The organism is Photobacterium sp. 53610 (genome assembly GCF_036409375.1).
Lineage (GTDB): Bacteria > Pseudomonadota > Gammaproteobacteria > Enterobacterales > Vibrionaceae > Photobacterium.
The window spans coordinates 227,774-285,444 of sequence record NZ_JAXOFS010000001.1; the positions used below are offsets into that span (position 1 = coordinate 227,774).

53 protein-coding genes, 1 riboswitch and 1 other annotated feature (2 of these 55 running past the window's edge) are annotated in these 57,671 nt (G+C 50.5%); of the genes, 25 read left to right on the forward strand and 28 right to left on the reverse strand.

Going from position 1 to position 57,671, the window contains the following annotated elements:
• Window positions 1–665 carry the beginning of an arginine--tRNA ligase gene (gene argS / locus SPK40_RS01115; RefSeq protein WP_248140901.1) on the reverse strand. Its footprint begins 1,066 nt before the window's first position, so only the first 665 of its 1,731 coding nucleotides appear in the window; it begins with the start codon at window positions 663–665; its stop codon lies beyond the left edge, outside the window.
• A gap of 391 nt (window positions 666–1,056) precedes the next feature.
• On the opposite strand from argS, the gene SPK40_RS01120 reads away from it, so the two are divergent.
• Complete coding sequence (locus SPK40_RS01120; protein WP_330959154.1) at window positions 1,057–1,638, forward strand: VOC family protein; 582 nt, start codon at window positions 1,057–1,059, stop codon at window positions 1,636–1,638.
• Window positions 1,639–1,711: 73 nt separating this feature from the next.
• Here the strand turns inward: SPK40_RS01120 and purU are convergent, their stop codons facing one another.
• Entirely contained in the window at window positions 1,712–2,545 is an 834-nt protein-coding gene (purU, locus tag SPK40_RS01125; protein ID WP_248140899.1) for a formyltetrahydrofolate deformylase, read from the reverse strand.
• A gap of 233 nt (window positions 2,546–2,778) precedes the next feature.
• Here purU and SPK40_RS01130 point away from each other — a divergent pair, with 233 nt between their 5' ends.
• From SPK40_RS01130 to rnd, 7 genes are all read left to right on the forward strand, one after another.
• Complete coding sequence (locus tag SPK40_RS01130; protein ID WP_330959155.1) at window positions 2,779–4,731, forward strand: ATP-dependent DNA helicase; 1,953 nt, start codon at window positions 2,779–2,781, stop codon at window positions 4,729–4,731.
• Window positions 4,732–5,436: a tRNA (adenosine(37)-N6)-threonylcarbamoyltransferase complex dimerization subunit type 1 TsaB gene (gene tsaB / locus SPK40_RS01135; RefSeq protein WP_330959156.1), complete on the forward strand. Its 705-nt coding sequence runs from the start codon at window positions 4,732–4,734 to the stop codon at window positions 5,434–5,436.
• 28 nt (window positions 5,437–5,464) lie between these two features.
• Window positions 5,465–5,761 (forward strand): hypothetical protein, encoded by a 297-nt coding sequence (locus tag SPK40_RS01140; protein WP_248140896.1) that lies wholly within the window; start codon window positions 5,465–5,467, stop codon window positions 5,759–5,761.
• A gap of 53 nt (window positions 5,762–5,814) precedes the next feature.
• Window positions 5,815–6,366: a Slp family lipoprotein gene (locus tag SPK40_RS01145; RefSeq protein ID WP_248140894.1), complete on the forward strand. Its 552-nt coding sequence runs from the start codon at window positions 5,815–5,817 to the stop codon at window positions 6,364–6,366.
• A 41-nt stretch (window positions 6,367–6,407) separates the two neighbouring features.
• Window positions 6,408–7,325, forward strand: a complete 918-nt coding sequence (locus SPK40_RS01150) for an alpha/beta fold hydrolase (protein ID WP_330959157.1) — start codon at window positions 6,408–6,410, stop codon at window positions 7,323–7,325.
• A gap of 119 nt (window positions 7,326–7,444) precedes the next feature.
• Window positions 7,445–9,139 (forward strand): long-chain-fatty-acid--CoA ligase FadD, encoded by a 1,695-nt coding sequence (gene fadD / locus SPK40_RS01155; RefSeq protein WP_305885159.1) that lies wholly within the window; start codon window positions 7,445–7,447, stop codon window positions 9,137–9,139.
• Window positions 9,140–9,267: 128 nt separating this feature from the next.
• Complete coding sequence (gene rnd, locus SPK40_RS01160) at window positions 9,268–10,398, forward strand: ribonuclease D (protein WP_248140889.1); 1,131 nt, start codon at window positions 9,268–9,270, stop codon at window positions 10,396–10,398.
• Between the two features lie 51 nt (window positions 10,399–10,449).
• Here the strand turns inward: rnd and minE are convergent, their stop codons facing one another.
• The 3 genes from minE to minC are packed head-to-tail and all read right to left on the reverse strand — an operon-like array spanning window position 10,450 to window position 12,214.
• Complete coding sequence (minE, locus tag SPK40_RS01165) at window positions 10,450–10,710, reverse strand: cell division topological specificity factor MinE (protein WP_248140888.1); 261 nt, start codon at window positions 10,708–10,710, stop codon at window positions 10,450–10,452.
• Window positions 10,711–10,717: 7 nt separating this feature from the next.
• Window positions 10,718–11,530, reverse strand: coding sequence for a septum site-determining protein MinD (gene minD, locus SPK40_RS01170; RefSeq protein ID WP_330959158.1), 813 nt, complete (start codon window positions 11,528–11,530; stop codon window positions 10,718–10,720).
• Between the two features lie 21 nt (window positions 11,531–11,551).
• The gene (gene minC, locus SPK40_RS01175) at window positions 11,552–12,214 is read right to left on the reverse strand and encodes a septum site-determining protein MinC (protein ID WP_330959159.1); all 663 of its coding nucleotides are present in this window, start codon (window positions 12,212–12,214) and stop codon (window positions 11,552–11,554) included.
• Window positions 12,215–12,442: 228 nt separating this feature from the next.
• Here minC and SPK40_RS01180 point away from each other — a divergent pair, with 228 nt between their 5' ends.
• Together SPK40_RS01180 and SPK40_RS01185 are read left to right on the forward strand one after the other, a co-directional pair.
• Window positions 12,443–12,724 carry a YcgL domain-containing protein gene (locus tag SPK40_RS01180; protein WP_248140885.1) on the forward strand — a complete coding sequence of 94 codons (282 nt, stop codon included), beginning with the start codon at window positions 12,443–12,445 and terminating at the stop codon, window positions 12,722–12,724.
• Between the two features lie 16 nt (window positions 12,725–12,740).
• The gene (locus SPK40_RS01185; protein WP_248141691.1) at window positions 12,741–13,712 is read left to right on the forward strand and encodes a lytic murein transglycosylase; all 972 of its coding nucleotides are present in this window, start codon (window positions 12,741–12,743) and stop codon (window positions 13,710–13,712) included.
• A 97-nt stretch (window positions 13,713–13,809) separates the two neighbouring features.
• On the opposite strand, the gene SPK40_RS01190 is transcribed toward SPK40_RS01185, so the two are convergent.
• Window positions 13,810–14,202 carry an H-NS family histone-like protein gene (locus SPK40_RS01190; RefSeq protein ID WP_248140884.1) on the reverse strand — a complete coding sequence of 131 codons (393 nt, stop codon included), beginning with the start codon at window positions 14,200–14,202 and terminating at the stop codon, window positions 13,810–13,812.
• A gap of 373 nt (window positions 14,203–14,575) precedes the next feature.
• Window positions 14,576–14,756, forward strand: a riboswitch (Lysine riboswitch).
• Window positions 14,757–14,854: 98 nt separating this feature from the next.
• On the opposite strand from SPK40_RS01190, the gene SPK40_RS01195 reads away from it, so the two are divergent.
• Window positions 14,855–16,456 carry a Na+/H+ antiporter NhaC family protein gene (locus SPK40_RS01195; RefSeq protein WP_248140883.1) on the forward strand — a complete coding sequence of 534 codons (1,602 nt, stop codon included), beginning with the start codon at window positions 14,855–14,857 and terminating at the stop codon, window positions 16,454–16,456.
• Window positions 16,457–16,657: 201 nt separating this feature from the next.
• Window positions 16,658–17,260, forward strand: a complete 603-nt coding sequence (locus tag SPK40_RS01200; protein WP_248140882.1) for a thymidine kinase — start codon at window positions 16,658–16,660, stop codon at window positions 17,258–17,260.
• Window positions 17,261–17,307: 47 nt separating this feature from the next.
• Here SPK40_RS01200 and hisIE read toward each other — a convergent pair whose 3' ends face one another.
• The 12 genes from hisIE to SPK40_RS01260 all read right to left on the reverse strand — a co-directional run bounded on the left by hisIE (window position 17,308) and on the right by SPK40_RS01260 (window position 28,107).
• Window positions 17,308–17,940 (reverse strand): bifunctional phosphoribosyl-AMP cyclohydrolase/phosphoribosyl-ATP diphosphatase HisIE, encoded by a 633-nt coding sequence (hisIE, locus tag SPK40_RS01205; RefSeq protein ID WP_248140881.1) that lies wholly within the window; start codon window positions 17,938–17,940, stop codon window positions 17,308–17,310.
• Window positions 17,937–18,710: an imidazole glycerol phosphate synthase subunit HisF gene (hisF, locus tag SPK40_RS01210; RefSeq protein WP_330959160.1), complete on the reverse strand. Its 774-nt coding sequence runs from the start codon at window positions 18,708–18,710 to the stop codon at window positions 17,937–17,939. Before hisF ends, hisIE begins: the two co-directional genes overlap by 4 nt.
• A gap of 10 nt (window positions 18,711–18,720) precedes the next feature.
• A complete protein-coding gene (gene hisA, locus SPK40_RS01215; RefSeq protein ID WP_330959161.1) occupies window positions 18,721–19,455 on the reverse strand; it encodes a 1-(5-phosphoribosyl)-5-[(5-phosphoribosylamino)methylideneamino]imidazole-4-carboxamide isomerase in 735 nt (244 codons plus the stop codon).
• Between the two features lie 17 nt (window positions 19,456–19,472).
• Window positions 19,473–20,105 carry an imidazole glycerol phosphate synthase subunit HisH gene (gene hisH / locus SPK40_RS01220; protein ID WP_330959162.1) on the reverse strand — a complete coding sequence of 211 codons (633 nt, stop codon included), beginning with the start codon at window positions 20,103–20,105 and terminating at the stop codon, window positions 19,473–19,475.
• Window positions 20,105–21,175, reverse strand: coding sequence for a bifunctional histidinol-phosphatase/imidazoleglycerol-phosphate dehydratase HisB (gene hisB, locus SPK40_RS01225; RefSeq protein WP_442957536.1), 1,071 nt, complete (start codon window positions 21,173–21,175; stop codon window positions 20,105–20,107). The genes hisH and hisB overlap by 1 nt, the downstream gene beginning before the upstream one ends.
• Before the next feature lie 17 nt (window positions 21,176–21,192).
• Window positions 21,193–22,248 (reverse strand): histidinol-phosphate transaminase, encoded by a 1,056-nt coding sequence (gene hisC / locus SPK40_RS01230; RefSeq protein WP_330959163.1) that lies wholly within the window; start codon window positions 22,246–22,248, stop codon window positions 21,193–21,195.
• Window position 22,249: 1 nt separating this feature from the next.
• Entirely contained in the window at window positions 22,250–23,572 is a 1,323-nt protein-coding gene (gene hisD, locus SPK40_RS01235) for a histidinol dehydrogenase (RefSeq protein ID WP_248140876.1), read from the reverse strand.
• Window positions 23,573–23,576: 4 nt separating this feature from the next.
• Window positions 23,577–24,473 (reverse strand): ATP phosphoribosyltransferase, encoded by an 897-nt coding sequence (hisG, locus tag SPK40_RS01240; RefSeq protein WP_248141689.1) that lies wholly within the window; start codon window positions 24,471–24,473, stop codon window positions 23,577–23,579.
• A gap of 47 nt (window positions 24,474–24,520) precedes the next feature.
• Window positions 24,521–24,660: a sequence feature (His leader region), on the reverse strand.
• 159 nt (window positions 24,661–24,819) lie between these two features.
• Window positions 24,820–25,305 carry a YchJ family metal-binding protein gene (locus tag SPK40_RS01245; protein WP_330959164.1) on the reverse strand — a complete coding sequence of 162 codons (486 nt, stop codon included), beginning with the start codon at window positions 25,303–25,305 and terminating at the stop codon, window positions 24,820–24,822.
• Between the two features lie 3 nt (window positions 25,306–25,308).
• Window positions 25,309–26,523, reverse strand: coding sequence for an EAL and HDOD domain-containing protein (locus SPK40_RS01250; RefSeq protein ID WP_248140874.1), 1,215 nt, complete (start codon window positions 26,521–26,523; stop codon window positions 25,309–25,311).
• 308 nt (window positions 26,524–26,831) lie between these two features.
• The gene (gene lpxH, locus SPK40_RS01255; protein ID WP_330959165.1) at window positions 26,832–27,563 is read right to left on the reverse strand and encodes a UDP-2,3-diacylglucosamine diphosphatase; all 732 of its coding nucleotides are present in this window, start codon (window positions 27,561–27,563) and stop codon (window positions 26,832–26,834) included.
• A gap of 46 nt (window positions 27,564–27,609) precedes the next feature.
• A complete protein-coding gene (locus SPK40_RS01260) occupies window positions 27,610–28,107 on the reverse strand; it encodes a peptidylprolyl isomerase (protein WP_248140872.1) in 498 nt (165 codons plus the stop codon).
• A gap of 254 nt (window positions 28,108–28,361) precedes the next feature.
• Between SPK40_RS01260 and cysS the strand changes: the two genes are divergently transcribed.
• The 4 genes from cysS (at window position 28,362) to SPK40_RS01280 (ending at window position 34,723) form a co-directional block, all read left to right on the forward strand.
• Window positions 28,362–29,741, forward strand: coding sequence for a cysteine--tRNA ligase (cysS, locus tag SPK40_RS01265; RefSeq protein ID WP_330959166.1), 1,380 nt, complete (start codon window positions 28,362–28,364; stop codon window positions 29,739–29,741).
• Window positions 29,742–30,109: 368 nt separating this feature from the next.
• Window positions 30,110–31,951, forward strand: a complete 1,842-nt coding sequence (locus SPK40_RS01270; RefSeq protein ID WP_330959167.1) for a carotenoid oxygenase family protein — start codon at window positions 30,110–30,112, stop codon at window positions 31,949–31,951.
• Between the two features lie 73 nt (window positions 31,952–32,024).
• Entirely contained in the window at window positions 32,025–33,629 is a 1,605-nt protein-coding gene (locus tag SPK40_RS01275) for a D-arabinono-1,4-lactone oxidase (protein ID WP_330959168.1), read from the forward strand.
• A 65-nt stretch (window positions 33,630–33,694) separates the two neighbouring features.
• Entirely contained in the window at window positions 33,695–34,723 is a 1,029-nt protein-coding gene (locus tag SPK40_RS01280; protein WP_330959169.1) for a hypothetical protein, read from the forward strand.
• 57 nt (window positions 34,724–34,780) lie between these two features.
• Here the strand turns inward: SPK40_RS01280 and SPK40_RS01285 are convergent, their stop codons facing one another.
• Window positions 34,781–35,626, reverse strand: a complete 846-nt coding sequence (locus SPK40_RS01285) for an ion transporter (RefSeq protein ID WP_248140867.1) — start codon at window positions 35,624–35,626, stop codon at window positions 34,781–34,783.
• A gap of 600 nt (window positions 35,627–36,226) precedes the next feature.
• Here SPK40_RS01285 and adhE point away from each other — a divergent pair.
• Entirely contained in the window at window positions 36,227–38,944 is a 2,718-nt protein-coding gene (gene adhE / locus SPK40_RS01290) for a bifunctional acetaldehyde-CoA/alcohol dehydrogenase (protein ID WP_248140865.1), read from the forward strand.
• Window positions 38,945–39,027: 83 nt separating this feature from the next.
• On the opposite strand, the gene SPK40_RS01295 is transcribed toward adhE, so the two are convergent.
• From SPK40_RS01295 to SPK40_RS01335, 9 genes are all read right to left on the reverse strand, one after another.
• On the reverse strand, window positions 39,028–39,717 hold the full coding sequence (locus SPK40_RS01295; RefSeq protein ID WP_330959170.1) for an SDR family oxidoreductase: 690 nt from the start codon (window positions 39,715–39,717) through the stop codon (window positions 39,028–39,030).
• A 258-nt stretch (window positions 39,718–39,975) separates the two neighbouring features.
• The gene (locus tag SPK40_RS01300; protein WP_248140862.1) at window positions 39,976–40,497 is read right to left on the reverse strand and encodes a VC2046/SO_2500 family protein; all 522 of its coding nucleotides are present in this window, start codon (window positions 40,495–40,497) and stop codon (window positions 39,976–39,978) included.
• Between the two features lie 88 nt (window positions 40,498–40,585).
• A complete protein-coding gene (locus SPK40_RS01305) occupies window positions 40,586–41,734 on the reverse strand; it encodes a MalY/PatB family protein (protein WP_330959171.1) in 1,149 nt (382 codons plus the stop codon).
• Between the two features lie 97 nt (window positions 41,735–41,831).
• On the reverse strand, window positions 41,832–42,803 hold the full coding sequence (locus tag SPK40_RS01310; protein ID WP_248140859.1) for an alpha-L-glutamate ligase-like protein: 972 nt from the start codon (window positions 42,801–42,803) through the stop codon (window positions 41,832–41,834).
• Between the two features lie 3 nt (window positions 42,804–42,806).
• Window positions 42,807–44,312: an inactive transglutaminase family protein gene (locus tag SPK40_RS01315; RefSeq protein WP_248140857.1), complete on the reverse strand. Its 1,506-nt coding sequence runs from the start codon at window positions 44,310–44,312 to the stop codon at window positions 42,807–42,809.
• 103 nt (window positions 44,313–44,415) lie between these two features.
• Entirely contained in the window at window positions 44,416–45,171 is a 756-nt protein-coding gene (locus SPK40_RS01320) for an ATP-dependent zinc protease family protein (protein ID WP_371929406.1), read from the reverse strand.
• 102 nt (window positions 45,172–45,273) lie between these two features.
• Window positions 45,274–46,248, reverse strand: a complete 975-nt coding sequence (gene cmoB / locus SPK40_RS01325) for a tRNA 5-methoxyuridine(34)/uridine 5-oxyacetic acid(34) synthase CmoB (RefSeq protein WP_248140854.1) — start codon at window positions 46,246–46,248, stop codon at window positions 45,274–45,276.
• 32 nt (window positions 46,249–46,280) lie between these two features.
• Window positions 46,281–47,009: a carboxy-S-adenosyl-L-methionine synthase CmoA gene (cmoA, locus tag SPK40_RS01330; RefSeq protein WP_330959172.1), complete on the reverse strand. Its 729-nt coding sequence runs from the start codon at window positions 47,007–47,009 to the stop codon at window positions 46,281–46,283.
• Between the two features lie 201 nt (window positions 47,010–47,210).
• Window positions 47,211–48,083 (reverse strand): DUF72 domain-containing protein, encoded by an 873-nt coding sequence (locus SPK40_RS01335; RefSeq protein WP_330959173.1) that lies wholly within the window; start codon window positions 48,081–48,083, stop codon window positions 47,211–47,213.
• 299 nt (window positions 48,084–48,382) lie between these two features.
• Here SPK40_RS01335 and aspS point away from each other — a divergent pair, with 299 nt between their 5' ends.
• The 8 genes from aspS to cydB all read left to right on the forward strand — a co-directional run.
• Window positions 48,383–50,170: an aspartate--tRNA ligase gene (gene aspS / locus SPK40_RS01340; RefSeq protein ID WP_330959174.1), complete on the forward strand. Its 1,788-nt coding sequence runs from the start codon at window positions 48,383–48,385 to the stop codon at window positions 50,168–50,170.
• A gap of 195 nt (window positions 50,171–50,365) precedes the next feature.
• A complete protein-coding gene (locus SPK40_RS01345; protein ID WP_248140847.1) occupies window positions 50,366–51,109 on the forward strand; it encodes a YebC/PmpR family DNA-binding transcriptional regulator in 744 nt (247 codons plus the stop codon).
• 5 nt (window positions 51,110–51,114) lie between these two features.
• Entirely contained in the window at window positions 51,115–51,636 is a 522-nt protein-coding gene (gene ruvC, locus SPK40_RS01350; RefSeq protein WP_248140846.1) for a crossover junction endodeoxyribonuclease RuvC, read from the forward strand.
• A gap of 173 nt (window positions 51,637–51,809) precedes the next feature.
• On the forward strand, window positions 51,810–53,267 hold the full coding sequence (locus tag SPK40_RS01355) for a methyl-accepting chemotaxis protein (RefSeq protein ID WP_330959175.1): 1,458 nt from the start codon (window positions 51,810–51,812) through the stop codon (window positions 53,265–53,267).
• Window positions 53,268–53,369: 102 nt separating this feature from the next.
• The gene (ruvA, locus tag SPK40_RS01360; protein ID WP_330959176.1) at window positions 53,370–53,990 is read left to right on the forward strand and encodes a Holliday junction branch migration protein RuvA; all 621 of its coding nucleotides are present in this window, start codon (window positions 53,370–53,372) and stop codon (window positions 53,988–53,990) included.
• A gap of 14 nt (window positions 53,991–54,004) precedes the next feature.
• A complete protein-coding gene (gene ruvB / locus SPK40_RS01365) occupies window positions 54,005–55,018 on the forward strand; it encodes a Holliday junction branch migration DNA helicase RuvB (RefSeq protein ID WP_248140843.1) in 1,014 nt (337 codons plus the stop codon).
• 1,042 nt (window positions 55,019–56,060) lie between these two features.
• Window positions 56,061–57,644 (forward strand): cytochrome ubiquinol oxidase subunit I, encoded by a 1,584-nt coding sequence (gene cydA / locus SPK40_RS01370; protein ID WP_248140842.1) that lies wholly within the window; start codon window positions 56,061–56,063, stop codon window positions 57,642–57,644.
• Window positions 57,645–57,669: 25 nt separating this feature from the next.
• Window positions 57,670–57,671 carry a 2-nt sliver of a cytochrome d ubiquinol oxidase subunit II gene (gene cydB, locus SPK40_RS01375; protein ID WP_330959177.1) on the forward strand. The gene runs 1,135 nt beyond the window's last position, so only 2 of the gene's 1,137 nt are visible here; only part of the start codon is in view: it crosses the right edge, with 2 bases visible at window positions 57,670–57,671; the stop codon falls past the right edge of the window.

The window sequence follows — 57,671 nt, forward strand, 5'->3', positions numbered from 1 at the left end:
TCACCGCTTTGCAGTTTCACCACGTAGTTCCGTGCACGCTCAGCAAAGGCTTCGTCTTCGTCGTACAGTTTTTTCGATTCACGATAGAAGGCTTCCAAGTCGGACAGCTCCATCGAAATTTCACCGGCTTCCTGCTGAACACGCTCCAGGTTGGCGATCAGCATACCGAACTGGGTTCCCCAGTCACCGATGTGGTTGGCGCGAATGACATTGTGACCCAGAAATGACAGTGTACGGACCACGGCATCACCGATGATGGTTGAGCGCAGGTGACCCACGTGCATTTCCTTGGCGACGTTCGGAGCAGAGTAGTCCACCACGATATTCTGGGCCGCTTGTTTTGCAACGCCCAGACGCTCGTCCGCAAGTGCGGCTTCAGCACGCTCGGCCAGCCAGGTTTTGTTCAGGAAGATGTTGATGAAACCCGGACCGGCGATTTCTACTTTCTCAGCCATGTCGCCCAGATCGAGGTTATCGATAACTTTTTGTGCAAACTCGCGCGGGTTGGTTCCCAGTTTTTTGGCAACACCCATCACACCATTGGCCTGGTAATCACCGAACTGTACTTTGGCTGATTGACGAACGGCCGCAGGACTGCCTGCTGGCGCGCCCGCTGCTTCCAGCGCCTGGGAAACTTTATCGTTAATGAGTGCTTGAATGTTCACACGTCTATCCTTTCAATCGGTCTGGAGCCTGCCAGACGGGCAAAACTCTTGGGTATTCAATATCGTACGGACTACAGCCCAGCGGCATGACTCGTTTATCGCGTGGTCAGCAACGGCACCAGATGAAAGCGTTTACTGCGTCTGATGTCTGAATAAAAGGTAATCCGGGTAGCGCTGACGGGAGCTTGCTGGCTGTAAAAACGGCTGTATGGATACGAAAATCAGTTAGCTGTAATAATACCAATAAATGCGGGGCGTTTGGCAAGGTGAAAAGCGTTCAGGACTGTTTTTTTTCTTCGCTGGGTGCCGCACAGGCGGCTGGATGCGGAAGGCTTTTGCTGAAAAAGATTCTGTGGATAATGAGCGCCTATAAATTGCGAGGAGAAATCACATGCAGGATTTAAAGCAGGTAAACCTACATCCGGAACAAATGCTGGCACAGCTGCCTGAATTTATGGCGAAAATTACCGCACTTTCGGAACAGTTAGGACTCGACTTATCTGCTTGTCAGGCAGATCACGTTGCACTGCGGGTGAATGATGCGTCGCTGGCTTCTCAATTACATCAGGCCTGGCTGGCCTACGGTGAAGAATGGTCGACGAATGTGATCAATGGCCGTCCCATTGTTGTGATTGGCTTTACCCAGCCTTTAGTGGCAGGTCACTGGAAGATTGAAGCTTTGGAATTGCCATACCCGGGTGACAAAGTGTATCCGGTACAGGGTTGGGAGCATGTGGAGTTTGTGGTGCCTTGTCAGGCAACGACAACAGATGAACTGAAATCAGTTCTGGAGACACGTTTTCCTGCGCTGGACTGGCAAAAGATTGAGGCTGACGGTATTAAAGTGAAAGCCAGTTCTCCGGCCGGAGAGAAAGAGCGCCTGGCGAATCCGACGATTGCATTCAAGAAAGACGGGGTGTGTATTAAGCTGCATCCGTGTTCGCTCAAGGCTGTGATTGCCAGCGAAAGTTGAGATAAAAAAGAAAATATAAAAAAGGGCAGACCATTCACTGGATTGCCCTTTTTTGTTGGACATCTGCTCGATATTAAAGGACGACAGTCCGGTTGCCGTAAACGAACACTTTGTCTTCCAGAACGAGGCTCAGTGCCTTGCTCAGAACAGATTTTTCAACATCACGGCCGGAACGGGCCATGTCTTCCGCGCTGTAGTTGTGATCAACCGGAATGACATTCTGGGTGATGATAGGTCCTTCGTCTAAATCGTTCGTGACGAAGTGTGCAGTAGCCCCAATGATCTTCACGCCGCGCTCGTAGGCTTGCTTATACGGCTGAGCCCCGATAAATGCCGGAAGGAAACTGTGGTGAATATTGATGATCCGGTGCGGATATTGAGCTACGAAGTTTGCCGTCAGAATCCGCATGTACTTTGCCAGCACAACGTAGTCCGGGGCATACTGGCCGATGCAGTCCAGCAGTTTCGCTTCATGCTCTTCACGGCTCAGACCTTCATGGCAGACATGATGGAAAGGAATGCCGAACTTTTCGACCAGTTCGCCCAGTTTGTCGTAGTTCCCGACCACAGCCGCAATCTCGACATCCAGCGTGCCATCATAGGCTTTGACCAGAATATCACCCAGACAGTGGGCTTCTTTGGTCACCATGATCACGATTTTCTTACGCGCTGAACTGACCAGACGACGGTGGCTGCCTTCAGGCAGTGCACGGTCTAAATCAAGCAGAAAGGTTTCATCGTTAAAGATCCCTTCCAGTTCAGTTCGCATAAAGAACTGGCGGTGGCTGTGATCCACAAATTCTTTGTTATGAACGATGTTGAGTTGATGTTTGTAACAGATGTTGGTGATTTTAGAAATCAATCCCATGGCATCCGGGCAATCGGTCAGCAGGATTTTCTTTTCCATGGTGTCCTTAATGTTGCGAGCATATCAATGAATGTTGTTTTAGGTTTTTGTGTCAGCGTTCCGGGTATGGAAAGGCTGACAGACCCTATTGTTTACATGGGATTGATTTCGGCGTCAAAACTTTTGTGATCTCACTCAACAATTTTTGAGGATGACTGCCGCTGGCTGTCCCCCCGCTTTCTTGGCATAATCGGCGGAAAGATACTGGATAAATAACCAATAGACTGACTTCTATGATTGCGAAATTTTTTCAACCGGGTGGTGCACTGGAAAAGGCCATTCCGGGATTTCAGGCACGACAGCCGCAGATTGATATGGCAGAAGCGGTTGAAAAAGCAATCAGGCATCAGCAGCAGCTGGTGGTCGAAGCGGGCACGGGAACAGGAAAAACATTCGCCTATCTGGTGCCGGCGCTGGTCAAAGGGCATAAAACCATTATCAGCACCGGTTCCAAAAACCTTCAGGAACAGTTGTTTCATCGTGATTTACCCCTGATGACGCAGGCACTGGGTTTTACCGGTAAAGTTGCCCTGCTGAAAGGACGTTCAAACTATCTGTGTCTGGATCGGCTCAGCCGCCAGATTACGGAAAGTCACGGTGGTCATGTTGATCCGGGAATGCTCAGTCAGCTCGTGACGATTCGAAGCTGGTCGTCCGCCACGAAAACCGGCGATATCAGTGAATGTGATTCCATTCCTGAAGACAGTCCGGTCATTCCGACCATCACCTCAACCAATGACAACTGTCTGGGGCGGGAATGTCCTTCCTATGAAGACTGTTTTGTGGTGAAAGCACGCCGGAAAGCCATGGATGCTGATGTGGTGGTGGTGAACCATCACTTGTTTCTGGCGGATCTGGCCATCAAAGAAACCGGATTTGGCGAGCTGATCCCCGAAGCTGATGTCTTCATTTTTGACGAGGCGCACCAGATCCCGGATATCGCCAGCCAGTATTTCGGCCAGAGCCTGTCCAGCCGGCAAATCCAGGATTTGTCAAAAGATATCACCATTGGTTACCGGACCGAGGCGCGGGACATGCGCCAGCTGGAAAAAACGGCAGACCGGCTCAGTCAGGCTGCTTCAGATTTACGTTTGGTGCTCGGTGAACCCGGTTATCGCGGCAACTGGCGTGATGCGGTGAACAGCCCGGCCATTCAGCGTGAACTGACCCGTTTAAACGATGCGCTGGAATTGGCGCATGACGTGCTCAAACTGGCTTTGGGGCGAAGCGAATTACTGGATGCTGCTTTTGAGCGTACGACGTTGTTTAAGGCCCGTTTAGCGCGGCTTTGTGACACATCTATCACCGGTTATTCCTATTGGTATGAATGTACGCCGCGTCATTTTAGTTTGCATATTACGCCGCTGTCGGTCGCAGAAAAGTTTCATGAGCAGATAGAACAGCAAAAAGGCGCCTGGATTTTTACCTCAGCCACGCTGGCAGTGGATGACGACTTCGGCCATTTCAGTCACCGTCTCGGTTTGCAGCCAGCCGCGCAGATGTCTTTACCCAGTCCGTTTGATTACCAGCAGCAGGCACTCTTGTGTGTGCCGCGGTTTCTGCCTGAACCGAATAGTCATGGCATGGCCGCGAAGCTGGTGCAGCTGATGTCGCCGGTGATTGAAGCCAATCGGGGGCGGTGTTTTTTCCTGTGTACGTCGCATCAGATGGTCCGGGAACTGGCCGAAGGTTTTCGGGAGTCTCTGGACTTGCCTGTACTGGTTCAGGGGGAAACGAGTAAGCAAAAACTGCTGGCAGAATATCTGGAATTGGGAAATGCGCTGCTTATTGCAACAGGTGCTTTCTGGGAAGGCATTGATGTTAGAGGGCAGGCGCTGAGCTGTGTTATTATCGACAAATTACCGTTTACCGCGCCGGATGATCCATTACTGAAGGCACGGATTGAGGATTGCCGCCTGCGCGGTGGCGATCCTTTCGCACAGGTTCAGATCCCGGATGCGGTGATCACCCTGAAACAGGGGGTTGGCCGTTTGATCCGGGACCAGCAGGACAAAGGTGTGCTGGTGATCTGTGATAACCGATTGGTGACGCGCCCGTATGGCGCTGTGTTTTTACGAAGTCTGCCGCCGATTCCGCGAACCCGGGATGTTGAAGGCGTCGGGCAGTTCCTGTCTGGCCTGCACAACGCGCAGGATGTTTCAGACAGCCAGCATTCAGAGGCTTGAATGAGCAGTAAGATCTTAGCTGTTGATACCGCGACCGAAAATTGTTCCGTAGCTCTTTTGACAGGGAGCGATGTGATTGCACGCTGTGAGTTTGCACCGCGTGAGCATACAACCAAAATTTTGCCTATGGTTGATGAAGTACTGGCTGAAGCTGGCCTGCGACTCAATCAGTTGGATGCGCTGGCGTTTGGCCGTGGTCCCGGCAGTTTCACCGGTGTGCGCATCGGGATTGGTATTGCGCAGGGGCTCGCGTTTGGCGCTGAGCTGCCTATGATTGGTATTTCAACGCTGGCTGCAATGTCTCAGGGAGCTTATCGCCTGCATCAGGCAGATCATGTTCTGGCTGCGATTGATGCACGAATGGGCGAAATTTACTGGGGTCAGTATCAGCGTCAGCAAAACGGCGACTGGTCTGTGCTGGGTGAAGAAGCGGTTTTTCCGCCGGAAATGGCTGCTGAACGCTTGGTTACTCTGCCAGAAGTGAACTGGTTTACCGCTGGAACCGGGTGGCAAACCTATCAGGAACAATTAAATGGATTGGCTGTCGAAAAACAAGCCAGCACAGTCCTTTATCCGGAAGCTCAGGATATGGCCTGGCTGGCACAATTTGCTTTGCAGCGTGGTGACGTGGTCGACGCTGAACATGCCAGCCCTGTCTACCTGCGGGATGAAGTGACCTGGAAAAAACTACCGGGCCGCGAATAACGGCCTCTGATCAGGATTCATTGTCTTTATGGTCACCATACCTCGTTTACCGGCATCGACACAGGCCCCGCAACGGGCCAGAAGAACCGACAAACGGCAGAAAGCTGAACAGTCCGCTGCGCCGGTTGCTCAGCCGACTGTGGTGGCCAGAGCCGTGGCGGAAACGATTAAAGATCCTGCACTGATTGAGGAAGCCCACAGTCAGGTTCAGTATGACAGCCCGCAAGGGAGAAATAAGCAGGCCCTTTCTGCTTATCTGGATGTACTGCATCAGTCTAAACGGGAAGAGTTCTCCCGGTTGCTGGGCGTCGATCTTTTTATTTGATCAGTCGCAATCGCAAAGCAGTTCCCTGTTTTTCTTTTTGAAAAGGATCCGTGGTGAAAAAGACAATCCTGGCGTTTGCCTTACTGGCTCTGAGTGGTTGCAGTCAGTTGCCCGACAGTTTACAAACAACAACAGCTAAACCGATTACCGATCTGACGATGGTGATTGAAGACCCTCAGGGGGTGCAGGGGCGTGAAGTGCGTCTGGGCGGCGTGATTGCTTCTGTTGTAAATGAGGCGAAACGCACTCGTCTGGAAGTGGCCAGTTTACCAATTGACACCTCCGGCCGCCCGGATCTGACGGCAAAACCTCAAGGCCGTTTTATTGCATATATTGACGGATTTGCCGATCCGATTGAGTACGCGGAAGGAAAGCTGGTGACTGTCGCCGGTCAGCTTCGTGGCAGCGAAATGGGGAAAATCGGCCAGTATGATTACACCTATCCTGTTGTCTTTGCCAAAGGGCAGCAAGTCTGGCGTATCGAAGAGCAGGTTCGCATTGACGATGTGAACACCTACTACCGGTGTCTGGGCATTCGTTGTCAGTATATTCACTACGGTCTGAGGCCGGACAGTGCTGATATCCGGTATCGGGTCAGCCCCTGAACAAATCTGTTTTCTATCGTACCTGATGATTGAATCTTCATATGATGTATGAGTGCCGATTGCCGCTGGCAGAATCCGAGCTGGCGATCATGACATCTTTCCCGCCTTGCCGAGAAGCACTGGCACAGGGGAAGCTTGTCTCCGCTGCTGAATTGTCAGATCAGCGACCGACTTTGGTCTTTCTGCATGGCTGGCATGACAATGCGGCCAGCTTTACCCCCTTATTCGAACCCTTGAGCGCAGCTTTTCATCTGGTCTCGGTTGACTGGCCGGGACATGGCTTGTCTGAGCACAGGGGGACGGACAATTACTACTATTTCATGGATTATGTTGACGATCTGGCACAGATCAGACAGGCATTAGCCGGACAATCTGTGATTTTAGTCGGGCACTCGCTGGGAGCACTGGTGGCGGCGGCCTACGCAGGAGCATTTCCTGAAACTCTGGCTGGTTTAGTGTTAATTGAAGGGCTTGCTCCGCTTTGTGAAAACGCTGAATTAGCTGCTGACAGGTTACGTCAGGGAATTGAAAGCCGGATGAAACGCAGGCAAAGAGTCTCGAAAAGACTTAAGCTCGACTCATTTCAGGCCGCATTGACTGTTCGTTGCCGGATTAATGGATTGGATGCAGAGCAACTGCGACCATTGGTTCAGCGTGCAACTTATCGGGATGGGGATCACTGGTACTGGCGGCATGACGACAAGTTACGTTGTGACTCACTGATCAGGATGACAGAAATGCAAGCGAAAACACTGATGTCCGGTATTGCGTGCCCGGTCTTGTCCGTACTTGGTGAGCGTGGGTTCACTTATCTGAAAGAGCCTGATGCAGGGCTTTCCTGGGTTCCACAGGCCGCTCAGATAACAGTTCCCGGTGGCCATCACTGCCATCTGGAAAGCCCCCGGCAAGTCTGTGAACAGATTTTGCTGTTTACTTCAAAAATCAAAAAGCTGGTCTAATCAGTTGTGTTAATTCAATGTTAATTGTGCTGTAATGCTTGTATAGAACAAGTGTTTGAATTTTCGCTACAGCAATATTATGGCGTTTAAAGCCCAGAAAAATATAAGGAGAGTGCATGGTGGATAAGGTTTGGCTTAACCGCTATCCGGATGATGTACCGGCTGAAATCAACCCAGATGCTTACACTTCATTGGTTGAACTTTTTGAACAGTCTGTCCAGAAATATTCCGACCAAACGGCCTTTATCAACATGGGCCAGGTGATGACTTTCAGGAAACTGGAAGAACGCAGCCGGGCTTTTGCGGCATATCTGCAAAACGATCTGAAACTGAAAAAAGGTGATCGTGTGGCAGTCATGATGCCCAACCTGCTTCAGTACCCGATTGCGCTGTTCGGTATTCTCCGGGCCGGTTGTGTGGTGGTGAACGTCAATCCGCTGTACACCCCTCGTGAGCTGGAGCATCAGCTGAACGATTCTGGTGCGAAAGCCATTGTCATTGTGTCCAATTTTGCACACACGCTGGAAAAAATCGTCGGGAATACGGGCGTTGAGCATGTCATTCTGACCAGCTTAGGTGATCAGCTGTCGCATCCAAAGCGTACCCTGGTGAACTTTGTGGTGAAATACATCAAAAAGATGGTGCCGAAGTATCATCTGCCACATGCAACGTCACTCAATCATGCCCTGAAAAAGGGACGCCGTATGCAGTATGTGAAGCCGTTCATTGAAGGCAATGACATGGCGTTCCTTCAGTATACGGGAGGGACAACCGGTGTCGCGAAAGGGGCAATTCTGACCCACCGAAACATGATGGCTAACGTCTTCCAGGCCAAAGCTGCATACGGACCGATTCTGCACGAAGGTCGTGAGTTTGTGGTTACGGCGCTGCCGCTGTATCACGTGTTTGCGCTGACGGTGAACTGTCTGCTGTTTATCGAGATGGGCGGTCAGAACCTGCTGATCACCAATCCGAGAGATATTCCAACTTTTGTCAAAGAGCTGAAACGTTACCCATTTACAGCGATGACCGGGGTAAACACCCTGTTTAATGCGTTACTTGGTAATGAAGATTTCCACGAACTGGACTTCAGCCGACTGCGTCTGTCGGTGGGTGGCGGTATGGCCGTTCAGCGAGCCGTTGCAGAAAAATGGCTGGCAACCACCAAAAACTATTTGCTGGAAGGCTATGGCCTGACGGAATGCTCTCCTCTGGTGGCTGCTTACCCGCATGATCTGACCGAATATAACGGATCGATTGGTTTACCGGTGTCGTCGACTGATATCCGTATTGTGGATGAAGAAGGTAACGTGCTGGGCATGGATCAGACCGGCGAACTGCAGGTGAAAGGTCCGCAGGTTATGAAAGGTTACTGGCAGCGTCCGGAAGCAACTCGTGAGGTCCTGTCTGAGGATGGCTGGTTGTCGACGGGTGATGTGGTCCGCTTTGATGAAGATGGTTTCCTGCATATCGTAGACCGGAAGAAAGATATGATTCTGGTTTCGGGTTTCAATGTTTACCCGAATGAAATCGAGGATGTCGTTGCGCTTCATGGGAAAGTGCTGGAAGTTGCCGCGATTGGCCAACCGAATGGTGCGGCCGGTGAAGTGGTAAAGATCTGTGTCGTGAAGCGCGATCCGAGCTTGACGAAGGATGAGCTGCTGGCCCACTGCCGCCAGTATCTGACTGGTTATAAGGTACCCAAAGTGGTTGAATTCCGCGATGAGCTGCCGAAAACTAATGTGGGTAAGATTTTACGACGTGCGTTGCGCGAAGAGTCGGATCAAGCCCAGAAAGAGGCGGCACAAGCATAAACGCCGATTTTAAGATACACTGATTTTGCGTTAGTGCCGGCTGTTTAGCCGGCACTTTGTTTTTCCGCTCTGTGCATTGATATGCAAGACTGGGCAATGTGAGCTTAGTCTCTGTAAAAAGGTGAGCTTTGAAATTTGAAATCATAACAACGAACGACAGACTGGCAGAAGTCTGCCAGCAGGCAAGTCAGTATCCTGCTGTGATGCTGGATACTGAGTTTGTTCGCACCCGAACCCTGTTTGCCCAGCTGGGGCTGATTCAGCTGTATGATGGCGAGCAGTTATCCCTGATCGATCCGCTGGCTCTGACAGACCTGTCGCCACTTTGGGCGCTGCTGAAGAACCCCGGGGTGATTAAAGTACTCCATGCCTGCGGTGAGGATCTGGAAGTGTTTCAGTCTGCTGCGGGTTGTATGCCGACTCCGATGCTGGATACGCAGATTATGGCTGCGTTTCTCGGACATGGACTGTCGACCGGTTTTGGCGCGCTGGTCCAGGAATATCTGGGGATTGAACTGGAGAAAGGGGAAGCCAGAACCAATTGGCTGGCGCGTCCTCTGACAGATAAGCAGCTCGATTATGCGGCGGCAGATGTGTACTACCTGCTGCCGCTTTATCAGAAGCTCTTGGCGGGAGTGGAAGAGAAAGGCTGGATGGAAGCACTTCAGCAAGAATGCGATACCATGCTGGTGAAACGAAGCCGTACTGTATCGCCGGATCAGGTGTATAAAGACATCAAGAATGCCTGGCAGCTGTCTCCGAAGCAATTGGCTATCTTGCAAAAAGTGGCAGCCTGGCGGCTTCAGGAAGCCAGAAAGCGGGATCTTGCGTTGAACTTTGTGCTCAAAGAACTGAATCTGTGGAAAGTGGCGCGTTTTGAAATCACGTCTAAAGCGGTGATGTCCAGAGAGGGCTTTGACGAGCGTGAAATTCAGCGACACGGAAACCGGCTGATTGCTCTGGTGAGGGAAGTGGAGCAGATGAGCGAGCTTGATTATCCGGAACGTTTAACGCGTTTGGTTGATCTGCCGGGCTATAAACAGATGGTAAAACGCATTAAAGATGAAGTGGTTGCGGTCTCTGAACAAACAGGATTGGCGCAGGAGTTTCTTGCATCGAAGAAACAAATCAATCAGTTGCTGAGCTGGGCCTGGAAGAAAGGATGTCCGGAAGATGCATTGCCTGAAATGTTATCCACCTGGCGCCGGGAACACTTTGCCCCTCGTGTTTTACCTTTGGTCACCAGCAAAACAGGCTGAAAACTGAAAAGTTTCATGAAAAAATCCCCGGCGTTGAAACCGGGGATTTTTTTATTTCTCGTCTGGCAAAGTCACATTCAATTCCAGAACGGACAGGTCTTCCTCTTTCTGATCGAGGTGAACCGTGACATGTTCCGGCGTGACATCAACATAACGGCGGATGACGTCCAGAATATCCTGCTTAAGCTGTGGCAGGTAACTCGGGCTGCCCATAGAGGCGGAGCGACGTTCAGCAACAATGATCTGCAGCCTTTCTTTCGCCACACTCGCGGTCGATTGTTTTTTGGGGCGGAAGAACTCTAGCAAAGCCATAGTGTGGTTAGCCTCCAAATATTCGTTTCAGGAAGCCTTTTTTCTCTTCCTCAATGAACCGGAACGGGCGTTCTTCGCCCAGCAAACGTTCAATTGTATCCTGATAAGCCTGACCCGCATCAGAATCAACATCAAAAATGACCGGTTCGCCTTTGTTTGAAGCATTCAGAACAGATTGGCTTTCCGGTACGACACCCAGCAAAGGAATGTGCAGGATCTCTTCGACGTCAGCAACACTGAGCATATCACCCTGCGTTACCCGGGATGGGTTATAACGGGTCAGCAGCAGGTGTTGTTTCACTGGTGTTTCGTTATTTTCAGCGCGACGCGATTTGGAGTCCAGAATTCCCAGAATACGGTCTGAATCCCGGACGGAAGCTACTTCAGGGTTTGTGGTAACAATGGCTTCATCTGCAAAGTACAGCGCCATTAATGCACCGGTTTCAATACCTGCAGGAGAATCGCAGATAATGAATTCAAAACCCATTTCATCCATTTCATTCAGAACTTTTTCGACGCCTTCTTTACTTAATGCATCTTTGTCACGGGTTTGCGATGCCGGAAGCACGTACAAGTTGTCCACGCGCTTATCTTTGATCAGCGCCTGATTCAGTTTTGCTTCGCCATTGATAACATTTACAAAATCAAACACGACCCGACGTTCACAGCCCATAATCAGATCAAGATTTCGCAGACCAATATCAAAATCGATGACGGCTGTTTTTTTGCCTTTCAGAGCAAGGCCGGACGCAATGGCCGCACTGGAGGTCGTTTTTCCGACCCCGCCTTTACCTGAGGTCACCACGATAATTCGTGCCATCTGTTTTATTCCTTTTTAAAGTTATACAGCCAGATGCTCTATATTTAAATTGTTGTCTATCAAAGAGATAACGACACTCGATCCCCAGTGAGATTCCTGAATCTTATCGCTCAGCCAGTAATTGCCTGCAATGGATATCAATTCCGACTGTAGATTATGGCAGAAAATCTGAGCGTTCGTCTCCCCACTGGCTCCGGCAATTGCCCGGCCACGCAAGCACCCGTAAATATGGATGCAGCCGTCAGCAATAATTTCAGCACCAGCGCTGACATGATTCAATACGACCAGATCGCAATTTTTAGCATAAATTTGCTGCCCTGAACGAACCGGGGAACGAATCACTTTTGTGGGTTCCATGACTGGGCTGCTGGCTTTTGCCTGTCTGGCGGCATTCATGATGGCAAAACCTGCGGATTTTGCCTGAGCCTGTAAATGTGATGGCTTGCAACCACTGATGCCTACCGGGATCATCCCTGCATCCAGAATGCCTTGTCGCAACTGCCCGAAGTCAAGCTCTTGACTGGTTTTGCTGATATCAATCACCAGCGGGGCGTGAGCAAAGAATGCCGGAGCCTGCTCTACTTTATCCTTAAGGAAACTGATCGCCTGATCTAAACCGCTGTCAGCCAAGTGTAGTGATGAGAGCGTATAGCTGCCCCCTTTCAATTCTGCCGTTTTTGCCATGGCTTATTCTTCTTGCGCGGAGAATTTCGCGCTCAGGTACGTTATCACATAGGTTATAGCATGTTATATTCCCCGGCAGGTCTCAGCAAGTTCTCCTTGTCAGAGTTCGGTATAAAGTTTAAATGATGACCATGATGGTGACAGCGCTGGGCAGAATGTCCTCCGTTCAGGAATGATTTCCGTTTGTCGTGGTCAGATAGTGGTGAAGGGTAACCAGCAGGTCTGCTTATGTTTTGTGCAATCTATAAAAGTCCTAAAAAAGACAACACTTATCTATACATCAACAAGAAAGATGATTTTTCAGAAGTCCCGGAAGCGTTACTGAGCACCTTTGGCACGCCTCAGTTCGTGATGGTACTCAAACTGAGTGAAGACAGAAAACTGGCCCTGGCGGATATCAGGAAGGTGAGGGAGTCGCTGTCAACGCAGGGTTATTACCTGCAAATACCACCACCAGTGACTAATCTTCTTGAAGAATACAAAGCAAAAAAAGCACTGAATAATACCTGACGGTGAAAAAATGGATATGCGGAAGCAATGGTTAGCGGCCCTGGTGGCCTTAGGACTTGGCCTTTCATCGCCTATGGCTGCGGCGGATGAAAGTTTTGACAATTATGTAACCGGGTTAAAGCAGGAAGCGCGAGCGAAGGGAATTGATGAATCGATTCTGGAATCTGCATTTGCCAATGTGACATTTATTGAGCGTGCGGTTACAGCCGATAAAAACCAGCCGGAGAAAAAACTCACTCTGGATGAGTATTTGCCGAAAGCGGTTCCGCAATGGAAAATTGCCCAGGCAAATAAGTATTACCACCAGCACAGGAAGGCACTGGAGCGTGTTGGGCGTCAGTATGGCGTACAGCCTCGGTTCATTGTTGCTTTGTGGGGAGTGGAGAGTAATTTTGGCAAGCTGACCGGAAGTTACAGCGTGATTGAAGCTTTAACTACCCTGGCATATGAAGGCCGGCGGGAAGCTTTTTTCCGTGAGCAGATTATGGCTGCACTGAGCATTCTTCAGGACGGACATATTACTGTGAGTGAAATGAAAGGTTCCTGGGCAGGGGCGATGGGACAACCACAGTTTATGCCGACTTCTTATCTGACTTTTGCCGTGGATGGAAATGGAGACGGTAAGGCAGATATCTGGAAAACGGAAGCGGATGTCTTCGCTTCGGCTGCAAATTATCTCAGTAAATCTGGCTGGGATGATAAATATACCTGGGGACGTCAGGTGAAGGTTCCTGATGGCCTGAGCGATGATCTGAAAGGGGTGGAACCTCAGAAGCGGAAAACGTTGTCAGAATGGCAGGCATTGGGTGTGCGTCGTTTAAATGGCTCAGCATTGCCTAAAGTTGATGTAGATGCCTGGTTAGTTCAACCGGATGATAATCATGGTCGTGCTTATTTGATTTATGGCAATTATCAGACATTACTGAAATGGAATCGCTCGCATTACTTTGCGCTGGCTGTGAGTACACTAGCAGACAGTATTCACTAATGGCATAGCCATTATTTAAGTGATTGCTCTAAATTGATGTTGGAAAAAGAAAAAGCCCGGCTAAAGTTGCCGGGCTTTTTGATCAAATCGAATCAGATTAGATCTTAAAGTCGTCCAGAGATTTACCTTCATCCAGCGCCTTTTTCAGTGCTGAAGGAGTACGGCCCTGGCCAGTCCAGGTTTTCTCTTCGCCGTTTTCATCGATGAATTTGTATTTTGGCGGACGAGCAGCACGCTTGGTTTTAGTTTTACCCAGGCTTGCCATCAGTTCTTCTGGGTCAATACCGTCAGCCAGCAGCATTTCACGGTATTGGTTCAGTTTGTCTTCGCGCTCTTTTTCTTTCGCGATTTCTTCTGCATCAGACTCTTCACGTTCGGTGACAACGGTCTGAAGTTTCTCCAGAGCTTCTTTCAGTTGCTCCAGTGAATATTCACGAGCAAGTGCACGAAGACTACGAAGGTTTAATAGCGCTTTCATTGCATCAGACATTTTAAATTTCCTATTGTCGTTATACTAATAATTAGTGAGAAAGTTTATATCAGCAATAGTAATACTTTTTAAACCTGTCTGCCAAATAAAATCTCAGATTTACGGAGTTAATTCGATGGTTTTTTATCCGTGTCATAATGATTAATCGCCATCTGATGCGAAGAAATCAAATTTTTGCTTGTTAATAAATTGAGATAGTTCTAATTTTCTTAATGCGTTTGAATGTGAGTAATTTCATATTCAACATCGTAATGCTCGCTGTAAATGTAAGTAAATACAGTAAATTAGTAAGCGCTTATTCATCAGTATGAGTTAATCTTGTACTTTATAGGTTGCAAATCAGATAACAAAAAGTAGAATACGCGGTTCCTTGACTAAGGGTAGAGGTGCATTGTCTATTAGTAACTGGCGGGAGGTGACCCCGAAGAACGTCAGTGAAAGGAGCCAGTGCCGAAGTAAGGTTGAACTGTCAAAGCACCTTGCTGGGGTTGTCGCCAAATAGGGACAACACTGCCATAGTAATTTACATTTAACTATGGAGCGCTACTGTGGGGTCCGGAGAGGTGAAACCCGCCTTCCTATTTTGCTTCCCATCACGGTAAAGCCGTGTTCAGCAGTAGATCTCCAACCAAGATCGGTTGTAGTAGAGATCATGAACCTTGTAGATTTTTCCCAATCTTCCATTTCAGTCTTACCGCCCCTTGTGGCATTGAGTCTGGCAATTCTGACCCGGCGCGTTCTGTTGTCTTTAGGCATTGGTATCCTGATGGGTGCGCTATTACTGACAGACTTTAGTGCCGCGAATACCTTGTCTTATGTTGGCGGTAAAGTAAAAGGCCTCTTTATTGAAGATGGCGGTATCAATACCTGGAATATGAGTATTGTTGCTTTTCTGCTTTTATTAGGAATGACCACTGCGCTGCTGACATTGTCTGGTGGTACGCGTGCATTTGCACATTGGGCTCAAACAAAAATCAAAAGTAAACGCGGTGCAAAACTTTTAGCCGCTTTTCTTGGCGTGTTTATTTTTGTCGATGATTATTTTAACAGTCTTGCTGTCGGGTCAATTTCTAGACCGGTAACGGATCGTTTTTATGTTTCCCGTTCTAAGCTGGCTTATATTCTGGACTCGACTGCCGCACCTATGTGCGTACTGATGCCAGCCTCAAGTTGGGGGGCATATATCATTACAGTTGTTGGTGGTATTTTGGTTTCACATGGTGTTACAGAATATTCTGCACTGAGTGCGTTTATTCAACTGGCACCTATGAACTTTTACGCAGTATTTGCATTGTTGATGGTATTCGTTGTGGCCTGGTTCCAATTGGATGTTGGCCTGATGAAAAAACATGAAGTGCAAGCCAGTCATGCGCTTGGGTTTGATCATGATGAAATTCATGCCGAAGCCAAAGATCTGAATGATGAATTAGAAATTGAAGAAAGTGAAAATGGGAAAGTAAGTGATCTCATTGTTCCTATTCTTGTGCTGGTTGCAGCAACCTTATTCTTCATGATTTTTACCGGTAACCAGAGTTTGCAGGCAGACGGAAAACCTTTCTCTGTTCTGGGTGCGTTTGAATCAACAGATGTTGGTGCATCACTTTGTTACGGTGGTTTGCTGGGATTACTTTCTGCCTTGATTGCTGTCGGGCGTCAGGCAATTCCGGTTAAGCAAATTGTTCATGCTTTATGGATTGGCGCGAAATCAATGTTCGGCGCAATTCTGATTCTGTTCTTTGCCTGGACGATTGGCAGTGTGATCAGTGATATGGCCACGGGTAAATTCCTGTCGACGATGGTTCAGGGAAATATTGCTCCGGTGTGGTTGCCGGTTATTCTGTTTTTACTGTCAGGTCTGATGGCGTTTTCTACCGGAACGTCTTGGGGCACTTTCGGAATTATGCTGCCAATCGCGGGTGATCTGGCCGCTGCGACAGAAATCAGTCTGATTCTGCCAATGCTGAGTGCGGTGCTGGCGGGTTCTGTTTTCGGTGACCACTGCTCGCCAATTTCTGACACCACGATTTTGTCGTCAACAGGTGCACGTTGTAATCACATGGATCATGTGTCGACGCAATTGCCTTATGCTTTGTCCGTCGCTCTGGTGACAGCCGTGGGCTTTACCGTCTTAGGTCTGACAGACTCACTGGGGGTGTCCTTCATGGCTGCGACCGTCAGCTTCCTGCTGGTTTGTGTATGCCTTGGCTGGATTGCCAAGCGTCCTTTAAAAGGCACTCAGGAGCTGGCCAGGTAAGCTGATCTGCCTGTATGCGCTTCAAGCCGGTCAAGTGCTGCACTTGACCGGTTTTTTTTGTGTCCGGTCAGCCTGAGTCGACTGTCATGCTTGATTCATGAACGTATTGACGGGGAAAGACATGAATGGCACCGATTTGCTTCCAATTGAGAATCTTCTTCGGTAGCATCAGCCGTTATTCAGAGTTGAGCGGAAAGCCTGATGGCGCAAATGTATTTTTATTACTCGGCCATGAATGCCGGGAAATCGACGACATTATTGCAGTCGTCATTTAACTACCGTGAGCGGGGGATGTCGCCTGTCATCTTTACAGCGGCAATTGATGACCGGTTTGGGAAGGGGAAAGTCAGTTCCCGTATCGGTTTGTCGGAAGATGCAGAATTGTACGGCCCGGAAGATAATCTGTGGGATAAGCTTTCTCTGATGAATCACGCGTCTCGTGTAGATTGCGTGTTGATCGATGAGTGCCAGTTTCTGACCAAAACTCAGGTTTTGCAGCTGACTGAAGTTGTCGATAAGCTTGATATCCCTGTGCTTTGCTATGGGCTGCGCACTGATTTCCGGGGCGAGCTGTTTGAAGGCAGTCAGTACCTGCTGGCATGGTCTGACAAACTGGTGGAACTGAAAACTGTCTGCCATTGTGGCCGCAAAGCGAATATGGTGATTCGCCACGATGCCTCAGGTAAAGCCATTGCCGATGGTGATCAGGTTGAAATCGGCGGTAACGACCGCTATGTTTCGGTTTGTCGGAAACACTATAAAGAAGCGATTGAAGAAGCCCGAGAGGCCACTGAAACCGTATAAAAATAAAAAGGAAGCCCAGGCTTCCTTTTTACGTATCGGGGGCGGATTCAGCCCTTGTGTCTTTCCTGCAATTTGGCGACAACGTCTGCCAGACTCAGTCCCTGATCCTGCAACAGGACAATCAGGTGATACAAGAGATCAGCAGACTCAGAAATCACTTCCGCCTTGTCACCCGACGTTGCCGCAAGCGCGACTTCAACGCCTTCTTCACCCACCTTCTGCGAAATCCGCTTGGTGCCACGGGCATAGAGGCTGGCGGTGTAGGAAGACTCGGGATCGGCGCCTTTACGGGCTGCCAGCACTTGCTCCAGTCGGTGAAGAAACACCAGATCGGGCATACTGGCATTTTCACCGTCGTCAGTACTGCCCTGATCGAAGCAGGTTGTTGTGCCCAGGTGGCAGGTGGGGCCAATCGGCTCGGCACTGACCAGCAGGGTGTCTTTATCGCAGTCGAGCTGAATTTGCTTGAGTTGCAGCACATTTCCTGAGGTTTCACCTTTGGTCCAGAGACGTTGCTTACTGCGGGACCAGAAAGTCACCTGACGGGTGTCCAGCGTTTTATTCAAAGCTTCATCATTCATAAAGCCAAGCATCAGTACCTGACCACTGCGACAGTCCTGAACCACGGCGGGCACCAGACCATCGACCTTTTCCCAATTAATTTCACTGCTCAGGCTCATAGTCGGATCTCCACCTGTTGTTGTTGAAGGTATTGCTTCAGTTCGCCGATATTGATGATTTGTTTGTGGAATACAGATGCAGCCAGTGCACCGTCGACTCTGGCAATATTGAAGGCATCGGCAAAGTGTTCCATGGTACCCGCACCACCGGAAGCAATCAGCGGTACATGACAGATATCGCGGACCAGATTCAGCTGTGTCAGGTCATAGCCCTGACGAACACCATCCTGGTTCATCATATTCAGCACAATTTCACCGGCCCCGCGTTGCTGGACTTCCTGAATCCAGTCTGCGGTTTCCCACTGGGTGACCTGAGTCCGGGACTCATCTCCCGTGAACTGATAAACCTGGTATTTGCCGGTGTCCGCATCAAAGTAAGAATCGATCCCAACGACAATACACTGCACACCAAACTTATCTGCCAGCTCAGTAATGAGTGCCGGATTGGCCAGCGCCGGTGAGTTAATTGAAATTTTATCCGCGCCAAACTGCAGGATCTGACGGGCATCATCGGCAGATTTGATACCGCCAGCGACACAGAACGGAATATCAATGACTTCGGCGACACGTTCTACCCAGCTTTTATCAACGACACGGCCATCGCTGGAAGCGGTGATATCGTAGAAGACCAGTTCATCAGCTCCTTCTTCAGCATAGCGTTTCGCCAGCGGGACGATGTCTCCGATAATCTCGTGGTTGCGGAACTGAACCCCTTTGACCACCTGACCATCACGAACATCCAGGCAGGGAATAATGCGTTTCGCTAACATGTCGGGCTCCTTAATCGTTCCAGCAGGCAAAAGCCTGTTCTGCAGTAAATTTGCCGTCCAGCAGGGCGCGACCGACAATCACACCTGCTACGCCGGTGCCTTTCAGTGCAGCAATATCATCCAGAGAACCGATACCGCCCGAAGACTGGAATTGTACGTCCGGGTATTGCGCGCATAAATCACGGTACAGGTCGACATTTGAGCCTGCGAGTGTGCCGTCGCGTGAAATATCGGTACAGAGGACGTGTTTCAGTCCGACGGTGCGAAAATCTTCAATCAGGGCTTCAATGGTCACCCCGGAGTCTTCCTGCCAGCCGGAAACCGCAACTTTCCGCTGGCCGTTGTCATCAATGTTGACATCCAGTGCCAGTACGATGCGTTCCGGACCGTAGGTTTCCATCCAGCTTTTTACTGTCTCGGGCGTTTTGACAGCGGTGGAACCCACAACCACACGTTGCGCGCCGGCATCGAGTAAATCGGCCACGTCCTGTTCGGTACGCACACCGCCGCCAATCTGAATCTTAGCCGGGGTGCCGGCCAGCAGTGTCCGGATTAAACCGAGCTGGCGGGCAGAGGTATCTTTGGCGCCTGTCAGATCAACCAAATGCAACCAGTCAGCACCGGCTTGGTGGTACAGTGCAAACTGCTCAGCAGGATTGACTTTATATTCGGTCACCTGACCATAATCGCCCTGAAACAGGCGGACGACCTGACCATCTATTAAATCGAGTGCGGGAATAATCATAACCAGTCCTTGTCGTCCTACATTTCGAGAAAATTCTGAATTAATTGTGCACCGGCTTTCCCGGAACGCTCAGGGTGGAACTGCACCCCGTAATAATTGCCGCTCTGAACAGCGGCGGTAAATGGCTGTCCGTATTCACAACCGGCAATGGTGCGGCCCAGTTCGGTATGAAAATCCGGCATGGCGTAGCTGTGCACGAAATAAAAATAAGTCCCGGCCGGAATGTTTTTGAACAGCGGGTGGCCTTCCTCCGGCGTGATGGTATTCCAGCCCATATGCGGCAGCGGTAAGTCACCGGTCTGCATTTTGACGACCGGGGCCGGGCATAAATTCAGACAAGGCACTTTTTCAGTTCCATTCTGGCCTTGCTCTTCCGAGTATTCGCCGAGAAGTTGCATGCCAAGACAAATACCCAGCAGTGGTTTGTTGACTTTGCTGACCAGAGAGATTAAATCGCGCTCCGCCAGGTTTTTCATTGCTTCACTGGCCGTGCCGACACCCGGCAGGAAGAGTTTGTCGGCTGCCAGAACGGTTTCCGGATCCCGACTGACAGTCACGGCATAACCGAGACGTTCAATGGCAAACCGGACAGAAGAAACGTTGGCACAGCCTGTATCGATGATGACGACTTTCTGTGTGGACTGTGTCATTACAAGACCCCTTTACTGCTTGGCAGCTCGTTTCCTTCAACTTTGATTGCCTGACGCAGGGTGCGGCCGAAGGCTTTAAACAGGCTTTCGACAATGTGGTGATCGTTATCACCGGTCGAAGACAGGTGCAGCGTGCAGGCCAGAGTATCGGTCAGCGAACGGAAGAAGTGCGACACCATTTCTGTCGACAGGTCACCGACTTGTTCACGGCTGAATTTGGCATCAAATTTCAGATAAGGACGGCCAGACAAATCCAGTGCACATTGCGCCAGACATTCGTCCATCGGCAGACTGAAACCAAACCGGCCAATGCCGCGTTTGTCACCCAGCGCTTCCTTCAGCGCCTGACCCAGGGCCAGTGCGGTGTCTTCCACACTGTGGTGATCGTCAATGTGCAGGTCGCCGTCAACCGTCAACTGCAGCTGAAAACCGCCGTGAGTGGCGATCTGATCCAGCATGTGGTCGAAGAAACCCATGCCGGTCTGAATCACATTTCCGCCGGTCTGATCCAGGTTCACTTTTACCTTGATGTCAGTTTCTTTCGTCTTCCGGGTAACTTCAGCAATCCGTGGCCGGGTGGTCAGATCGGTCACGATCTGTTGCCAGTCCATTTCACCGCGCTTGTACTGAATGCCGCGGATGGCCATGTTTTCGGCCAGTTGCAGATCAGTCTGCCGGTCTCCGATGACGGCGGAGGTTGCAAAGTCGACTCTGCCTTGCTGCAGGTAGTCTTTCACCAGCCCCAGTTTTGGTTTGCGGCAGCTGCAATTGTCATGTTCAAAGTGCGGGCAGATCAGCACGTCATTAAAGCGGACGCCCTGAGATTCGAAGATAGCCATCATCATTTGGTGTGGTGCGTCAAAGTCGGCCTGCGGGTAACTGTCGGTTCCCAGACCGTCCTGATTGGTGACCATCACCAGTTTGTAGCCTGCATCCTGCAGCTTTAACAGGGCAGGGATGACGAAAGGTTCCAGTTCCAGTTTGTCCAGACGGTCGACCTGGAAATCTTCCGGCGGCTCAACAATCAGTGTGCCGTCACGGTCAATAAAAAGAATTTTTTCCTTGCTCACAATGGGATCCTTCCAATTTATAAATTCTTGCCCAGCTGGGTACGGATAAAGGCGAGGGTTTTCTCACACTCATCACGGTTGCCGATGCTGATCCGGATACAATTTTCAATCGGGGAGCGGCGCAGAATAATGCCGTTATCCCACAGGGCCTGAAACAGAGCATCGCCGTCAGGGAAACGCACCAGCAGATAATTGCCGTAACCGTCGTAAACTGTGACCCCCGGCAGCATACTCAGACCCGCTTGCAGATAAGCGCGGTTGGCGCTCAGATCCAGAACCTGAAACTTGGTCTTGGCCAGACCGGCCGGAGACAGCGCCTGAATGGCGATTTCAGCAACGGGTACAGGTACAGGGTAGGGAGCGATCACTTTCAGCAGCATGTCAATGACAGCGGGATTTGCCAGCGTAAAACCGCAGCGCAGACCTGCCAGCGCAAATGCTTTTGATAGCGTGCGCAGGATGACCAGATTCGGAAATTGTGCCAGCAGATCGACAGTGGAGGCTTCCGGACAGAAATCGATATAGGCTTCGTCCATCACGACCAGGGCTTTGTCCTGAGTCATGCTCAGCAGCTCGATGATGTCTTCACGGCGGATCAGGTTGCCGGTCGGATTGTTCGGACTGCAGACAAAGACCAGTTTGACGTTATCCAGGTTCTCCCGAATTCCTGTCAGATCAAGCTGCCAGTCGCTGGTCAGAGGCACCTGTCTGACACCGACATCAAAGGTTTCAGCACTGATGCTGTACATCCCGTAAGTCGGCGGGCAATACAGAATGCTGTCCTGCTTTGGCTCACAGAAGGTCCGGACCAGCAGTTCAATGCCTTCATCGGCGCCACGGGAGGTCAGCACCTGAGATTTATCGACACCGGCATAATCGGCGTAGGCCTGAATCAGCGCATCCGGCTGACAGGTACTGTAGCGGTTCAGGCGATCACACTGAATGCTGTATTCATTGACGAATGGAGACTCGTTGGCATTGAGCCAGATATCACCATTGCCTCCCAGACGACGGGCAGACTGATAGGGGGTGAGATCGCGGACGGTTTTACGAGCCAGTAATTCAGGGTTCATATTAAGCCTCTTTCAGCGTCGAAGCGCTGGTGGAAGATAGTTTCAGTTTTTCTACCCGGATACTGACTGCGCGGCGGTGCGCATCCAGACCTTCCGCGGTTGCCATGGTCTCAACGGTCGGTGCCAGTCCTAACAGGCCATCGGCACTGAGTTCCTGCACGGTCATCCGTTTGGTAAAATCGGCCAGCCCCAGGCTGGAGTAAGTTTTGGTGTAGCCGTAAGTCGGCAGGACATGGTTGGTACCGGAGGCATAGTCGCCGACCGATTCCGGTGACCAGTGGCCCAGGAAAATTGAACCGGCATTATCGAGCAGTGTAACCAAATCGCGTGGATTCCGGGTCTGCACGATCAGGTGTTCAGGGCCGTAATGATTCGATATCGACACGCATTGCGTCATGCTGTCTGCAATGATAGTCAGACTTGACCCTAAGGCCTGACGGGCAATATCAGCCCGGGACAGACTTTGCAGCTGCTGACCGATGGCATCTGCGACTCGGTCGGCAATGCTTGGATCCGGCGTGACGAGCACCACCTGAGAATCCGGCCCGTGCTCGGCCTGACTCAGCAGATCAGCAGCGATGAAATCCGGGTCTGCCGTGCTGTCAGCGATCACCATGACTTCAGACGGACCGGCAGGCATATCAATGGCGGCACCATAAAAGTCATTACTGACCTGGCGTTTCGCTTCGGTCACAAAGGCATTCCCGGGCCCGAAAATCTTGTCGACCTTAGAGACGGTTTCTGTTCCGAATGCCATGGCAGCAATCGCTTGTGCGCCGCCAACATTATATACATCTGTTATCCCGCACAGTTGTGCGACGTAGAGAATCTCATCGGCAATCGGCGGAGGAGAACACAGAACCACACGACGGCAACCGGCTATCTGGGCTGGCACGCCCAGCATCAGCACGGTCGATGGCAGTGGCGCACTGCCACCCGGAATATACAGACCCACCGCATGAATCGGACGTGTCACCTGCTCGCAGATCACACCCGGCTGGGTTTCAACCTGCAGCGGCTTGGTTTTTTGCGCTTTGTGGAAACAGGCAATATTGGCATAGGCCTGCTGAAGCGCTTGTTTCATGTCATCGGTTAAACGATCTGCTGCAGCCTGGATCTCATCTCCGCTCACTTTGATTGAATCGGGACGGACTTTATCGAACTTCTCTGTCAGTTCCAGCAGCGCATCATCACCGCGTTTGCGCACATCTGAGATGACACCGGCAACAATGGTTGAAATATTTTCGCCTGCCGTGATGGCCGGGCGCTGCAATAACGATTCACGTTGAGTTTCACTCAGAGATTGCCATACAACCGTCTTCATGGGATTACTCCATCATCTTCTCAATGGGCAGGACGAGAATTGAGCTGGCGCCCAGTGTTTTCAACTGTTCCATGGTTTCCCAGAACAGGTTTTCTGAGCTGACCAGGTGAACAGCAACCCGGCTTTTATCGTGTGACAGAGGCATGACTGTCGGGTCTTCTGCACCCGGTAACAGCGCAGTGATTTGCTCCAGACATTCTGTCGGTGCGTGCAGCATAATGTATTTGGATTCTTTGGCCTGAATGACCCCTTGCATCCGGGTCAGCAGACGGTCAATCAGCGCTTGTTTGTCTGCACTGAAATCGCCGCTGCGTTGGATCAGGACCGCTTTGGACTGCAAAATGACTTCTACCTCTTTCAGGCCGTTTGCTTCCAGCGTAGCACCGGTAGACACCAGGTCACAGATAGCATCGGCGAGACCGGCACGCGGTGCCACTTCTACAGAGCCATTGAGCATACAGGTGCTGAACGATACGCCTTGTTCAGTCATGTAGCGTTTCACCAGTTGAGGATAGGTGGTTGCAATGCGTTTACCCTGAAGATCCTGAGGTCCGTTGTAGACTTCGTCCTTATCAATGGCGATGGAAAGACGGCATCCGCCAAAATCCAGCCGGCGTAATTTCACGTAGTGGCTGGGCTCTCCCTGCGCGGCGCGTTCAAGGCTGACTTCTTCCAGCTCATTCTCACCAATGAAACCCAGATCAACAACACCGTCCATAATCAGTCCGGGAATATCATCATCACGTACTAGCAGCAGGTCGATTGGCATGTTTTCACTGTGAACTACCAGACGCTCACCAATCAGATTGAATTTCACACCGCAGCGTTTCAGCAGTTCTTTACATTCTGTGCTCAGGCGTCCTTTTTTCTGAATGGCGATACGTAGTCGTTGTGTTTGCATCATGATATTCCCTGTAGATTTGATTTATCTTTAAAATTCGGTGCTTAAACGAAAAACCCCCGGAAGATTTCTCTTCCGGGGGTCTGAATGCTGCTTTGTCGTAGCGACCGCTGGAAGAGGCGAACTTGTCGTCTTCCAGATGAGGCGTATCCTCCTGAAAGACTAGTCAGGATGATGGTGATGATGGTGTAGATTAACCATTGGGATACGCATAACTATGTACTCTATTTAAATCATTATTAATTGCGGGCTTGTCTTCACACTAACCAAGGTATTGGGAATTTGCAACAGTTAATTAGTACATTTTCAAAATTTATTGATGGCTGGTTTTCCGGTAGTCATCAGTTTACATACAGCATTTCTTAAATTTCTTACCGCTTCCGCACGGGCAGGGATCATTACGCCCCACTTTGACCGGGGCTGCATTTTCCGGATATTCGCCGTCAATATAGAACCATTGTTGACTGTTACCGACCATTTCACGTAAAAAACGGGATTTTTCGTGCAGACTGTGCTTTTCGCCCTGTTCCTGATAGAAGGCCTTGAACTCAACATAACCCTCAGTCTCATTGGCGATTTGACTGTCGCAGACTTCAAGTCTCAGCCACTCACTGTGAACCGATTCAGCAATTGCATCACGGTACTGTTCAGCTTTACAGCTGGGGTGGTAAGTGGCGACGACGAAATCGACCAGCCCGAGCACATGTGCACTGTAACGGGCGCGCATCAGCTGTTCCGGATGATGTGCGGCTGAAGGATTCTGATGGACAGGCGCACAGCAGTCTGTGAGTGGACGATGGCTGCCGCAAGGGCAAAGTGTTGTCTCTTTCATTGGTTATTGCAGTTCTTCAATTTGGGTGACCCATTCAACGGACTCCAGATAGCGCTTCGCAACGCTTTCGGTATTCAGTCCCAGTCTGCGGCACATTGCATCCACCTGCTCCCAGTCGGCATAGTCGTAGGCGCAAACCAGCGAGAGCAGATGGCCCAGATCACCGTTTCGGCTGATCAGTGCATCCTGGATTGTGATATCTAATGGCAGCATTGGAATCAGGACATCCATTGGCTGATCCAAAAGGGAATCCAGCATTGAAAACAATCCCGTGAGGAAAGCCCGGTTGCAGTTCAGCTGCGGAGAAACGTCGGCTGCCAGCAGTTCACACAGGTGTGCCCGCTGCAGAGAGAGGCAATACAGTGATGGCGGCTTGTCTTTGGTGACATGAGATGTCGCTACAAAACTGATGAAACGGCGCAGCCTTTCCTGTCCCAGATAAATCAGCGCCTGTTTGAAAGATGATATCGGAACTGCACGATTGGAAGTGATCGCATTCACATGCCGAAGCAGTTTGTAAGAGAGGGACAAGTCGGTTGCGATGACTTCTTCCGCGGCGTCAAAGTCGACATCATCCTGGCAAATCTGCTGATAAAGGCGCAGCGTTGTCAGTGCTGACGGACTCAGGGTTTTTTGCTGCATCATCTCAGGTTTACTGAAAAAGTAGCCCTGAAACAGGTGAAAACCCGCGGCTTTCGCTTCTTTGAATTCTGCGTAGGTTTCGACTTTTTCAGCCAGGAACTGAATGGGTTTGTCTTTATGACGGCGGATAAAAAAGCGTGCTTTTTCGATCGGTGTCAGTTGCAGGTCGAATTTGACAATATGTACATACGGCAGAAATCGGTTCCATTCCACGCTCGGATTAAAATCATCCAGGGCAATCAGATAACCTCTCTGAAACAGGTCCTTGACCTTTTCCAGGAGTTGCTCTGAAGGCGTGCAGTCTTCCAGGACTTCAATGACGAAGCTGTGGGACGGGAAGAGCAGTGGTGTACCTTGTAACAGGCTTTTTTCAGGGAAGTTTACAAAAGCGAGTTTGCCGCTGCATACATCGTTCGAACCGTTTGAGAAAAAGTTATCCAGCAAGAGGCGGTTAGTTGCTTCTTCCGGAGGAACATTGGGAAAACAGTTTCTCGGCCCGTCCCTGAACAGTAACTCATAGCCGATGGTCGTTTTATCTCGGTCTAATACGGGCTGTCTCGCTAGATATGAATACATGATATCAGTACTGTTGATGGTTATCGTTCTGTCGGCGAGGGCTTGCATAGCCTGAGTTTCTCGTTGGTGAATAGTCCGCATGACTGAGTTAGTCCATTCGATTACTTATAATTATCACCGTTGCGTAACATTAGCAGTAGAATTTTCTACCGGTTGTGACCTTTGGCGGAGAAATTACGCGGCTTGTGATCTTTAGCCCAAAAGAAAATGTGGATAAGTAAAAATAATACTCAAATCTGGTCGTGAGCGAAAGTGAAAACGACGAGAGATAACCCTGATGAATACTTTTTGAAGATTTTTTATCCCTTTCAGGCATCCGGGAATTGGCGGGTTTCGAGCTGGCAACCCATTGGCGAACAACGCAGTACAGAGCCTTGATCATACCAGTCTCCCAACACGGTTCTTGTGGCTTGCAGATCATCCTTGTTTATCTGATGAACCGCCGGGCGGTGGGTATGCCCGTGAATCATACGGGTGACTTTTTTCTCTTTCATCAGGTCAATCACGGCTTGAGGTGTGACATCCATGATTGAATTCGCTTTTATCTGATTGGTCTGACTGCTGTTAGAACGCATTTTACGGCCAATGGACTGTCGCCAGGATAGGGGTAACCGCAAAAACAGCCACTGAATGAAAGGGTTATGAACCTTTTTGCGATAGCGCTGATAATTTTCATCCAGCGTACACAGGGTATCGCCATGCAGTATGAGGGTCGGCGTGCCGTAGAGATCAATCACGGTGTGTTCAGGCAGCAAAGTGACTCCGGTTTCCCGGCTGAATTGTGAACCGATCAGAAAGTCCCGGTTGCCATGAATAAAATAGCAGGGAACGCCAGATTCGGTCAGCGCTTTGAACGCCCCTTTAATCTGTCGGTGAAACGTATTGTCGTCATCATCGCCAATCCACATCTCGAACAAATCACCCAGCACATACAGCGCCTCGCACTGGGTGGCTTCTTCAGACATAAAGCGCAGGAAACAATCGGTGATGTCAGGTCGATCCGCACTCAGGTGCAAATCTGCAATAAAGCAAGTGGTCATAGCGTCCGGAGAAAGTGGCCGGAGGAATCCGGCCACTGACAGATGATTATTCTTCGATGGTGACAGAGTTGATCACAACTTCTTCTACAGGAACATCCTGGTGTACGTAACCCCAGTTGCCTGTCGCCACAGATTTAATCTTGTTGACGACGTCCATACCTTCAACCACTTCACCGAATACGCAGTAACCCCAACCGTCTGGCGTTTCAGATTTGAAGTCCAGGAAGTTGTTGTCGTTAACGTTGATGAAAAACTGAGAGCTGGCAGAGTGTGGTTCCATGGTACGTGCCATTGCAATCGTGCCAGTTTTGTTGCTCAGGCCGTTATTCGCTTCATTCTTGATTGGCGCACGGGTTTCTTTTTCTACCATGCCGGAAGCCATGCCGCCGCCCTGGATCATGAAGCCGTCAATCACACGGTGAAACAGCGTGCCTTGATAGAAACCGTCACGGCAGTACTGCAGGAAGTTCGCACTGGTCTCTGGTGCTTTTTCTGTGTCTAGCTGAATTTTAATATCACCAAATGTGGTGTGAAGCGTTACCATGAGCTTATCCTTTACTGGAGTGTATTGCTTTTAAACCCTGAATTCTAACGAACTAAGGCTAAGCGTCAATACAAGTTTGCTATCAATCTGCCCGGAATGGACAGGCGTAATCCTTTAACTATAGAAGAGGGTTCGGAGAGGTAAAATCGGTCGCGAATATCAGGCTGATACCGCAATTTCCCTTGCCTTCAAAGGTCATTAAAGGTGTAATTAGCCCTTTAAATCGTAACCCCAAAAATGAGTAATTATCAGACATGTTAAAGATCTATAACTCACTGACAAGACAAAAAGAGGAATTTAAACCCATCGTGCCAGGCAAAGTCGGCATGTACGTCTGCGGGGTTACCATTTACGATTTGTGTCACATCGGCCACGGTCGAACTTTTGTCGCATTCGACGTGGTGTCGCGCTATCTGCGTTACAGCGGTTATGACCTGACTTTTGTCCGTAACATCACAGATATTGACGACAAAATCATCAAACGCGCTGCTGAGAACGGTGAAAGCTGTGACTCTCTGACAGAACGTCTGATTGGTGAAATGTACACCGATTTTGATGCACTGGGGATGGCGCGTCCGGATGTGGAACCGCGTGCGACTAAATTTATTACGGAAATCATTGCACTGTGTGAACGCCTGATTGAGCGCGGATTCGCGTATGTGGCGGACAACGGCGATGTCATGTTCGAAGTCAGCAAATTTGATGAATACGGCAAGCTGTCCGGCCAGGATCTGGAGCAGCTTCAGGCCGGCGCCCGTGTTGATATCGAAACCGCCAAGCGCAGTCCGTTGGATTTTGTCCTGTGGAAAATGTCCAAGCCGGGTGAGCCGACCTGGGAATCCCCATGGGGACCGGGTCGTCCGGGCTGGCACATTGAATGTTCTGCGATGAACTCTGCCATTCTGGGCGATCATTTCGATATTCATGGCGGCGGCTCTGACCTGCAATTCCCGCATCATGAAAACGAAATTGCTCAGTCCTGCTGTGCCCATGACACCCAGTATGTCAATACCTGGATGCACAGTGGCATGGTGATGGTTGATCGCGAGAAGATGTCCAAATCATTGGGAAACTTTTTTACCATCCGCGATGTACTGGGATATTACGATGCTGAGAGCGTACGTTACTTCCTGATGTCCGGGCATTATCGCAGCCAGCTGAACTACAGCGAAGAAAACCTGAAGCAGGCCCGCTCTGCGCTGGAACGTTTATATACGGCACTGCGCGGACTGGACGAGACAGTTGTTGCGCAGGGCGGTGAAGCTTTTGTTGAGCGTTTCAAAGCTGCTATGGATGATGATTTCAATACGCCTGAAGCGTATTCGGTGCTGTTTGATATGGCCCGTGAGATCAACCGTCTGAAGACTGAAGACCTGGCAGCCGCTTCTGCACTGGGTGCGCGCTTGCGTGAACTGGGCAGCGTACTGGGCTTGCTGGCACAGGAACCTGAAGCTTTCCTGCAAAGTGGTGCCAAAGAAGATGATGTGGCTGAGATTGAAGCGCTGATTCAGCAGCGTCTGGATGCTCGTGCCGCGAAGGACTGGGCAGCCGCAGATGCCGCGCGTGATAAACTGACCGCAATGGGCATTATTCTGGAAGATGGTCCTCAGGGCACCACGTGGCGTCGTAAGTAAAAGGTCAGACGATTCGTTGGTTTCTGAACGTCATAAATAACATTTTTATCAAGAAAGAGCTGTGTTTGATGCACAGCTCTTTTTTTTGTAATTTTTCTCTCCGATAAATCATGAATGAATAGCAGTATTTATCAGTGATGGTCATTCTTCGCCCAATTTAAATTGTTTATAAATAACAATTTTTATCGATAAATCTATCTCTAACTCGTACTTTTCTGCTTAATAACTAAAATCTTTGTAATTATGATAATTTTTTCATACATATCTTGATATGTTTTGCAAAATTTTAAAACATTCATTTGAAAAATGAATTCGCCGCTAGAGTTACTTTTACGTAACATTTTTCGTAACTTTGGCGGAAGATCTTCATGAGAAGAAGGACATTTTTGAAAGGGCTGGCGGGCGCTGCGATGGTACCGGTCAGCGGCATGACGATGAGTGCAGAGTCTTCATCATCGTTTCCGCAGCGTATCATGGATGCGCACCTCACTGACCGTTCAGGTGAGTTGTCTGTACTGTCCGGTCAGCTTCCGGATGACATCCACGGGCATGTCTTTTTTGCCGAAGGTATCCCCCTCGAAGAAGGACATTTTACGCCCAGTGGCCGGGGCGCACTGACCCGGATTGATCTCTCCCAGCAGGGTGTCCGCTTTATCCGAAAAATGATCAATACCCCATCAGTGCTGATGCAGCAGCATATCGACAGCTGGCCGGACCGCTTCAAACTTATGGGGGGGATGGCGTACTACAGCCCAACGATGGGGTTTGTAAATACCTGCAATACGGCACCAAATTACATGGGGAACAAGCGTTTTGCCCTGAGTTTTGAAGGCGGCGTGCCTTACGAGTTTGATGCTCAGTCACTCGAACTGGTTACGCCGATCGGTCATTACGACGAATGGGAAAGCAGCCTGCCGCCACTGATGGATGTACTGACGCCGGAGAAATGGTTATTCCCGCAAGTCCGGACCACGGGACATCCCTATTTTGATCTGGAAACCAATGACTGCTTCACCATCAATTACGGCGGCAATATTGGGAAGCTTGGGACGCGTCACGGCTTCATTCATTTAATCAAATGGGATCAGAAAGGGGCCTTGCAGCGCTGGCAGGTGATGGGCCGCGATGGCCGCCCGGCATTTATCGCGGCAACCGCGCATTCGCTGGGAGTAACACGCCACCATATCCTGGTTTTTGAAACGGCTGCTCAGGTTGAGCCACTGCGCATGATCGGAATTCGCAGTGTCGAGCCGCAAAAACACCGGACGCCGGTCTGGGTGATCCGCAAAAAAGATCTGCTGGCGGGAAAGACACAGGTTATCGCAGATTATCTTGAGCTGGATTTTGATACCTCAGATGTCATGTGTAATTACGATGACCATGACCACGAAATTACCCTGTATGGCCAGTATCTCGGCGCAATGGATAAATCGGAGCCGCAATATACCTGGGACCGGCTGCATTTTGGTGGACGGGTCTCTGCAAGGATTGCAGGCTATCCGGCCGCCCCGGTGGATGTGGGCGGCTTAACCCGGACCCGCATTCAGGTGAAGTCAGATTCAGTACGGGAGATCCATGCGGATTTCCGGTTACTGCGTGATGATCAGCTGTTCTGGGACATGAACGATCCCGCCTATCAGGGCCATTTCCAGTTCCCGGAAACGTTCGAGCATATTTACTGGGCTGCTGTCGGTTACCGGCCGGAGCATGTTGTGTCGCGGGTCGCGAAAGCTTATCAGGATTATCCGAATCGTCTGTTCACCAATGACTCACTGCCGCAGGAAACGCAGCCTTCTGCACTGGTGCATCTGGATTGTCTCACCATGACTCTGACGGATGCCTATCAGTTTCCGGCAGACTGCGTGATGCGGACACCGCAGTTTATTTCCCGGCCGAATGCAACTTCTCAGCAGGATGGCTACCTCTTTACTGCCGTGGTGCGTCAGCAACCGACACATGGCCTTGGGAATGGCAAGGAAATCTGGTTGTTTGATGCACAGAATCTGGCGATGGGACCTATTGCGATTCTGGGGCATCCGGATCTGAATTTTGCCACGACCAATCATGCACTCTGGGTCCCGGAAATTGATCGGCGGCCTGACAACAGTTACCGGGCCAATGTGGGTGACTTTTTCCGCTCCCGTGCGTCGTCGCACAGGGCATCGGTCAGGAAGGTAATTGAAGAACAAATATTACCGCGTTTTGGCTAGGACAATGGCTCTGGTGACGAACTCTGGATGGGTTCAGCTTCTGCTGTGAGTCGCAAATTATAAGGATAAAATCATGAAGAAAGTCGGACGACTGCTGTTAGCCGGGGTGGCGGCTGCTGGTGTGGCATTTGCGCTCCACTCGAATGAACCGGAAAACACGCTCTCAAATTATCAGGGAACTTACACCTGTCATCCCGGTGTCATCTACGATCCCACTTCGGTAGAGGAAGTGCAGTCCATTGTGGAAGATGCGCTGGCTCAGGGCAAAACGGTGATGACCGGGAACCGCAAGTTTGCCAGCCAGATTGATGCTGCCTGTGCGGCTGACGAGCAGGTTCAAATCACACTGAAAAATATGGATAAAATTGTTCAGTTTGATGCTGCAAGCAAGCAAGTCACGGTTCAAGCCGGAATGCGATTTAACGATTTGAATGATTTTCTGCGCTCGCAGGGGCTGGCCGTCAATATGGTAACCGAGCTGGGCACCTTTACCATTGGCGGGATGCTGGGCAGCGGTACTCATGGCTCTACCCTGGAAAAACCCAGTAATATGCTGGCGGACTACGTCACCCGTATGAAAATCGTCGACGGACAGGGACAGGCCAGAGTACTGACGGGTGATTTGCTCGATGCGGCCCGGGTGAATCTGGGGGTACTGGGTGTGGTTGTTGAAGTCACACTGCAACTGGAAGACGCCTTTAAAGTGAGGGCAGACGTCAAAGGTTACCTGAGTGATGAAGGGCTGGAAGACAAAGTCCTTGAGATTGCCCGCAGTAATTACTCGGCCAATATTGCCTGGTTCCCGGGGCTGGGTCGTTATACCACGACACTGTACAACCCGGTTCCACTGGATACACCGGGAGAAGCTTATAACGCTCAGGCTGATGTGTCTGATGTACAGGAGTTTTTCTTCGGATTGCTCTTTAATGCGGCGCATGAGTTCCCGGGCAGCGGTTTACAGTGTCTGGCAGCCAAAGCCCGTTATCAGGCCAGAGCGAATTCATATTTCCGGGATATTCAGACCGGTAAGAAAATCAGCAACCCTGTCGGCTATTCCGACCAGATGCAGTACTTCAAGTGTAAGGACCCGAACAAGTGTATCTGGGACCGGCTGCCCATCGCACTGCAGGAAGTGGCCATTGATATTGAACAGTTGCCCGACTGGATCCGGGATGTTCGTCAGATTGTTGCAGCCCATCCCCGAACCTGTTTCCCGCTCAACGGTATTTATTTCCGGTTCGGTCAGGCCTCGAAAAGTTACATTGGCATGAGTGCAGATCGCGATACGGCGTTTGTCGGCATCGAATATACCCTGCGTCAGGAAGGGAAGAAGGAACCGAAAAACTATTTCGTGAATCTGGAGATCGAACAGTTGTCGCTCCGGAAATACGGTGCCCGTCCGCACTGGGGGAAAAACTCCGTCGCCATTTTCGAAGACATGCCGGCACGCTTTAACCGCTGGCCGGAATTCCTGCAGGCCAAAAACGAGCTGGATCCGTTGAATGTCTTCACCAATCCATTCTGGGAGCGGGTCAGTGGGGAGATTCCGCTGGAAGATTATCTGACTCCCGGGTGTAACACGCGCGGGGAGTGCTACTGCCAGACGGATGAACACTGCCCGACAGGAACCAGCTGTCAGCCCGGCCGTTACTTTACGGACGCACGAATCTGCCGCTGAGGCGTTCTTTCAAACGTGGCAGCGATTCAGCTGCCACATTTCTTTGCATGAAAAGGGATGTGACGATGAAATCAATCATCAGCTGGTGTCTGCTCATGTCTGTGAGCTGGACATGTCAGGCGACACGTCTGGATGACATTCGCCCGCATACACCGACCAGCAACACCTGGAGTGAACAGTGGTTCTATTATCTCAATGATCCGCTGGTGGGGTATTTTAAAATCAGTGCACAAACATATCTTACCCCTGATCTTGACCCTCAGGCTGAGCATGCATATGTACACGTCGTTTATGCGCCGGTTGGGGGACAACAGGTTGTGTTGGATCAGTATTTTGATCAGGTTGAACTGGAAGGTCAGCCCGGCAGCGAAGCGTTCCGGTTTTCTGTGCCGGATAAGGTCGATATTGATCAGGATGGCATTCGTCTGAATCTGGAGAATCTGAGCTTTCATCTGAAATACACCGGGGAGCACCGTCACTACACTGGTGGTTCAAATCCGGGTCAGAATCCGTTCGGGTTGATTGGCGATTTTCCCGGCGTGGCTGTGAATTACTTTGTTTATTCGATGGGCACGCCCAGCCAGTATGAATTCCGGCTCGGGGAGATCTCTCATTCCGGAGAGGGGGTGACTTATCTGGACAAGGGGTGGTTTGATGCCAAGAAAAGCGAAGGATTTTCTTTTTTAGGGGCATTTACGCCGGAAAGGCAATTGATGATGACCGGCGGTTCACAGGGAGGGCTGCCTCTGGAGCTCTGGGTTGGCCGCTATGTGTCAGAACAAGCAGATATTCTGCTACATCCGTCTCTGGTGGGCCTGAGTGTTCAGAAAGAATCCAATGCCTGTAACGGCTACCTGAAACTGACCATCACCAAGCTCGGGAAGAAAATTGAAGTCGAAGCCAGTTCTGATTTGACCGATTTTTATATTTCGGAAATGCCTTCGAAAGTCGTTTTTGGGCAGGACCAGCCCATTATGAAATCGATGAATGCCCGGATCACCGCCAAAGTGTACCGGTGGGGCCGGCTGGTGGATACTATGGAAGTGCCTCAGGGGTTACTGGAATTCAGTGGCAGTGAGATGTGCCCGCAGTAAAAAAAGTGTGTATGTCCGGCGAGAAAGAAATCTCCGGACATACATTGCTGGACTGATTCAGCTTTCTGTCGTCTGAACGACCCGATCATCAGGGTCAGCCAGCTGGCTGCCACAGTGCTTACAAAAGACAGCATCAGGTTCATGGCCAGCGCGGGAACAGTTCATGCATTTCACCAGCGTACGGTGCAGCTGGCTCTGATGGCCTATCTCTGCCGTAATAATGCCGGTTGGGACGGCAATAATGGAGTAACCCATCAGCATGGTAAATGAAGCCAGCGCCTTGCCCAGGTCAGTCTGAGGTACGACATCACCATAACCGACCGTTGTCAGTGTCACGATGGCCCAGTAAATGCTGTAGGGAATACTGGTAAACCCATGTTCGGGCCCTTCAATCACAAACATCAGCGAACCGAAAACGGTAACCAGTACAGCGACAGTCGTGAAAAAGATCAAAATTTTCCGGCTCGATTGCAGCAGGGAACGGAGCAGCAGATTCGAGTCCTGTAAGTAGCGCATGAGTTTCAGCACCCGGAAAATCCGCATCACCCGCAGAAGTCGGATGACCATCAGATAATGGGCTGTCGGGAACAGGAACACCAGATATGTGGGCAGGATGGCTAATAAGTCCACAATGCCATAAAAGCTGCGTGCATAGGCTGCTGGTTTCGGCGAGCTGTAGAGACGCAGCAGGTACTCAATCGTGAATACCAGCGTGAATCCCCATTCCATCCAGTAAAACACTTTGCCCCACAGCGCGCCGATACTGCTGACTGAGCCAAGCATCAGCACAGTAATAGAAGCAAGGATGGTCACAATGAGTGCAATATCGAAGGTTTTACCGGCAGGCGTGTGGGTACCAAAAATGGTGACGTAAATGGTTTCCTGCAATGACGAACGGGACATAAATACAATCTGAAAGGTGAAAAAACAAAAGCATACCCAAGTGTAGCGACCGTTGCTATGGCGTTGTTCAATGTCTTTGGGAACTGGGAAGCGAAATACGATTTTGTTTTCATATCGTGAGACTTCTTCCCTGAAGTGATATGCTCTTTGTTGCTCAATTTCGGGTGAAAATTTATACAGTGAATTTATCGTGACGTACCAATGTGGATTAGGCTTTATGGGATAGCAACCATCCTCATGATGGGCCATCCCGGGCTGGATGCAGCGGAACATGCGGTTTGTTGTGCTAACGAAATTTATTTTCAGTCGAGTAATTTTTTTTCAAGATCAATTCAGTGCACATTGGCTGACTATTGAATTAGTTGAATATGTATTGCTTTTAAGTGTCTGATTTTTTGAGTGAATTTTTCTTCATTTGAAGTGTTGTTGAACTGTGCACTTCACATGATCCAGATCAAGTCTTTTACGAAGATGAAGTCATAAAATCAGTTTTGAAAGCAATTTACTAAGAGTGCGACATCGGCGATAAGCGCCCTTATGGCAAGGATTTAAGACGTATCCTTACTAAAAAGTTTTCAATCTTAAAGTTAGGAGTTGACTATGCCTGTCACGAATTTGGCTGAACTCGATGCAATGGTTGCCCGTGTTAAAGCAGCACAGAAAGTGTTTGCGACGTACTCTCAGGAGCAGGTCGATAAGATCTTCCGTGCGGCTTCATTGGCGGCAAACAATGCCCGTATTCCGCTGGCACAGCAAGCGGTGAATGAGTCTGGCATGGGTATTGTCGAAGACAAAGTGATCAAAAACCACTTTGCCTCTGAATTTATATATAACAAATATAAAGACGAAAAAACCTGCGGCATTCTTGAAGAAAATGATGAATTTGGCACGCTGACGATTGCTGAGCCGGTGGGCCTGATTTGCGGTATTGTGCCAACCACCAACCCGACGTCAACAGCGATCTTCAAGTCTCTGATTTCACTGAAAACCCGTAACGGTATTATCTTCTCGCCACACCCGCGTGCGAAAGAATCAACCAATGCTGCGGCCAAACTGGTGCTGGATGCTGCGGTTGCCGCAGGTGCACCGAAAGATATTATCGGCTGGATTGATCAGCCATCGGTTGAGCTGTCCAATGCACTGATGAAGCATGACGATATCAACCTGATTCTGGCAACCGGTGGTCCGGGCATGGTGAAAGCGGCCTATTCATCCGGTAAGCCTGCCATCGGTGTAGGTGCCGGTAACGTGCCTGTCGTCATTGATGAAACAGCGGACATCAAGCGTGCAGTTGCTTCTGTCCTGATGTCAAAAACTTTCGATAACGGCGTGGTCTGTGCTTCAGAACAGGCTGTGATTGTCATGGATGAAGTCTATGACGAAGTGAAAGAGCGTTTTGCCAGCCATAAAGGTTATGTGCTGAGCAAAGAAGAAGCTGACAAAGTCCGTAAAGTGATTCTGATTGAAGGCAATCTCAACGCGAATATCGTTGGTCAGCCGGCCACCAAGATTGCTGAGATGGCTGGGATTGCGGTTCCTTCAGACACCAAAGTGCTGATTGGCGAAGGTGTTGCGATCACCATTGACGAAGAATTTGCGCATGAAAAACTGTCTCCGACTTTGGGGATGTTCCGTGCGAAGACATTCGAAGATGCGGTTGATATGGCCTGTCAGATGGTTGAACTGGGCGGTATCGGTCACACGTCCGGCCTCTATACCAACCAGGATATCAATGAAGATCGTATCAAGTACTTCGGTGACAAGCTGAAAACAGCGCGTATTCTGGTGAACATTCCTACCACTCATGGTGGTATCGGTGACCTGTATAACTTCAACGTGGCACCATCCCTGACATTGGGTTGCGGTTCATGGGGCGGTAACTCTATCTCAGAGAACGTGGGTCCTAAGCACCTGATCAATAAGAAAACTGTCGCAAAACGGGCTGAAAATATGTTGTGGCACAAACTGCCGAAATCTATCTACTTCCGTCGTGGCAGCCTGCCGGTTGCGCTGACTGACCTGGAAGACAAGAAACGTGCATTTCTGGTGACAGACCGCTTCCTGTTCAACAATGGTTATGCGGACGAAGTGATGTCGCTGCTCAAAGCGCAGGGGATGGATGTGCATGCTTTCTACGATGTGGAAGCAGACCCGACACTGACCGTGGTGAAAAAAGGTGCGGAAGCGATGAAGAGCTTCCAGCCGGATGTCATCATTGCACTGGGCGGTGGTTCACCGATGGATGCTGCGAAAATCATGTGGGTAATGTACGAGCATCCGGACACGCATTTTGAGGAACTGGCGATGCGCTTTATGGATATCCGTAAACGTATCTACAAATTCCCGAAAATGGGCAAGAAAGCTGAGCTGGTGTGTATTACAACCACCTCAGGGACTGGCTCTGAAGTAACGCCATTTGCAGTTGTGACTGACGATGAGACCGGTGCCAAATATCCGCTGGCTGATTACGAGCTGACACCTCAGATGGCGATTGTGGATGCCAACCTGGTGATGAACATGCCGAAGTCGCTGACTGCATTTGGTGGTTACGATGCCGTGACGCATGCACTGGAAGCTTATGTGTCTGTTCTGGCAAACGAGTACTCAGACGGTCAGGCACTGCAAGCCCTGCAACTGCTGAAACAGTACCTGCCATCAAGCTATGCAAACGGTGCGAAAGACCCGATTGCCCGTGAGAAAGTGCACAATGCCGCAACCATTGCCGGTATCGCATTTGCGAACGCTTTCCTGGGTGTGTGCCACTCAATGGCGCATAAGATTGGTGCAGAATTCCATCTGCCGCATGGCCTGGCGAATGCTCTGCTGATTGCGAACGTGGTGCGCTATAACGCCAACGATAATCCAACCAAGCAAACGGCTTTCTCTCAGTACGACCGTCCACAGGCACGCCGTCGTTATGCTGAAGTCGCGGATCATCTGGGTCTGTCTCTGCCGGGTGACCGTACAGCGAAGAAAATTGAGCGTCTGCTGAGCTGGCTGGACGAGCTGAAAGACAACCTGGACATTCCGAAGTCTATTCAGGCAGCAGGTGTGCCAGAGTCAGACTTCCTGGCGAAGCTGGATGAGCTGGCCGTAGAAGCATTTGATGACCAGTGTACCGGTGCGAACCCTCGCTACCCGCTGATCACTGAGCTGAAAGAAGTGCTGCTGGCTTCTTACTACGGTAAAGCTTATGTCGAAGGTGAAACCGTTGAAGGCACCACTGTGATTCTGAAAAAAGCAGATCAGAAACCAGCGGAAGCAACAAAAGTCGCGGCACCTGCAGCAAAAGCGAAAAAAGTTGCAGAGAAAGCATAACGCTTAATCACTCTGCAGCATGAAAGAACCCGCCAATCGGCGGGTTCTTTTTTTGTGTGCATCTGTATGAACGACGTTTGTGTTCAGACGACTTCGGCTTCAATCATGCGGCCATTAAAATAGTCATTGGTGACGATGTACTCAGCGCTTCGGGCGATCTCATACTGCATCGGCAGACTGAGCAGCGTACTGGGCGGCAGATCCTGCTTTTCGTCGAAAATCAGCGGAAATACGCCACCGACCCGGATTTTGTATTGAGCCAGTTCTTTGGACCAGCTCTGAGTAAATCCGGCCAGCATGGCTCTGGAACTGCTGTTGAGCGGGACCGGGTTGTCCGGTCTGCAGGCGGCAAGATTGATTATCACGCCATTTTGGTTGTGCGCCCGCATATAACCGGCTGTTTGTTTTCCGAATGACAGGAAAGCAGAGGTGCCTTCCGTCATCAGCTGGCAAAATTCTTCGACAGATGTTTGGGTTAAGAGCATCGGCATATCAACGCCTAACCAGCAGTTAATCAGCACATCAATTTTTCCGTAATGCTCATGAACCGATTCGATCGCATGGGCGATCGTGGACTCTTTATTATCCGGCAGACAAAGTGCAAAGCAGTCACCGCCACGACTTTTGCATTCTTTGTAGTTGGTCTCCAACCGATCTGATTCTGTATCCACGAGGGCAATTTTTGCCCCCAGTGAAGCAAAGTGGAACGACGCTGCTTTTCCTAATGGGCAGCCTGCAGCTGTAATCAGGATCACTGAGTCTGCAATATTCATAGCGCAATCTTCCTATTATTTGGATACATAGATATTGTTATGATGCTTCAACCAAGAAGGAGCCTTTCATCAATATTTATTCGTTATTATGTAAACTAATAACACCCCGATATTGTTAAATCTTAGTTAAGCACTTATGGAAAGCGGTATTCGATTGTTCGGCTTATGACACCTGTCACGAAATTTTTCGCTTTGTGATCCATCACGAAAAACATATCTAATTGACTGAAATATAAAAGGAATAATCGGTGAGGTTGATCAGTTGAATTTGGCTACTGTGCCATACATTTCTGCGGAACGTTTCGCGCGGATGAGGTTCATGTAGAGATCCTGTGGCGAACCCTTCATTGGCTCCTGCTGAACCGGAGGGAGACGGCGGCGCTCATGCCCGGACAGGTTATGGTACAGCTCTTCCGGCATGCCTTTGGTGTCCTGAGGCGGGAAGGTAATGGCAATCGGCTGTAAGGAACTCAGCAAGCGAGTTGCAATCAGTCCACCGCGATGGAAAGCATCGGATTGCTCTGCACCCCGCGGGTAACAGTACTCGGATGTGGTGAGCGGGGCCGGGTCCTGCAGCTCAAAATAGGTCCGCAGCTGCTCTTCCGTGGTTCCGGGAGGCAGGGGTTTTTCTGTCGGGACAGTTTCCAGGTAATCCGGCGACAGCATCGCAAGCATCAACGCGAAGTCAGAACGGCGACCCTGCTCAACCGCATGGTTGAGGGAGTAACCGAGCTGTACTTCACTGATCAGCTGCGCTTTGTCTAGGGTATGGATTTGCATGGAGTCCGACAAAAAATAAAACCTGTACACTCTCTATCGGACGCTTTACAAAAATCTTTAGAGAAATTAACGCGGATTTGTTTGGATATTAACCAATCGATTCAATTGCATGGCGCATCCGGTCGATGGCGAGCGTCAGTGTATCAGTTGTGCACGCAAAGTTCATTCGGATAAAGCCCGGATGCCCAAAATCTGCACCGGGAGAAAAGCCGACACCAGCCGCTTCAAAAAAGGCATGCGGATTTTCAACAGGCAACTCAGAAGCATCTATCCAGGCCAGATACGTGGCTTCAATCGGGTGAAGTTTCAGCCCGGGCATTGCGTTGATCTCTTTCATCAGCCGGTCTCGGTGCTGGCGCAGGTAATTGAGCTGTTGCGTCAGCCAGGGCTGGCAATCCCGGTAGGCAGCTTCAGCCGCGGTGTAGGCCAGTACGTTCATGTCAGGTACAATCCCGGCCCGGACCCGGTTGAAGCGACGTCTGAGCTCAAAACTCGGAATAATGGCCATTGCGGCACCCAGTCCGGCAATGTTGAAGGTTTTGCTCGGTGCAATCAGAGTAATGGAGCGTTGCGCTGCATCTTCATCCAGGCTGGCGAAAGGAATATGGTGTGCCTCTTCATCTAAAATCAGGTCGCAGTGAACCTCATCAGAACAGACGATGAGATCATGCTTTTTCGCGAAGCGGTGCAACGTGTTCAGTTCACTGCGAGTATACACGGTTCCGCCCGGGTTGAGGGGATTACAGAACAGCATCAGCTTACTGTCGTCCGGCACTTCGGTTGCTTCAAGATCCGTCAGCCAGCGTTCATGCTGCAATTTGACCGGGGATAAAGTCAGAGGCCGTTGGGCAAATTTTGCTGCCGTGACGAATTTGGGATAAATCGGTGCTGGCGTGATGACGCCTTCATGACTGTCCGTACAGGCGCGAACGGCCAGATTGAGACCACTGACTAAACCGGGCAGATAGACAATCCATTCTGGTTTAATGTGCCAGTGATATCGCTCCGCCATCCGTTCAACTATTAGTTCGGTTAAGGAAGCCGGTGCCGAGCCATAGCCGAAAATACCGTGGTCGACATGACGATGCAGGGCGCCGGAAATCGCATCCGGTACCTTAAAATCACTGTCGGCAACCCACATAGGCAAAATATCTCTGCCTTGATATTTCTTCCACTTGATGCTGTTACTGCGGGTACGGTCAATATGCTGATCAAATAAGTGCAGGTCTTCTGACATCGGCTTTCTCTGGCAAGTTGATGATATCTTTCAGTGATTATGCGATGAATCAGTCAGATGAAGAAAGCCCCAATCTTGGATTGGGGCCTGATAGATATCAAAACAGTGGTTTTGCACCAAACTGGTCAGCGGCATAAGCGACTCGTTCGGCAGGAGAGGGGATCTTGGACGGCGTGCCCAGGCTTTCAATGTGATGCAGGCGTGGCAGTAAGCCACATCCGTTGGCTATCTGAATCGCCAGTCCGGGACGGGCGTTGAGCTCCAGGACCATAGGTCCCCGGACTTTATCCAGCACCATGTCCGTCCCCAGATAGCCCAGCCCGGTCATTTCCCAGGCACCAGATGCCAGCTCCAGCAGTTTTTGCCAGTTGGGAACACACAGTTCACTCAGCTGGCGCTCGGTATCCGGGTGATGTTCAACCGGCTGGTTAAACTGAACCGCCCGCACGGCTTTTCCGGTCGCAATATCAATGCCGACACCGACTGCGCCCTGGTGCAGGTTTGCCTTTCCGTCGGAGGCTGCGGTCGAGCAACGCATCATGGCCATCACCGGATAACCTTTAAAGACAATCACCCGAATGTCCGGCACGCCTTCAAAGCTGAAGCCATCAAAGACATCATCAAACTGAATCAGATTTTCGACCATCGCCACATCGTTTTTTCCCCCCAGCGAGAACAGGCCGGCCAGGGTATTGGTGATATGACGCTCAACATCCTGTTTGTTGATCACGGCACCGGAGGGCTTGGTATACAGGCCGTTTTCATGTTTGACAATGACCAGAATGCCTTTACCGCCAGAGCCCTGTGCGGGCTTAATGACAAACCCGGGCCAGTCTCGGACCATGTCATGAATTTCTTTGACATGAACCTGACTCCGGATCACCCCGATGAGTTCAGGGACAGTGGCGCCTGCGCGCTGGGCAAGGATCTTGGTTTTCAGTTTGTCATCGACCAGCGGGAACAAACTGCGATCATTATACCGGCCGATATAACTGTGATTTCGCTTGTTCATACCCATAATGCCGCGCTCACGCAGCCGCCATGGCATGGTGTAACGGGATAAAAACATGGTTTAATCCTCCGCCAGCGGCTTAAAGCGGCGCAGTTCGCTGAGGCGGTAGCCGGTGTAGTTACCCAGCATGAGGATCAGAGCCATCACAATGAGTTGCAGACCGATAAAGTTGAAGGTCAGGTGGCGGATCAGGTCATTGGTCATCGCGACATAGACAATAATCGCGGTCAGCAGCGAGCCGCCGCCCTGAATCAGCACTTCTTTTGCCCCTTCTTCCTCCCACAGAATGGACATCCGTTCGATGGTCCATGACAGGATGATCATCGGGAAGAAGGTAATGGTCAGCCCTTCCACCAGGCCGATCTTAAAGGCTACGACGGTGAAAATAGAGATGATCAGTATGACCGACACAATGACCGCAGAAATCCGGGCGACGAGCAGTAAGTTCAGCCGCGAGAGATAACCCCGGATGATCAGACCGGTGCCGACGATCAGCAGGAATCCCAGAACACCAGTCACCAGCTGTGTCTGCACGAAGGCGACAGCAATCAGTACCGGCATGAAGGTTCCCGATGTTTTCAGACCGACAATAATACGCAAGAACACCACGATCAGAGCGCCAATTGGCACCAGCATGATGGTTTTGAACATTGCCTGCTCTTCAATCGGCAGACTGTGAATGGAGAAGTTCAGCAGGTCTTCCGCCTGTATTTTTTCCCGGGTGGCCTGCTGAGGCGTAATATCCTGAGAAATAATTGAAAAACTGATATTGGAATTGCGTCCGCCAATCACATCCAGCAGGGAGTGGCCTTGCTGGTTCCAGACCAGCACATCATTGGGTTTGCCTTCCTGGCCGGTGTGTGGGTCAAACAGGTGCCATTTTTCGCCACCCCAGACTTCAACCATCGGTGTGATGCTCTGACGTCTGCGGCCATCTTCAAGCTGTAAGCCGCCCACCAGACGGGCATGAATGCCTTCCATGGAAAGCAAAAAAACAACCACGTTTTCTTTCTTGAAAGAATTCAGCAGCAGTGAGGCGTTCTGGTTATTTCTGTCATTCAGCTGTTTGAGGATTTCACGGGTCAGGGTCAGGTTATCTGCCGACAATGCCTTGGCCTGAGTCAGAATGGCCGTTGCAGCGGTTTCCTGAGGGCTGTCCAGACTGGGGGATTCCGGTGCGCCTTTGGGTTTGTCGGAAGAGAAGGTGGCCAGAGGGTCGACCAGCATTTGGGTTTTATAATAAAGCACTTGCCGGCCTGAAGCCTGGCGAATGGACCATTCGGCGCGGCGGCCCTGATCGGTATCAATTAAAGCGACACCATAGCCGGGAGAAGAGGTGCTTTCATCAATCTGGGTGAAGCCTTTCTGGGTTTCCGGGGCAGCCATGGAAACTTTGACGGCCTTACCAATGGCGTCAAATTCAATGCGCGCCTCCAGCTCCCACAGGGCTCGTTTTTCACCTGGAGTCCATGGCACACCATAGACATCATGACGGTAAAGGCTCAGTGCGGCGCCGGCAATGACGAGCAAGGTAATGAGAAAATAAAACGGAACTCTTGACGACATGACAACCTCTGAATATGAATATTTTTCCCTTTGTTGGTTGAATCAGCAAAGTGATGAATATGAAAATGGGGCAGTAACCAGGTTATGCCCCAACGGAATGCGATTATCGTCCCTGTACAAATTGTTTACCGACGTCAACTAATGCCACGTCTTTAAAGAACTCCCGGCCCAGTAATACCGGATAGGTCATCTGTGTTCTGTCTGCCAGAGTAAATTGAGCTTTCTCATGCAATTTACCCAGCTTCAGCCACATTTCTACCACCGGGCGGCGCTCTGAATCATCGGCAGAGGACTGTCGGATTTTGACCCAGCGAATGACTGGCGCTTCGACAATCTGGTCGGCAGGCTGATTCTCTTCACCGCTATGACTGAGGTTGAAGCGGGCCCATTGTTTGCCGTCACGCTCAAACACCTGGATATCCAGGGCATTGATTGAAGAGGTGGTCGCGCCAGTGTCTACCCTTGCTTTAAAAAAGGATTGTACTGAATCCAGCCAGACCCATTCCTCTTCACCCAGAATGACTTTTCCATGGGCAGTTTTTGGATCGATGTCGATAGAATTTTGTGGTACTGGCACTATTTTTTTCTCAACAATCACTTCAGGTTTAGGGGGTGGCACAGAAGTTACTTTATTCAGTTCTTCTGACATTGATGATAGCTCTTTTTCTAACTTAGCAATGTTTTCATTTTGTTCATTAATTTGTTGTGACATGCGGTTCAGACGGAAATGTACATTGGTTTCCATCATCTCAATCGCTGTCAGTGTATTGGTGTCCCGTCGATTAACCTGTTCTGTCTTGAGCATTGAGCAGCCGGAAAGAAAGGTCAATGCAATCAAAGTCGCGCCACGGCCAAGCATTCGCACTCCCGCAAAAATTGTATAGTCTTTTATAAGTTTTTCTTTAGGGGGCCGTAGTTTAGCGCACAAAAAAGGATGCGGGTAGCACCCTTTTGTTAACCTTCAGTCAGGATTTGTTGCAACAAGGACCGCACGGCGGGGGGCTGGATAGCCCTCGATCGTTTTTGAGGAATCTTGCGGGTCTAAATATTCAGGGAGTGAATTATTTGTCATCCAGTCCGTCGAGCGCTGCTCATCTGTGGTGGTGATATTTTCATCCACAATTTTGACGTCAACAAAGCCGGTTTTTTCCAGCCAGACCTTCAGAGCTTTTGCAGACGGGAAAAAGTAGACGTTATGCATTTGTGCATACCGGTGTGCAGGAACCAGCACGGCATTTTCGTCCCCTTCAATCACCAGCGTTTCCAGAACCAGCTCACCGCCCTGACGCAGCTGGTTTTTCAGCTGAAGCAGATGATCCAGCGGAGAGCGGCGGTGATACAACACGCCCATGGAGAAAACGGTATCAAAGGCTTTCAGCTCAGGCAGTTGTTCAATCCCTAAAGGAAGCAGGTAGGCTCGTTCATCCTGTCCCATCAGGCGCTTCATCGCCTCAAACTGGATCAGGAACAGATTGGACGGGTCGATCCCGACAGTCAGGGCTGCACCTTCGCCCAGCATACGCCACATGTGATAGCCGTTGCCGCAGCCGACATCCAGCACTTTCCGGTGTTTCAGCGGGGAGATGTGGGGCAGGACACGATCCCATTTCCAGTCGGAACGCCATTCGGTATCAATGTGGATGCCGTGGATATGGTACGGACCTTTCCGCCATGGATGAAGGAGGCGCAGCAGGCTTTCCAGGCGTTTTTTCTCACCATCGGCAACCGGAATTTCGTTGTCCACACTGACCCGGGTTTTCAGGTCGATTAAATCCGGCTTATCGGTCGGAAATTTTTTCAGTGCCCGTATCCAGCGACCCATGTCACCGTGCTGGGCAGCTTCCCAGTCCGACAGTTGCTGCGGTAAAACATTCAGCCAGGGACGCAGTTGCTCGTCGTTGGCCAGTAAACGGTAAAATTCAGAAAAGCTAAACATGGGGCGAAACAGGACCTTCAGATGAATTGACGTTACTTAATGGCAAACATAGAGCCAAAGTTGAAGCACTGGAACCAGACTTCCACACTGCTGAAGCCGATGTCAGTCAGACGGGCCCGGTGTGTCGGAATGCTGTCAGGACGCATCACATTTTCAATGGCGCTGCGTTTCTGGCTGATTTCCAGTTCGCTGTACCCATTGGCACGTTTAAAATCGTGATGCAGGTCGATCAGCAGTTCATGAGCCTGACTGTTTTCAAAAACATACTTTTCCGACAGAATCAGAATCCCGCCCGGACGCAGACCGGCATAGATTTTTTCCAGAAGCTGCCGGCGGTCTTCCGGAACCAGAAACTGCAGCGTGAAGTTCAGCACCACAACGGATGCATTGTGAATATCCACATCCCGGATATCAGCTTCAATGATTTCAACCGGGGTTTCGGAACGATAGGCGTTCACATGCAGACGGCACCGCTCAACCATGGCAGGCGAGTTGTCGACGCCAATGATTTTGCAGCCGGACTGGCTGAGATGACGGCGCATCGACAGGGTTGCAGCGCCCAGTGAGCACCCCAGGTCATACACGTTGGAATCCGGTGTGGCAAAACGCTCAGCCAGCATGCCAATGGCAGAGATGATATTGCTGTAGCCCGGCACGGAGCGCTGGATCATATCCGGGAATACTTCGGCGACTCGCTCGTCAAAGGTAAAATCACCCAGCTTGTCAATCGGGGCGGCGAACAGATTGTCGTGGCCTGCCATTGTCCTTACCTCACATTCATTACCAGAACATCGGGGATTCCATACTCCCGTAGAACGTCGGACGGGGTAGCCAGTCGGCGTTCTTTGCTGTGCAGAGGGTCCCTCTCCAGCTGAAAAGGCGCGTATTGTAGATAAAATCATGCCTTTTGTCTTGCGATTTGGTTCGATGGCGGTCGGTGCCCAGGTCGGAACGAGCGGTGTTCACAGCAGTGTTCCCTGATCGCCGCCTTCGGGCAGCTTGAGCTCAGGCAGCATCGTGTTGAGGGGCATCTGCTGCCGAAGTTGCCGGTACAACCGGACCGCCAGTTCAGGGGCAAAGTCATTGTCCGGCGTATGAATAAAGAGATAGGGCTGTTTGCCTTCATTCAGCCATAGCGCCAGTCGCTGCAGCCAGTTGGCAAAAAAGGCATCATTCTCGGCCAGTTCGGGGTGGCCGATGAAGCGCACGACCGGGTGATGTCCGGTAGCGATGGCATGAACCGGGACTTTTGGCTTTTTCTGATGCGCATCGATAACGGCTTCAGTGGTTGGCGGGGCGGAAAAGACCGGCCGGGTATCCATTATGATGCGGTTTGCCTGGTGTTCTATCAGCAGGCGGTTCAGGGCTTTTTCATCTTCACCTTTGGCAAAGAATGCCAGATGGCGGACTTCGACCCCAACCGGCATATCCTGGGGAAGCTGTTTAAGAAATGCGGAAAGTGCAGGCAGTTCAGCCGGTCCGAAGCTGGCGGGCAGCTGAATTTTCCAGATCCCGGTTTTTTCAGCCACTGGTGCCATCACCTGGAAAAATTCGCTCAGCTGGCTCTGACAGTGCATCAGCTTATATTGATGAGTGATGGTTTTGGGCAGCTTGAAGGTGAAACGGAAGTCTTCAGGAGTCGCCTGATGCCAGTTCACAACAGTGGCTGGTTTCGGCGTGGCGTAGAAGGTGGTATTGCCTTCTACGGTCGAAAAGGTTTCTGCATACCGGCTCAGCCGTTCGGTTGAAGGGCAGCCGCGACCATATAAGCTGCGCTGCCAGGGAGCGTGAGACCACATGGCCATACCGATTCTGAGCGGAGAGGAAAAATCCATTGAGAAACCTTGCTGAACATTTTTAGGGGGAATCAAACCGTATTCTGGCTGCATTGTGGAGAAGATCCCGCCATGCGGTCAACCATATGGCTGTGAATTGGGCTATTTTGCTTGATTTCAGCCTGAGGTTTTCCCTACAGTGGGATTTTTCATTTATAATGCCTCGTTATTTTGTTCCGGGCGTTAAATCCTCCGATTGTGGTGAGGAAATCACGGCCGGAATTGGCACAGTTGGTGTCTGTCATTCTCATTTGCAGACGGACACACAGGATTGTAAGTAAACAGATCGGGAAATTCTTATGCGCACCCAATATTGTGGTCACCTGAACAAGTCCCATGCGGGACAAACCGTGGAGCTTTGCGGCTGGGTTAACCGCCGTCGTGATTTAGGCGGTCTTATTTTTATTGATATGCGAGATCGCGAAGGCATTGTTCAGGTAGTGGTTGACCCGGATATGAAAGATATCTTTGAGGTTGCGAACCATCTGCGTCATGAATTCTGTATCCGTCTGACCGGTGAAGTCCGCCTGCGTCCGGACAGTCAGATCAACAAAGATATGGCCACCGGTGAAGTGGAAGTGATTGCCAAAGGTCTGGAAATCATCAACCGTTCTGACGTCCTGCCGCTGGACTTCAACCAGAAGAACACAGAAGAGCAGCGCCTGAAGTACCGTTACCTGGACCTGCGTCGTCCGGAAATGAGTGACCGCATCAAGCTGCGTGCGAAAGCCTCAAGCTTTGTGCGTCGTTTCCTGGATGAGAATGCTTTTCTGGATATCGAAACGCCGGTTCTGACAAAAGCAACACCAGAAGGTGCCCGTGACTACCTGGTGCCGAGCCGTGTTCATAAAGGCAGCTTCTATGCACTGCCTCAGTCGCCACAGCTGTTCAAACAGCTGCTGATGATGTCTGGTTTCGACCGTTACTACCAGATCGTGAAATGTTTCCGTGATGAAGACCTGCGTGCTGACCGTCAGCCGGAATTTACTCAGATCGATATCGAAACGTCTTTCATGAGTGCGGAAGAAGTGCGCGCCGTCACTGAAAAAATGATCAAAGACATGTGGCAGGAACTGCTGAATGTTGATCTGGGCGCGTTCCCGATCATGAAGTATGAAGAAGCCATGCGCCGTTACGGTTCTGATAAACCTGACCTGCGTAACCCAATGGAACTGGTCGATGTAGCGGATCTGCTGAAAGATGTGGATTTCAAAGTGTTCTCCGGTCCGGCAAATGATGAAAAAGGCCGTGTTGCAGCACTGCGTGTCCCTGGCGGTGCAGCGCTGACGCGTAAGCAAATCGACGAATACACTGCGTTCGTGGCTATCTACGGCGCGAAAGGTCTGGCATGGCTGAAAGTGAACGATCTGAGCGCGGGCATGGAAGGCATTCAGTCTCCGGTTGCGAAATTCCTGACAGAAGAGATCATCAACGCCATCATCGAACGTACCGGTGCACAATCTGGCGATATCATTCTGTTCGGTGCAGATAAAGCGAACGTAGTGGCCGAAGCCATTGGTGCGCTGCGCCTGAAACTGGGTAAAGATCTGGGTATCACGAATGAGTCTGCATGGGCGCCGCTGTGGGTGGTTGACTTCCCGATGTTTGAAGAAGATGACGAGGGGAACCTGCATGCGATGCACCACCCGTTCACTTCACCACTGGGTGTGACGGCTGAAGAGCTGGCTGCAAATCCGGCAGCGGCAAACTCGAATGCCTACGATATGGTGATTAACGGTTATGAAGTGGGCGGCGGTTCAGTCCGTATCCACAATGCAGATATGCAGGCGGCTGTGTTCAACATTCTGGGTATTGATGCAGCAGAACAGCAACTGAAATTCGGCTTCCTGCTGGATGCACTGAAATTCGGTACGCCGCCGCATGCGGGTCTGGCGTTCGGTCTGGACCGTCTGGTGATGCTGCTGTGCGGTACAGAAAACATCCGTGACGTGATTGCTTTCCCGAAAACCACGGCGGCAGCGTGTCTGATGACCGACGCACCAAGCCTGGCGAATCCGGCGGCGCTGGAAGAACTGGCCATTGCAGTGAAAGTTGCGGCGAAAGACGCAGAAAAAGCAGAAGCCTGATCGGCTTATTCCGGGCTGGCTGTTCTGCCAGCCCGATCACTCTTCAAGACATTGTATTTTAAACTTCATACCATCACATGAACGATTTCACACCGTGTTCTGAACAGTGATCAACGCCTCCCGGTGACATGATTCCGGGAAACAACCTCAAAGTACATTCGTTCCCTTCGGGGAGCAGACAATCGGAGAATTGTTATGGCAGGTCATAGTAAATGGGCCAACATCAAACACCGTAAAGCAGCGCAAGACGCGAAACGCGGTAAAATCTTCACAAAATTAATCCGGGAAATTGTGGTCGCTGCCAAAGAAGGCGGACCGGAAGCCGAAAGTAACCCGCGCCTGCGTGCTGCAGTCGATAAAGCACTCTCAAATAATATGACCCGCGACACCATTAATCGTGCCATCAGTCGTGGTGCGGGTGGCGAGGGTGACGATAACGTTGAAACCGTGATTTATGAAGGTTACGGCCCGGGCGGTACTGCTGTCATGGTGGAGTGTATGACGGACAACCGTAACCGGACTGTTTCCGGGGTTCGCCATGCATTCAGTAAAGCTGGTGGCAATCTGGGTACGGATGGAAGCGTCAGCTATCTCTTTGATAAAAAAGGTGTGATTTCATACGCGCCGGGGCTGGATGAAGATGCAGTCATGGAAGCAGCACTGGAAGGTGGTGCGGATGACGTGGAAAGCAACGATGATGGCTCCATTGATGTTTACACCACACCGGCAGATTTTGGTGCCGTGAAAGACGCACTCGACAGTGCCGGTTTTGAAGCGCAGAACGCTGAAGTGACGCTGGTCCCGTCGACCAAAGCCGATCTGGATGCGGAAACCGCACCAAAACTCCTGCGTCTGATTGATGTGCTTGAAGATCTGGACGATGTGCAGGAGGTATACCATAACGGTGATATCTCCGATGAGGTGGCAGCGCAGCTGTAAGTCAGATGGCTATTATTTTAGGGATTGACCCCGGCTCCAGAATTACCGGTTATGGTGTGATTCGTCAGGTGGGCAGACAACTGGAATATCTGGGCAGCGGTTGCATTCGTACCAGCTGTGAGGATATTCCGGGGCGCTTGCATCAGATTTATGCCGGAGTCACCGAAGTGATCACTCAGTTCCGTCCGGATGCCTTTGCGATTGAAGAAGTCTTCATGGGCAAGAACGCCAGTTCAGCGCTGAAGCTGGGGCAGGCGCGGGGCAGTGCGATTGTGGCAGCAGTGAACGCGCATTTGCCGGTAAACGAATATGCGGCGCGCCTGATCAAACAGGCGGTCGTCGGCAAGGGCAGTGCAGATAAAGTCCAGGTGCAGCACATGGTCTGCCATATGCTGAAACTGCCCGGAAAACCCCAGGCGGACGCAGCGGATGCACTGGCTGTGGCAATTTGTCATGCGCATACCTACAAAACGCTGGCCGCTATGGCTGGGCAAGCAACCGGATCCCGTCGGGGCCGGTACAGATAGTACCGGACGTTTATCCAAATCCGGCGGATATCCTTTCAGGGTATTCGTTGTGTAGAACAGATCAAAAAAAGCAGCTTAGTGCTGCTTTTTTCTTTGTTACTTCCTTGTTAACTGGAATATAGTGGTCAGAGCTCTGTTGAAGCTCTAATAAAAACAAAGACAAGGATAACCTCATGTCCCCAGTCGCATTCTGGCGCGGTCTGTTCCTTCCCTCATCGGAAGAGTGGCAAGGCGAACAGGCCCGCTTGGTTGATACCCTGCTATTTTTCACCCTCATCTCTTTTTTTGTTGGTCTCTACAGCTGGATAAAATGGGCCAGTCATTCGCACACCAGTCTGGTGATGACTTCGGTGACGCTCATTGGCTGTGAAATTTGTGCCGGCCTGATTGTCCGGTGGCTGAAACAGATTGAGCTGGCAATTAATGTCGGCTTTCTTGGCATGGTGATTCACGCCGTCAATATTGTGTATCAGAGCGGTGGTCTTGTGGTATCGACCCAGGCGTTCTGGATGCCATTACTGATCGTTGCCTTTTTCCTGGCCGCAAGGCCGGTGACGGCGATGGTCTGGAGTGCCGTGGTTGTGCTGATTTCGGCCTGGATGGTCAAAGAACATCTGGCGGGGCATGATTTTCCGCATCTTGTGCTGACACCAGCCGCGGAGCAACTGGAGACCTGGTCCGGGCTGCTGTTGCCGCTGGTCGTGATCGGGATTGCGCAGTCTTTTACCGTGCGGCAGCGTGAAGCGGCACTGACGAAGTCCTTTGAGGCTGAACGGGCCAGTTATTCACTGGCTGAGCAGGCAAAACACGGTGAACAGGCGCTGGCGGATATCATGACCCGAGCCAGTGATAATGCCGGTCAGCTGGCTCAGGTGTCGGAAGAGCTGGAAGCGCAGTCGGATGTCCTTCACGGTCAGGTGAAAGACCTCAATCAGAATTGTCTGTCTCAGGCCAGTGCTGCCGAGCAGATGAGTCAGCAACTTGAACAAATGACCGAGAGTCTGGATGAGTCGGATCGATTCGTGATTGAGCTCAGGCAGAAAAGTAAAACGATTGAACAGCAGGCACAAAACAGTTCTGCGTCGCTGGAGGCGTCAACAGATGCCATTGCACGAATTCAGAGCAGTAATAATGAAGTGATGACGGCTGCGGATCTGATTACCGCGGTTGCGGAGCAAACCAACCTGCTGGCGCTGAATGCTGCAATTGAAGCGGCGCGTGCCGGAGAATTTGGCCGTGGTTTTGCTGTGGTGGCGGATGAAGTCCGCAAACTTTCGGCAAAGAGTAATGCGTCAGCGACGGAAATCAGAGGATTACTTGAAAAAAGCAAAACGGAAGTTGAGCTGGGGCAGAAAGTCATTCATGCCACTGCAACTGAACTGGGCCGGATTATCACGGAGATCACCGGGCTGTCTGATGATGTCAATCAGTTGGCAGAGACGCTGGGTGGTCAGGTTCAGTCGTTAAAAGAGCTTAACCAAACGAGCACCGATGTGGCGCAAAGTGTGGTTCAGACCAATCAGGTGTCTGATCAGGTTGCATTGCAGGGCGCAGAGCTGACCCGCCGGGTTGAAACCCTGAAAGGACTGGCCGACAGTCTGAATGCACTGGTCTCCCGCCAGACAGTTTGAGGTGCGCCACTAATCTCATTGCTGCACCGATAAAGGGCTGGATATCCATCCAGCACTTGATTATCCTAGGGCCAATTTTGTTTGCGAGATAGAGGCAAGGCAGTGATTGGCCGATTACGTGGAATCATCATAGAAAAACAGCCACCGGAAGTGGTGATTGAAGCCGGTGGTCTCGGATACGAAGTCCAGATGCCGATGAGCTGCTTTTACGAGTTGCCGGAGCCGGGAAAGGAAGTGACGATCGCCACACATTTTGTGGTGCGTGAAGATGCCCAGCTGCTGTACGGCTTTAATAAGAAAAGCGAACGCGATCTGTTTCGGGAAGTGATTAAGGCCAATGGTGTCGGTCCGAAACTGGGACTGGCAATTCTGTCTGCCATGACAGCCAGTCAGTTTGTACTGTGTGTTGAAAATGAAGATGTGACGACGCTGGTCAAAATTCCGGGTGTGGGTAAGAAAACAGCCGAGCGCCTGCTGGTTGAGATGAAAGATCGTCTTAAAGGCTGGGGTGAGGGTGATTTGTTGACACCTGCACTGGATACGGCTGCCAGCCAGGCTCAGCCAATGGTATCGGCGCAGAACCGTGCCGAGGATGAAGCGGTGAGTGCACTGGTTGCATTGGGCTATAAACCACAGATGGCCTCGAAAGTTGTAGCTCAGGTTGCACAGGAAGGCATGCAGAGTGAAACGATAATCCGTGAAGCTTTGCGTTCCATGGTGTAATTGAGTGAGGCGTTATGATAGAAGCTGACCGTCTGGTTTCCGGTAATTACCCCCTGAATAAAGAAGAGGAGGTGATTGACCGCGCCATCCGTCCGAAGCTGCTTCAGGATTATCAAGGACAGGATCATGTTCGCAGCCAGATGGAGATTTTTATTCAGGCGGCGAAACTGCGTTCTGAGGCGCTGGACCACCTGTTGATCTTTGGTCCGCCCGGGCTGGGTAAAACGACGCTGGCAAACATTGTCGCGAATGAAATGGGCGTGAGTATCCGGACGACTTCCGGCCCTGTGCTTGAAAAAGCAGGGGATCTGGCTGCTTTGCTGACCAACCTTGAAGAAAATGACGTGCTGTTTATCGATGAGATCCACCGCCTCAGCCCTCAGGTTGAAGAAGTACTGTATCCGGCGATGGAAGATTATCAGCTCGATATCATGATTGGTGAAGGACCGGCTGCACGTTCCATTAAGATTGATCTGCCGCCTTTTACGCTGGTCGGTGCGACCACAAGAGCGGGTTCTCTGACGTCACCGCTGCGGGATCGTTTCGGAATCACCCAGCGTCTGGAATACTACAAAGTTGCTGATTTGCAGGACATTGTTCAGCGCAGTGCGAATTGTCTCGGCCTGTCGATGGTGACTGAAGGTGCGCTTGAGATAGCACGGCGCTCCCGGGGCACACCGCGGATTGCCAACCGGCTTCTGCGCCGGGTTCGGGACTATGCCGAGGTGAAAGGGAACGGTCATATCAGTGCGGACATCGCGAGTCAGGCGCTGGATATGCTGGATGTCGACAGCAGCGGCTTTGATTACATGGACCGAAAGTTGCTCATGGCTATTATTGATAAGTTCATGGGGGGCCCGGTGGGTCTCGATAACCTGGCTGCCGCGATTGGTGAAGAGCGGGATACTATTGAAGATGTGCTGGAGCCTTATCTGATTCAGCAGGGGTATCTGCAACGCACTCCGAGAGGGAGAATTGCGACGCAGCGCGCTTACCTTCACTTCGGGCTGGATTTGCCTGAGAGCTGAAAATCCGGGATCATCAAATGTTAAAAACGGAGCCGCAAGGCTCCGTTTTTGTTTGTTTTTTATCCGGGCATTGTTGGGTTTAAGCGCAAAATCCGGTGAGGATTTTTAACATTTGCGTGAAGGGGAGCGGCTGACTGGCACATGCGAGTCTGGACTGAGGCTGGATGCGGGGTCGTTGCATGTCAAAATTTGCGGCTTATGACGGATAAATCGGATCACCAGCAGAAGCATGTTTGACCCAGCGCATTGTTTAAAATGCGAGCAAGGTCTACGTGATTACACATGAAAATGTTAATAACAAAGTGCCCTGAAATGCTTTCAGGGCATCAATACTGGCTGCATCTGCTGGTGTTACATTCGGTGGATGGTTGGTGGTGAAGTGTATTAATCATTAAAAAAACTAATCTGATAATTTTGTGCTGTGGATTTTAAATACGTTGTATTAGCACTTGTTTTGATAAAGAGGGAGCAATAGTTATGCAATCATCCCATGGCTGTTTTACTGAGAAATTTTACGTGAATTTCTCTGGTTTTTGGCGCTGGCTTGATGTGAATAATTTTGCGGAAAATCGTGTTTTATTGCTGAAAAGTCACATTTTTTTAAAGTGTTATCTACACCACTATGCAATGATGAAAAGTTTGATCTATCGCAAGGTAAAGCTGATTTTATGCCATTTAAATCGTCTGTTGTTTTGCGGGTTCATGCGTTTTTTTACAAATATCTTTGAACCTCAACAATGAAGTCAGTAGTATGAGTTACAGCTTGGGGAGTTATGGTTTTACATTAAAATCAATAATTCGAAACAAGCCTGCAACATCTGTGAAATCCCCTGAAGGGCTGCCGGATGAGGGTTCAGGATCACGCAGGTATTTAGGCTGGAAATTTTTGCGAAGCCTTACGATGAGTATTGCGCGGTATAATTAATAGTTTGGGAATGCTGTCATTTTCAGCAGGTGAAAACGGCCAGCACGAGAGCTATCCGGGCGTACTCTATCTACTATGTCGTACGTTACCAGCTGACTGGTGACTTAAGGAGTTATCATGTTTGATATCGTCGAACTATCGCGGTTACAGTTCGCAATGACTGCGATGTACCACTTTTTGTTCGTCCCACTGACTTTAGGCATGGCGTTCCTGCTTGCCATCATGGAGTCTGTGTATGTGATGACAGGAAAGCAGATCTATAAGGACATGACCAAGTTCTGGGGTAAGCTTTTTGCCATCAACTTTGCACTGGGTGTGGCGACAGGTCTCACCATGGAATTTCAGTTCGGTACGAACTGGGCCTACTACTCTCATTACGTCGGTGATATCTTCGGCGCCCCTCTGGCCATTGAAGCGCTCATTGCCTTTTTCCTTGAATCCACTTTTGTCGGCCTGTTTTTCTTCGGTTGGGATCGCCTGACCAAACGTCAGCACCTGGTGGTCACCTGGCTGGTTGCACTGGGCTCAAACTTCTCCGCACTGTGGATTCTGGTTGCAAATGGCTGGATGCAAAACCCGGTCGGCGCAGAGTTCAACTTTGAAACCATGCGTATGGAAATGGTGAGCTTTGCTGAAGTTGTCTTCAACCCTGTTGCTCAGGTGAAATTTGTTCACACTGTCGCATCTGGTTATGTCACTGGTGCCATGTTCGTTCTGGGTATCAGCTCCTACTACATGCTGAAAGGCCGTGATATTCCGTTTGCACGACGTTCTTTCGCGATCGCAGCTTCTTTCGGTATGGCATCGATTCTGTCTGTGATCGTACTGGGTGATGAGTCCGGTTATGAGCTGGGTGACGTCCAGAAAGCCAAACTGGCAGCGATTGAAGCCGAATGGAACACAGAAGAAGCGCCGGCAGCCTTCACACTGTTTGGTATCCCGAATCAGGAAACCATGCATACAGACTATGCGATTAAAATTCCTTACGTGATGGGGATTATCGCGACGCGTTCTATCGACACCGAAGTGACGGGTCTTCGTGATCTGAAAGATGAGCACGAAGTGCGTATCCGTAACGGGATGGTTGCGTATGGTCTGCTTGAAAAACTGCGCGCTGGTGACAAATCGCCGGAAAACATTGCAGCTTTCGATGAAGTGAAAAAAGACCTGGGTTACGGCCTGCTGCTGAAGCCGTATACAGATAAAGTTGTTGATGCAACCGAGGAAGACATTGCCAACGCGGCGGCTGACTCATTGCCGACCGTATGGCCGCTGTTCTGGAGCTTCCGAATCATGGTGGCCTGTGGCTTTATCATGCTGGGTGTGTTTGGTGCTGCCTTTATTCAGACCTGCCGTCACAAAATTACCGAGAAAAAATGGGTACTTCGTGCGGCACTTTACTCGATTCCACTGCCTTGGATCGCTGTTGAAGCCGGTTGGTTTGTCGCAGAGTACGGTCGTCAGCCATGGGCAGTCGGTGAAATTCTGCCAACCAGTATGGCCGCTTCTAATCTGGCCGCGTCGGATATCCTGACGTCAATGGCCGCGATTATTACGCTGTACACCTGTTTCCTGGTCGCGGAAGTGTATCTGATGCTGAAATTTGCTCGTCTGGGTCCAAGCAGCCTGAAAACCGGCCGTTACCATTTTGAGCAGAACCCAGCGCCGTATGATTTGACTGAAAATCCGGTCATGAAGTAATCAGTGTCGGACAGGAGAATAATAAAT

Excerpts from the sequence above, each read along its gene's own strand:
- hisG (WP_248141689.1), bottom strand. The coding sequence starts at position 24,473 with ATGCAAACACAACGACTACGTATCGCCATTCAGAAAAAAGGACGCCTG.
- aspS (WP_330959174.1), top strand. The coding sequence starts at position 48,383 with ATGCGCACCCAATATTGTGGTCACCTGAACAAGTCCCATGCGGGACAA.
- minD (WP_330959158.1), bottom strand. The coding sequence starts at position 11,530 with ATGGCACGAATTATCGTGGTGACCTCAGGTAAAGGCGGGGTCGGAAAA.
- adhE (WP_248140865.1), top strand. The coding sequence starts at position 36,227 with ATGCCTGTCACGAATTTGGCTGAACTCGATGCAATGGTTGCCCGTGTT.
- SPK40_RS01140 (WP_248140896.1), top strand. The coding sequence starts at position 5,465 with ATGGTCACCATACCTCGTTTACCGGCATCGACACAGGCCCCGCAACGG.
- SPK40_RS01250 (WP_248140874.1), bottom strand. The coding sequence starts at position 26,523 with ATGTATTCATATCTAGCGAGACAGCCCGTATTAGACCGAGATAAAACG.
- cydA (WP_248140842.1), top strand. The coding sequence starts at position 56,061 with ATGTTTGATATCGTCGAACTATCGCGGTTACAGTTCGCAATGACTGCG.
- hisF (WP_330959160.1), bottom strand. The coding sequence starts at position 18,710 with ATGTTAGCGAAACGCATTATTCCCTGCCTGGATGTTCGTGATGGTCAG.
- cysS (WP_330959166.1), top strand. The coding sequence starts at position 28,362 with ATGTTAAAGATCTATAACTCACTGACAAGACAAAAAGAGGAATTTAAA.
- lpxH (WP_330959165.1), bottom strand. The coding sequence starts at position 27,563 with ATGACCACTTGCTTTATTGCAGATTTGCACCTGAGTGCGGATCGACCT.
- SPK40_RS01245 (WP_330959164.1), bottom strand. The coding sequence starts at position 25,305 with ATGAAAGAGACAACACTTTGCCCTTGCGGCAGCCATCGTCCACTCACA.
- SPK40_RS01310 (WP_248140859.1), bottom strand. The coding sequence starts at position 42,803 with ATGTTTTTATCCCGTTACACCATGCCATGGCGGCTGCGTGAGCGCGGC.
- SPK40_RS01315 (WP_248140857.1), bottom strand. The coding sequence starts at position 44,312 with ATGTCGTCAAGAGTTCCGTTTTATTTTCTCATTACCTTGCTCGTCATT.
- SPK40_RS01260 (WP_248140872.1), bottom strand. The coding sequence starts at position 28,107 with ATGGTAACGCTTCACACCACATTTGGTGATATTAAAATTCAGCTAGAC.
- SPK40_RS01335 (WP_330959173.1), bottom strand. The coding sequence starts at position 48,083 with ATGGATTTTTCCTCTCCGCTCAGAATCGGTATGGCCATGTGGTCTCAC.
- SPK40_RS01130 (WP_330959155.1), top strand. The coding sequence starts at position 2,779 with ATGATTGCGAAATTTTTTCAACCGGGTGGTGCACTGGAAAAGGCCATT.
- SPK40_RS01150 (WP_330959157.1), top strand. The coding sequence starts at position 6,408 with ATGATGTATGAGTGCCGATTGCCGCTGGCAGAATCCGAGCTGGCGATC.
- hisD (WP_248140876.1), bottom strand. The coding sequence starts at position 23,572 with ATGAAGACGGTTGTATGGCAATCTCTGAGTGAAACTCAACGTGAATCG.
- purU (WP_248140899.1), bottom strand. The coding sequence starts at position 2,545 with ATGGAAAAGAAAATCCTGCTGACCGATTGCCCGGATGCCATGGGATTG.
- SPK40_RS01180 (WP_248140885.1), top strand. The coding sequence starts at position 12,443 with ATGTTTTGTGCAATCTATAAAAGTCCTAAAAAAGACAACACTTATCTA.
- SPK40_RS01185 (WP_248141691.1), top strand. The coding sequence starts at position 12,741 with ATGCGGAAGCAATGGTTAGCGGCCCTGGTGGCCTTAGGACTTGGCCTT.
- SPK40_RS01195 (WP_248140883.1), top strand. The coding sequence starts at position 14,855 with ATGAACCTTGTAGATTTTTCCCAATCTTCCATTTCAGTCTTACCGCCC.
- SPK40_RS01270 (WP_330959167.1), top strand. The coding sequence starts at position 30,110 with ATGAGAAGAAGGACATTTTTGAAAGGGCTGGCGGGCGCTGCGATGGTA.
- SPK40_RS01275 (WP_330959168.1), top strand. The coding sequence starts at position 32,025 with ATGAAGAAAGTCGGACGACTGCTGTTAGCCGGGGTGGCGGCTGCTGGT.
- hisIE (WP_248140881.1), bottom strand. The coding sequence starts at position 17,940 with ATGAGCCTGAGCAGTGAAATTAATTGGGAAAAGGTCGATGGTCTGGTG.
- SPK40_RS01300 (WP_248140862.1), bottom strand. The coding sequence starts at position 40,497 with ATGCAAATCCATACCCTAGACAAAGCGCAGCTGATCAGTGAAGTACAG.
- hisC (WP_330959163.1), bottom strand. The coding sequence starts at position 22,248 with ATGAACCCTGAATTACTGGCTCGTAAAACCGTCCGCGATCTCACCCCC.
- hisH (WP_330959162.1), bottom strand. The coding sequence starts at position 20,105 with ATGACACAGTCCACACAGAAAGTCGTCATCATCGATACAGGCTGTGCC.
- hisA (WP_330959161.1), bottom strand. The coding sequence starts at position 19,455 with ATGATTATTCCCGCACTCGATTTAATAGATGGTCAGGTCGTCCGCCTG.
- SPK40_RS01345 (WP_248140847.1), top strand. The coding sequence starts at position 50,366 with ATGGCAGGTCATAGTAAATGGGCCAACATCAAACACCGTAAAGCAGCG.
- minE (WP_248140888.1), bottom strand. The coding sequence starts at position 10,710 with ATGGCTTTGCTAGAGTTCTTCCGCCCCAAAAAACAATCGACCGCGAGT.
- minC (WP_330959159.1), bottom strand. The coding sequence starts at position 12,214 with ATGGCAAAAACGGCAGAATTGAAAGGGGGCAGCTATACGCTCTCATCA.
- SPK40_RS01305 (WP_330959171.1), bottom strand. The coding sequence starts at position 41,734 with ATGTCAGAAGACCTGCACTTATTTGATCAGCATATTGACCGTACCCGC.
- SPK40_RS01200 (WP_248140882.1), top strand. The coding sequence starts at position 16,658 with ATGGCGCAAATGTATTTTTATTACTCGGCCATGAATGCCGGGAAATCG.
- cmoB (WP_248140854.1), bottom strand. The coding sequence starts at position 46,248 with ATGTTTAGCTTTTCTGAATTTTACCGTTTACTGGCCAACGACGAGCAA.
- tsaB (WP_330959156.1), top strand. The coding sequence starts at position 4,732 with ATGAGCAGTAAGATCTTAGCTGTTGATACCGCGACCGAAAATTGTTCC.
- SPK40_RS01280 (WP_330959169.1), top strand. The coding sequence starts at position 33,695 with ATGAAATCAATCATCAGCTGGTGTCTGCTCATGTCTGTGAGCTGGACA.
- SPK40_RS01285 (WP_248140867.1), bottom strand. The coding sequence starts at position 35,626 with ATGTCCCGTTCGTCATTGCAGGAAACCATTTACGTCACCATTTTTGGT.
- SPK40_RS01320 (WP_371929406.1), bottom strand. The coding sequence starts at position 45,171 with ATGCTTGGCCGTGGCGCGACTTTGATTGCATTGACCTTTCTTTCCGGC.
- SPK40_RS01295 (WP_330959170.1), bottom strand. The coding sequence starts at position 39,717 with ATGAATATTGCAGACTCAGTGATCCTGATTACAGCTGCAGGCTGCCCA.
- ruvC (WP_248140846.1), top strand. The coding sequence starts at position 51,115 with ATGGCTATTATTTTAGGGATTGACCCCGGCTCCAGAATTACCGGTTAT.
- cmoA (WP_330959172.1), bottom strand. The coding sequence starts at position 47,009 with ATGGCAGGCCACGACAATCTGTTCGCCGCCCCGATTGACAAGCTGGGT.
- SPK40_RS01190 (WP_248140884.1), bottom strand. The coding sequence starts at position 14,202 with ATGTCTGATGCAATGAAAGCGCTATTAAACCTTCGTAGTCTTCGTGCA.
- SPK40_RS01120 (WP_330959154.1), top strand. The coding sequence starts at position 1,057 with ATGCAGGATTTAAAGCAGGTAAACCTACATCCGGAACAAATGCTGGCA.
- SPK40_RS01355 (WP_330959175.1), top strand. The coding sequence starts at position 51,810 with ATGTCCCCAGTCGCATTCTGGCGCGGTCTGTTCCTTCCCTCATCGGAA.
- ruvB (WP_248140843.1), top strand. The coding sequence starts at position 54,005 with ATGATAGAAGCTGACCGTCTGGTTTCCGGTAATTACCCCCTGAATAAA.